The following is a 57671-nucleotide window of genomic DNA, read 5'->3' as shown; positions in this document are numbered from 1 at the left end:
CGTTCGCTGGTCCGCCAGGAGCGGTCGGCGACGGAGAACTCCCACAGGGGGGCGGGGAAGCGGCGGGAGACCGGTACGGCGGGCTGCCCCCGGCGCAGCCGGACCCAGCCCGCACCACCGTCGCCGCTACCGCTACCGTCGCCGTCGCCGTCGCCTGGGATGTAGAGGACGCCGCCCGCGGCGGGGATCACCTCGCCGTCGCCGATCAGCACCGTGCGGTCGAGGCGGTCCGCGAGCCACTGGCCCAGCGGCAGCGCCCCGCCCCGGGGGCGGCGGCCGGTGACCAGCCGGAAGGTGCCGTCGTGGCGGCCCAGGAGCGTGGCGAGCGCGGGCCAGGACGTCTCGGGGAGGTCGGCGGGGAGGTCGAGGACGACGAGCCGGTGCTCGGGGTCCTCGGGCAGCCCTTCGGCGAAGGCGAGCGCCTGCGGGTCGGCGGCGCCCCGCACGTGGACCAGCAGGGCGTGCCCGGCGCGGCGGCCGGTCAGCCGTGGCGCCCCTGACGCCATGTCAGCCGTCCTTCGCGGCGGAGGAGGAGGGAGAGGGGGCGGCGACCACGGGTACGGGCAGCAGGGCGGCGGACCGGGACAGCGTGGGGCCGGTGGGCAGAAGGTCCAGGACGGCACGCGGCACGGGCCGGACCTGCCCGCTGCCGTAGCCCAGCGCCGACAGGACGCCGGTGTCCGCCAGCGGGTACTTCACGCCGAGTTCGGTGACGAGCCAGGTGGCGGCGGGGAGGCCGGAGGACGGCAGGGGAAGTGCCGTCAGGAGCAGTCCTGTTCCGGCCGGTACGGCGTTTCCGGACGGCGGCTTCTCCCAGGTGAGGGAGGTGCGCAGGGTGCTGCCGTCGGTCCGCTGGCGCAGGCAGACCGTCCGGCCGTCGGGGTGGGCGACCGGGCCGGACAGGAAGTCGGGGAGCCGGTGCAGCAGCGTGCGGTCCTTCGAGCCGGGGGCGGCGGCGACGTCGGCGCGGGTCACCTGGCGGCCGGCGCCCTGTCCGGAGGCGGCGGCGAGGAGCTGGTACTCGGTGCGGGTGAGCGGGGCCAGTCCGTCGGCGCGCAGGACGTAGTACTGGGCGGGGCCGGTGCCGTCGGCGGCGGTGGTGAAGACCTGGCCCACGCGGGCCGGTTCGCCGCCGACGCGGGGTCCCGCGCCGCCCCGGCCGGGGACGTCGGCGGCGGTGACGGCCGGTCCTGCGGGCAGTGCGCTCAGCCAGGCGGCGGGGGCGGTGAGGGGGTCCTGGCCGTCCAGTTCGAGCGCGACGAGCGCCGCGCGGCCGCCGAGCCGGTACCGGCGGCCGTTCCACAGCAGGTACGACGTGCCGTCGCCGTCCGCGACGAGGATGCGGCGCCCGTTCGCCGGACGGCCTCCTCCGGGCGCGAAGTCGACTGTCTCGCCGTCGTTGTGACCAGGCGTCAGACAGCGCGACCAGGCGCCGGTGAGCAAGGACGCGGGCGCGGGGACGGAGTCCGGTGCGCCGGTGATGCCGACCTGGGCGCCGCGGGGCGTGCCGTCCAGGGAGTTGCGGGAGACGGTGTACACGTTGGTCCCGGCGGCGGATCCGGCGGCGCCGAGCAGTGCGGAGGAGTAGTTGGCGACCGGGTGGAGGACGCCGCCGAGGTAGAGGAAGCGGGTGCCGGTCTCCTCCTCCACGACGATGGCGTTCGGCTTCGCCCAGGCGGTGTTGCCGCCGGGCCGGATCAGGCCGTACACGCCGAAGCCGGCGCAGACGAGGACGGCGAGGACGACCCCGATGACGGCGCCGACGACACTGCGCCGGGCCGGGGGTTCGCCCGTGGCCGGTTCGCCGGTCACCAGTGCGGCGGCCAGCCGCCCGGTGGCGAACTGGTACGCGTGGACGTGGTCGCGTCGGCTCTGCACGAGGACCTCTCAGCCGGCCAGGGAACGGAAGTACCAGTAGATGTGCAGGTGTTGCAGGAGGAGCGGCACGAGGGCGATCGCGCTGACCATCTCCAGGATGTCCGCGGTGTGGCCCCAGATCGGCAGCAGCCGGATGGTGGGCAGGCGCAGGGCGCCGAGGAGCAGCAGGGCGGTCGCGGCGAGCAGGAGCACGGTCAGCGCGATGTGGGCGACGGGGCCGCCGGGGACGAACAGCCGGGCCAGGGTCAGGACCAGGCCCAGGGTGCCGGCCAGGGCGAGCGCCACCCGCTGGCCGGTCTCGGTGACGCCGCGCGAGCGCAGGGTCACGGCGGCGGAGAGGGTGAGGGCGAGCAGCCACGGGAACCAGCCGCTCTCGCGGGTGAGCAGGACCAGGGCGGTCGCGTAGACGGTGGCGGCGCCGACGATGAACAGGGTCAGGTAGGCGTCGGCGACGGCGACCCGCCGGTCGAGGTCGCGCCGGGTGCGGGGGTCGGTGTCCTCCTGGAGTTCGCCCGCGTTGCGCGGCAGTTGCGGGATGCGCAGTCCGGCCAGGCGCAGCACGAGGCGAGGGGCGACCGCGCTGAGCAGGAACAGGATGACGGCGACGACGGTGGCGGCGGTGGTGGCGTCCCAGCCGAAGCCGACGGCGAGTCCGGCGCAGGTCTCGACGGCGAGCGCGACGACGAGGAGCGCGCCGAAGACGCGCACGGGCACCTGACCGGCGAGCAGCAGCACCAGGGACGCCGCGACGGTGCAGGCGCCGCCGGTGAGCAGGTCGTGCCGGTCGGGCAGGAGCAGCGCTGCGGTGCCGTGCCGGGCGGTCAGCCCGGCCAGCGCGGCGAAGGCCCAGCCGGCCGCGCCGGTGACCAGGACGGCCCCGGGATCCGCCGCGGGCGCCCGGCCGATGACCACGCAGGCGGCGATCAGCGCCACGGCCGCAGCCCCGTACTGGGCGGCGGCGGGGAGCGCGGCCGGTGCGGCGGGGACGACCGCCGCCAGCAGGGTCAGGGTCAGACAGGCGAGCGCGATGAACAGCCGCCGGGTCAGCTCGGGCCGCCAGCGGTCGGAGCGGGCGTTGACGACCGTGGCCACGCCGTCGGCGAGGTCGTCGAAGACCATGGGCGGCAGGGCCTCGGCGGCGGGGCGCAGCTGGAGGATCTCCCCGTCGCGCAGCCCGAGGGCGTCGACGGTGGCGTCCGGGTCGAGCGGTTCCTCGCCCAGCCGCTGCAGGACGTAGTCGGCGCCCGCGGGGTCGTCCGGGCCGCCGAGCCGCTCGGCCAGTACGGGCAGCAGCGCGCCGACCGTGACGCCGCCGGGGACGCTCAGGTCGACGCCGCGCCCGGGGCCGGCCACGGTGAGCCGGCAGACCGTGACGGGATCGGGCTGGGACATGAGACCGGGGGTGGTCATGACGCTCCTGTTCGAGACGGCCGGGGCTGAGTGAGCACCGGACACGGCCGGGATGGAGTAGCAGCCGACCGCGACCGCCGGGGCGGCACGGAAGCCACAAGCCGCCGCAGCGGGGCAGGAACCGCCCGCGGCCCGGCCGGCGCGGAAGCAGCACGGGGTCCGTGCGAGACGCGGGCGCGGAGACGGGCAGAGCCTCGACCCGGGCCACGCGGGCCACGGACGCGGAGGTGGGCAGAGCCTCGGCCCGCGCCATGTGCGGCGCGGGCCCGGAGACGGGCAGGGTCGAGAGCCGAGCCGTGCGCGACGCGGACCCAGAGACGGACAGAACCGAGAGCCGGGCCATGCGCGGCGCGGGCGCTGAGGTGGGTGGATGTGGGAAGCGGTGGGGGTGGGGTGGGGGTTCGTGGGAGGGTGGGGCTGCTCGGGGGGTGGGTCATTTCTGGTCCACCAGGCCGGTCTGGACGAGGCGGATGCCGCGGCGGGTGACCAGTTGGGCGCGGCCGGGCACCAGTGTGCGGGCCGTGGCCTCGCCGATGAACTTGCCCTCCTCCTTGGGGTAGGAGAAGAGCAGGGCCGGGTTGCCCAGCTCCCAGAGCCTGCGCAGGGTGGGGTCCATCATGGCCCGCATGGCGCCCGAGGTGGACCGGGCGATCACCAGGTGCATGCCGATGTTGGCGCCCTGGGCGAGCAGCGGGACGAGGGGGGTGAGGGGGCTGTCCATCGAGTTGCTGGCGAACATGTCGTAGTCGTCGACGAGCATGAACAGCCGGGGCCCCTGCCACCAGTCGCGGCGGGCCAGTTGTTCGGGGGTGACGTCACTGCCGGGCAGCCGCTTGGTCATGGAGACCACGGTGCTGCCGGCGAGTTCCTTGAGGCCGTGACTGTCGACGGCGTAGCCGACCCGGTACTCCTCGGGGACGGCGTCGATCAGGTCGCGGTCGGGGTCGGCGAGCAGGATGCGGGCCTCTTCGGGGCGGAAGCGGGAGGTGACGGCGCGGGCCATCAGCCGCAGCAGGTTGGTCTTGCCCGTCTCGCCGTCGCCGAGGACCAGCAGGTGGGCGGTGGTGGAGAAGTCGTGCCAGAGGGGTTGCAGCCGCTGTTCGTCCCAGCCGACGGCGACCCGCAGGTCACCCTCGGGGGCGGGGAGCCGGCCGACGGGCAGACGGCTGGGCAGCAGCCGGACGCCGGGGGCGGTGCGGCCGGTCCAGAAGGTGCCGATCTCGGCGGCGGCGACCTTGGTGGCGGCGGTGAGGTCGTCGGTCGCCGAGGAGCTGTCGAGACGGGGCAGCGCCGACAGGAAGTGGTGTCCGGAGCTGGTCAGACCGCGGCCGGGCTGGTGCGGGACGCCCCCCGCCTGCCGCACGCCGAGTTCGGACTCCATCGCGTCGCCCAGGCGCAGTTCCAGCTTGGTGCTGAGCAGGTCGCGCAGCCGGGGCCGGATCTCCGACCAGCGCACCGCCGTCACCACCAGGTGGATGCCGAAGGAGAGGCCGCGGGCGGCCAGCGCGGTGATCCGGTCGTCGAGTTCGTCGTAGTCCTGGCGGAGCGTTCCCCAGCCGTCGACGACGAGGAAGACGTCGCCGTAGGGGTCGTCGACGGCGCCCGCGCGGCGCTGCTGCCGGTAGGCGGCCATGGACTCCATGCCGCGCTCGGTGAAGGTCTGTTCGCGGCGCTCCAGGAGCTGGGTCAGCTCCTCGACGGTGCGCAGGACCTTGTCGCGTTCCAGCCGGGTGGCGACCGAGCCGGCGTGGGGCAGTCCGGCGATCGACACCAGGCCGCCGCCGCCCAGGTCCAGGCAGTAGAACTGGACCTCCTCGGGGGTGTGGGTCAGGGCGAGGGACATCATCAGGGTGCGCAGCAGCGCGGACTTGCCGGTCTGCGGGGCGCCGGCGACGCCGACATGGCCGCCCGCACCGGACAGGTCGGCGACCAGGAGTTCGCGGATCTGCTCGTGGGGCCGGTCGACCATGCCCAGCGGCACCCGGAGCGTGCCCAGCAGCGGGGACTCCGCGGCGGTCATGCCGCGTACCGGGTCGGGCACGATGCCGGGCAGCAGCTGGTCGAGGCTGGGCGACTCGGCGAGCGGCGGCAGCCACACCTGGCGGGCGGAGGGGCCCGCGTCGGTGAGCCGTTCGATGAGCACGTCCAGGAGGGTGTCGTCGCCCTCGGCGGCCGGGGCGGGCGCCGCGGCGGCGCGTTCCCCGCTCTGTTCGGGTTCGCCGGGGGGCCGCTCGGCGGCGGGACGCTGGTCCAGGCCGAAGGGCACGATCTCGTGGGCGACGGCCGGGCCCGCCGGTGTGCCGTCCTCGCCGTCCGGTCCGGCGGGGCAGGGCCCGGAGACGTAGGCGGCCTTGAACCGCACCAGGTTGGTGGTGTCCACCCGCAGATAGCCGTTGCCGGGCACGGAGGGCAGTTCGTAGGCACCGGCCACACCGATCACGCTGCGCGACTCCATGGAGGAGAAGGTGCGCAGCGCGATCCGGTACGACAGGTGTCCCTCGACCCGGTGGATGCGGCCCTCGTCCAACCGCTGCGAGGCCAGCAGCAGATGGACGCCCAGGCTGCGGCCCAGTCGGCCGATGGTGACGAACAGGTCGGAGAACTCGGGCTTGTTGGCGAGGAGTTCGGAGAACTCGTCGACGATGACGACCAGGGAGGGCAGCGGGGCGAGGGGGGCGCCGGCCAGCCGGGCCTTCTCGTACTCGTGGAGCGAGGCGTGGCCGCTGGCGCGCAGCAGCTCCTGGCGGCGGATGAGTTCGCCGTCGATGGAGTCCTGCATCCGGTCCACCAGGGGCAGTTCGTCGGCCAGGTTGGTGATGACGGCGGAGGTGTGCGGCAGCCGCTCCATGTTGAGGAAGGTGGCACCGCCCTTGAAGTCGACGAGGACGAAGTTGAGGACCTCGGAGGAGTGGGTGGCGGCCAGTCCGATGACGAGGGTGCGCAGCAGCTCGCTCTTGCCGGAGCCGGTGGCGCCGATGAGCAGGCCGTGCGGGCCCATGCCGGTCTGCGCGGACTCCTTCAGGTCGAGTTCGACGACCTCGCCGTCCTCGGTGACGCCGATGGGCACCCGCAGCCGGGCGCTCTGGTCGACGCGGCGGCGCCACTGGGCGGCGACGTCGAAGGCGCGCGGGTCGCGGATGCCGAGCAGGGTGGTCAGTTCGAAGTCGGACTCGAAGGGGTTGTCGGTGAGGTCGATGGTGCCGCTGGTGCGCAGCGGGGCGAGCTGCCGGGCGAGGTTCTCGGCCTGGGCGCGGCTGACGAAGTCGGCCTCGGCGTCGGCGGTGGAGTCGGCGACGGGGAAGGAGACACGGCCGTTCTCGGCGGTCAGCCGGAGCACGTCGGTGCCGCCGTGCATGGCGCCGGTGACGTCGAGCAGGACGACGTTGCGCAGCCCGGCGCCGAGCAGCCGGGACCCGGCGGGCAGGGCGGTGCGGTGGGCGACGACGACCACGAAGGGTTCGGCGGCGCTGGGGGTGGCGTGCGGGTCGTGGTCGGGCCGGTCCAGGACGTCGGTGCCGAGCAGGTCGGTGAGTTCGGTGTGGTCAGCCGCGATCAGGCGCAGCGGCCCGGCGGCGTCGTACTCCTTGGGATGGGCGTTGTGGGGCAGCCACTTGACCCACTCCCACTCCGCGCGGCCGGTGCCGTCGGTGAGGACGGCGACGCGCAGTTCGTCGGGCGAGTGCAGGGTGACGAGCTGGCCGAGCACGGCCCGCACCAGGCCGAGGGCGTCCTCCATGTCACCGGCCAGCTCGACGCCGGTGAAGCTGCGCAGGCCGACGGGGACGGGCATGCCGGGCACGGTCTGGAAGGCGGCGGTGAAGCGGCGCAGCGAGATCGCGGCGAGCGGGTCGAGGTCCTCGACGGGTTTGGTCTCCGGGGGGACCAGTTCGAGGGCGGCGCGGCGGGTGCCGAGCCCGATGCGGACCTTGGCGAAGTCGTCGTGGGCGGCGCGGCGTTCCCACACCCGGGGGGAACGGACCAGGGACCACAGCCGGTCAGGCGGCGGGTTGTCCCACAGGGCGGCGGCGAGCTGGGACTCGGCCACCTGCCGTGCCCGGGTGCGGAGTTGGGCGAGGTAGCGGAGGTAGTCGCGGCGTTCGGCGCGCATCCGCCGCTTGCGTTCCAGTCCGGCGCGGCCGATTTGCCCCATGCTCATGGAGATCATGCCGACGCCCATCATCCCGGACATCAGGTACGTCGAGGAGGAGCCGCCGGCGGTGAACATCAGCGCCATCGCGCCGAAGCCGATGCCCATGGGCAGGACGACCATGACGGATCCGAGGTCGGCGGAGGCGGGTTCGCCGAGGACGGGAGGCTCGGCCAGTTCGATCCTGGCCTCGGGTACCTCGGGCCCCGGCACACGCGGCGGACGTTTCACGACCACGGTGTTCACAGGTGCATCTCCAGCGGGCGGCGGGGCTCGGGCGGGGTGGGCGGCTCGGGAGGGCGGGCGGTCACCCGTCGGTGGCGGCGGACCACAGCACGGTGGCGCCGTGGCGGACGGTGAGCTCGCCGTCCGCGCCGAGGACGAGTTCGGCGCCGTCGTGCCCGTCGGTGCGCGAGGTCCACACGGGATGCATGGCGGAGGTGTAGACGGCGAGGTTGCCGTCGGCCTGGAAGACCGTCTTGGCGCCCCGTCCGACGGTGCCGGACTGCCAGCGGGGGCGGCCCCGCCGGTCGTAGAGGACGAGGTTGCCGTCGCCCTGGAAGGCGAGGACGGCCCGGCCCGCGGTCCAGGTCTGGCCGCGTTCCAGGACGCTGGTGCCGTGGATCACGGTCGCCGCCGCGGTCCGTGCCGGGTCGGGGGCGGTCCGGGGCGCCGACAGGCCCACGGCGACGCTCTCGGCGCCGGACCCGGGGCCGGACCCGGAGCTGCCGGGCTCCGGGGTGCGGCGCGGGGTGGCCGTGGCGGGCGCGGAGGTGCCCGGGTCAGGTGCGGGGGCCGTCTGCGGGCCCGCGGGCTGGGACGAGGGCGGGGACGGCAGGGTGAGGGTGAGGTCCCGGGTGGGTTCGGCGGCCTCGGGGCGGCGGGCGCCGTCCGCCCCGTTCGTCAGCAGGACCGGAAGGACCAGCACCAGCAGGCCCGTTCCGACGGCCGCCGCCAGCAGGTTCCGGGTGAGCCGCTCACGGGAGGCGGGACGTTCCTCCTGCGGTACTTCGTGCGGTACTCCGTGCGGTACTTCGTGCGGCCCCTCGTACGATTCCTCGTGCGATTTCCCTGCCGGGGCGGTGCGGTCGGTACGGGGAGCGAAGGCGTCGAAGGCGTCGAGGCCGTCGTCGGACCGGCCGGCGTCCAGGTCACCAGCGTCGCCCAACGGCCGCTCCTGCCACGGCAGTCGGCGTCGCCACACCGCCCCGCCCGCCGGATCCTGCTGTGCCACGTACGCGCCTCTCTCGGTCCTTGGGCGCACGGGTGGGGGAACCGTGTGCGGTGCCGGGGCGCCCGGCGTGATCGTAAGGAGAGATCACCGCGGTGTGCGGTGCGCGCGCCCGCTTCCTGCCCGCACGAACGGAGGCACTTCCCTTTCCGCCGCGAGGGGCTACGACCGACCGGGACCGGGCGGCGGCTCGGTGCCGGGTGTGTCTGCGGGGGCTGCGGTGTCCGGAGGGGCCGGTGTGTTCGTGGCGGCAGAGGCGGGCCGGGTGTTCGAGCCCGTGGCCTCGGGTACGGCCTCGGAGCCCTCAGGGCCTTCGGGGTCTTCGGGGTCCTCCGGGCGAGAGAGGTGGCCGGCGTCGGGGCCGGTGTCCGGGCGGGGGCTTGCCCAGGGGCGGGAGAGGAGGCCGCGGCTGCGGGTGCCGGTGGTGGGCAGGAACCGGCGCCGGGTGGCGGCGCGGGCGGGTCGCGGGACCTGGAGGGCGTCGGTGGTCCCGACAGCCTCGGCGGCCGTGGGCTGCTCGGGGGGCGCCTCCGTCGTACGGAGGATCACCGTGCCGACCACCCACCGGGTGCCCCGGGGCCCGACGGCCCGGAACACGCCGACGGCGCGGACCTGGTGCCCGGACGCGCCCCGTTCCGCGCCCGCCGCCGAGGTGCCGAACTTCAGCACCTCACGGCGCGGCACGGTCTGGGTGTGCGACAGCCCGGCGCCGGTGCGCTGCCCGGTGACCGGCACCGTGGGGCCCAGCCGGTCGTCGGCGCCCGTGTTCAGCGGCACGCTGAGGCCGAACCCGAGGGACGCGGAGGTCGACAGGTCGCCCTGGGAGACGAACCCGTCGGTGGAGATCTCCAGGTGGTCCAGGCCCACGTCGTTGCCGACGAGTTCGCCGCGCGGCCGGTACAGGGACAGCTGGACGGAGGTGGCGCCGCTGCCGGGCCCACCGAGGAAGGGCGCGGTCGCCGCGGGCGGCAGCAGCTTGAGCCGGCCGTCGCGCGCGAGCTGCGCGAGACGGACCAGCATGCCCTCCGCCGAGGTGGAGGCCGGCAGGTCGCCCGTGCGGCCCAGGGAGGGGTCGACGGCGCGCAGCGCCGCGGCGAGCTGGGGCAGGGCGTCGAAGTGGTAGAGGGAGATCGGCCGCAGGGGGACCCAGGCCGGCCCGGACAGACGCGCGCGGAGGCCGGCGGGGACCTCCATGTCGACGGCGGTCCGCCCCGGCCGGACCTCCGGGGCCAGGGCCGGGTCGGACTCGTAGACGGCGGGTTCCGCCAGGAGCGCCGGTTCGATCGGCACGGACGGGGTGTCCGTGCCGTTGAAGTGCAGCACCACCTCGGCGGCGACGGTCCCGGACAGCCGGCGCATCGGGTGGAGCAGGCGCAGGGGCACCCCGGTGAGGAGTTCGTCCATCGGGCGGGCGGAGACGGTGACGTCGAAGCGGTACGGCAGCCGGAACTCGGTGATGTCGCCCGTGCTGCGCTGCCAGACGCGCCGCTCGCGGACGGAGGTGGCGGTGTCGGCGGCGTTGGACTGCCGGGAGAGCGCGAGCGTCGGCCGGTAGCGGATGCCGCCCTGCTGGATGACCGGGGAGGCGTCGACCGAGTCGGTGACCGCGCGGGACAGTGACCGGCGGGTGCTGCCGGGGACCGGCAGGGAGGTGCCGTCGCCGTTGGCGTGGCCGAAGACGTTGTCCATGCCCTGGTTGCCCGTCGCGCGGCGGCCCCGGACGGCGTCGAGGTCGCCGGTCGGCCGGGCGGTCAGGGCGACCTCGACCAGCGTCGGTCCGAGCCAGGAACGGTGGACGAAGTGGAAGGCGGTGCGGCTGCCGGGGCCGAGCCCGGCGAGCACGCGCATGCCTAGGGAGGAGGTGTGCTCGTTAATGCGCGAGCGGACCTGGGGCTGGTAGGTGCCGGAGCCCGGCACCGTCGCCCCGGTCGCGATCCGCTCCACCAGGTCGAGCGTGGTGTGTTCGAGTTCCCCGCGCGGGGCGTCCTCCCTGGCGGGGCGGACCTCGGTCACCGCGCCGAAGCCGAGCCTGCCGCCGCTCTGCGTGAAGGAGGAGGGCAGCGCCCGGTCCGTCGGCGCCGGCGGCGGCAGCGTGGGCGAGCCCGCGTACCGCCGGAACAGGGGGTGGTTGGCGAGGTCGTTGTCGCTGAGCAGGAACTCCACGCTGTCGGGGACCTCGACGATCCGCGTGTCGGTGACCGTCGGACGGCCCGCCACCAGGCCCGTCACGGCGTTGCGCACCCCCACCTGGACGGTGACCCTGTAGGCGGCGTCGGCCAGGAGGCGGTGGGCGGGCGCGTCGTTCTCGGTGGTGACCCGGAAGACGGAGGTGACGTCGTTGACGGTGGTGCTCTCGGTGACGGCGCCGCGGCGGGCGTAGTGGCCGGACGGCGCGATCGTGCCGGTCCCGGCGCCGTAGTCGGCGGCGAGGGTGAGACCGGCCGCGTGGGAGCGGGTGGTGCCGCGGGTGTCGGCGGCGGCGTCCATGGCCTGGACCCACCGTTCGTAGTCCATGGTGCCGGGCCGGGGCAGGGCGCGGACGTTGAGGAGGAACCCCTCGATCCTGATGACGACGTCCAGCCCGGCGAACACACCCGAGGTGTACGCGCCCTCGATGATGTCGCTCTCGTTGAAGATCCGGTAGGCGTGGGTGTTGAGGTGGTGCGGGGTGATGCTCGCCTCCACCACCTGCTGGGCGACGCTCTCGGCGGCGTCCATCGGCCCGCCGACCGCCGTGGCGTTCAGCTGGTCGTACGCGCCGACGGCCTGTCGCACCGCGAGCCGCACGGCCTGCCCGAGCCCGCTGAGCACCGAGGATGCCCAACCGGACCGGGGCGCGGGGCCGTTGACGGGAGCGGCGTCGGCCCGGGTGTCGCCCGCCGGGACGGGATCGTCGGCGAGTGCGGCGGCCTCGGCGACAGGGCTCGGCGGCAGGGGGATCTGGGTGGGGTCGATGACGGGGCTGGAGGGAAGCGGGACGTCGGCGGGGTCGACGGCGGCGTCGGGCCACGCGCCGGGGATCGGCCCCAGTTCCATGCCCTCGTCCGTCTCGGCGTCCGTCTCGGCGTCCGGTTCGGCGTCCGGTTCGGCGTCCGGTTCGGCGGTCCGCCCGGCACCTCGCGCGCGGCCCGCGGCAGCGATCATCTCGCGCACCGCGTCCCGCAGTTGCGCACTGCCGCCGACCCGGTCGACGAACGCGGTCTCGGGCAGCCGTACCGCCTCGGCGGGCAGGGACGCGTCGGCAGCCGTCACGGGCCGGGGCCGTGCCGGGGCGGGCGGCATCCGGTCGTCGGGGTGCTCCAGGGTCTTGTAGCCGGGCACGGCGAGCGTGGCGTACCCGGCCGCCTCCTGCGGGTCCATCGCCGGGCCGTGGCTGTACGACATCGACGTCCGGTAGGTGACCGGCAGGGTGTGCAGCCGGATGCCGTCGGCGGCCGGGCTGAGCACGTAGTACTCCTGTCCGGTGCTCGCGCTCGACCCGGTGACCGTCGACGACTGGTGACTGTAGGTGTACTCGGGCGTCAGCCCCTGCATCCACAGGTTGCCGTGACGGTCGAAGGGGTTGGTCACCGAGCCCTGGAGGGTGCCGCTGAGCGCCAGCGGCACCTTGGTCAGCTGCTCGTCGCCGGCCGTGGTCGTGCCGGTGTAGTTGTACGTCTGCACCGCGCTCAGATGGCGGTCGTGCGTGACGCCGCCCTGCTCCTGGTCCTCCAGGTAACGGCGTTCGGCGGTGATCCGGAACGCCACCCGCTGGACTCCGGTGAGGGTGGGCAGTTCGAACCAGACCGGGTGGCCGCCGGACGTCATCTCGTCGAAGCCCGCGCGCAGCCCTGCCCCGGAGCGGATCTGGTCCAGCCTGCGCTGGTTGTTCAGCCGCTGGAGGTGGGCGGCGCCGCTCGCCGGCCCGTGGTACCAGGGGGCGGCCGACCCCTGACGCGGCGGCAGGAAGCCGCGCGCGGAGAGCCAGCGCTCCAGTTCCTCGAAGACCGGCTCGGTCCCCCGTACCGCCGTCGGGGTGACGGTGGCGCCCAGGTCGCGCAGGTGCAGGATCTCCGGCGACAGATGGCGCGGTGCCGCGTCGGTGCCGGTGACCGTCGCCTCGGACGGCACGCGCAGGATCAGCGGGTACGACCGCCCCCGGGCCAGCGGGGACTCGTCGGCGGGGAGGACCTCGGGCCGGTCGGGCCGGACCAGGGTGACCTCGAACTCCGCGTCCGCGCGCACCCGCAGCAGGGGTGCGCCGGTGCGCAGCGAGCGGGAGGTGCGGACGCTGCCGCCGCCGACCAGGGTGTGGGTGACCTGCTGCTGCACGGCGGCCTGCGCGGACACGGTGAAGCCGGTCGGTTCGGTGCCGGTCGCCGCGTCGGGGAGCCCCAGGGCGAAGCCGCCGCTGACGCCGAGGCCGATCCCGGCGGCGTTGGCGACGGAGGTGCTGCCGGACATCTTCAGCGAGCGCAGGACGTGGCTCTGGAGGACCACGTTGCGGGTGGCGGGTCCGGCGAGTGCCTCGGGGCCCTCGCGCCGGAGGACCCGCGAGCGCACCCGCAGCATGCCGATGACGGTGCCGTTCCCGGCGTACAAGGTCGGGGAGCTGTGGTGTCCGGCCCACATCAGGGGCAGGTTGCCGCGCAGCACGCCCTCGTCGAGGAACTGGCGCAGCTGGTCGTGGGAGCCGTCGGAGAGGTCGGCCAGTTCGCGGGCGAAGGACTGGAGGATGTCGGAGAGCAGCCCGTCGGCCTCCGGCGCGGCCTCCGCGGCGAAGAGCGGGACGTCGTCGAGGAGGGTGGGCATCGGCGCGGGCCTGCGCGCCGGGTCGTCGCCGGTCAGGCCCTCGCGGTCGGGCTCGTCCTCCATCAGGTGCTTGGGGAACCAGACGGTGAGCGGGTCGGGCGCCTCGGTGGCGGGGGTGCGCCACTGCTCGTCGCGGGGCGTGCCGGTCACCGCCCGGGCGGCGGAGCCGGTGGCCCGTATCTCGGCGCGCAGCGTGTACTCCACCGGCCAGGAGCGCTCACGGCTCTGGAGGATGACCTGCGGCTGCACGACCGCGCTCGTACTGACGGAGGTGGTGGTCTGGTTGTGCGTGTACGTCAGCTGCGGGGCGAACGTCAGCCGGCGGAACCAGCCGGTGTCCGCGAACGGCATCGTGTGACCGTGGCTGACGGAGAACGCGCGCAGGTCGCCGGCCGAGTCGGTGGTGCCGGCCTCGCTGACGCCGATCGTCCAGCGCTGGAGGGTGACGGGCGGGCCGTCCGGCATCTCCTCGATGTTCGGGGAGACACGGCGCGGGGTGTCCAGGGCGAACCGCACGGCCACCTGGTGGGTGCTGCCCCGGTAGGGCGCCCGCAGCGGCAGTCCGTGCACGCTGAACAGGCGCGGCCACTCGCTGCTGAGCCGGGCGGGGGTCAGCTCGGCCCGGATCGCCGCCCGGAAGGCCCGGTCCTCACCCCGGTCGCCCTCGACCTGGCGGAAGACCTGCTCCTGGAGCCACCCCACGGTCGCGTCCGGGACCGGGGCTACATGGACGAGCCCGAGCGATCCCGGACGGTCGGTGCCGAAGGTGGCGACGGTACTGCTGAAGCGCTCGGTCGGGGGCTCGGTGGGGGGTGGCTGGACGGTCGGGGGCTCGGTGGGGGGTGGCTGGACGGTTGGGGGCTCGGTGGGGGGTGGCTGGACGGTTGGGGGCTCGGTGGGCGGTGGCTGGACGGTCGAGGGATCGACGGGGGTCGGCTGGACGGCTGGGGTTTCGGCAGGGGGCGCCGTGGCGGGGGTGGGGTGCTCGCCCGCGGCCGTGGCGGGTTCGGTGGCCGGGACGGAGGGCTGGGGTTCGGCCGTGGCCTGGGTCGTCGTCTGGGTCTGGGGCTGGGTCTGGGGCTGGGGCTGGGGCTGGGTCTGGGGCTGGGGATGGGGATGGGGATGGGGCTCTTCCGCCTGGGGATCGGCCTGGGTCTGGGTCTGGGGCTCCGCCGCCGGGGGCTCCGTCGGGGGCTGTGTCTCCTGGGGCCGGACCGTGGCCTCCTGGGGCCGGGCCGGGGCGCCGGGCCGCTGCTGTTCGTCCGCCAGGGGTTCGGGGGCCTGAGCGGGTTCCTGGGCGGGTGGGGTGTCCCGGGCCCGGAAGGTGCCCTGGACCACGACGGATTCGCGGACCAGAGCCGCCGGGGCGGCGGACCGTCCGGCCGGGGTCAGGGCCGCCGCCGGGTTCCGGCGCGGGACGCGGACCCGGGAGCCGTTCGCCGGCGCGGGCCTGCGTACCGGCACGGCCGTGGCGGCCGGAGCGGTCGTAGGGACAGGGACGGCCGGGGAGACCTGGGCGGTGTTCAGGCGGTGCAGGTCGCTCGCCGCCGCGTACGCCGCCTCCTCCGCGCGGGCGGCGGCGACCGGGTTGCCGGGGGCCGCGGTGTCGGGGCGTGGCCCGTACAGCCTCCCCAACAGGGCGGCGATCCCTGGGTCGTTGGCCCGTACCCAGTCCGCGCCGTTGTGGCGGTCCCGGCCGGTGTAGGGGTCCCGTCCCCGGTTGGTGCCGAGGTAGGCGTTGCTGGTCTGCGCGAAGTACTCCTCGACGCTCAGGGACGCGTAGTTGTCGACGGGACGTCCGTCGGTGTGCCGGCGCGGACCGTCGGCCCACTCGGTGTCCGGGCCCGAGGCCAGCCGCTGCTCGTAGGCGGTCCGTACGAGGGCGCGGTCGGTGTCGTCGAGGCCGAAGAGGTGGACCAGGTGGGCGAGTTCGTGGGTGACGGTCGAGTAGCCGTCGGTGTGGCCGGCGGCTCCCCCGAGGTCCGGGTCCTCGCCGAGCAGGTTCTCCTCGGCCACCACCACCAGGCGCCGGTCGACGTCGACGAGGCCACGGTTCTCCGTGGCGGGGCCGTGGGTGCGCAGGTCCACCGGTGCGGGTGCGCCGGGCAGGTCGGTGAGGCGGGTGCCGCGGGGCAGCACCAGGACGCGTACGCCCGAGGCGGCGACCCGTTCGGCGACGGCGGGGTCGTGGAGCACCCGGGTGAACTGCCGCAGCAGCTCGGCGCGGGCCGCCACCGGTCGGCGCACGGCGTCGGGCAGGTCGATCAGCGGGGTCACGAGAGAGGCGACGGCCGAGTCGGGGGGCGACGCGTAGAAGTCCGGTGCGGCGGTGGGGGGCGCCGTCCCCGGCTCCGGGGCAGCCTCGGCGGGCGGCGCGTTGAAAGACGGAGAAGGCGAGGAGGAAGACGAGGCGGAAGGCGGTTCCGCCGTTCGGAAGAGGTCGGGCAGAGCCTCCTCCAGGCCGCCGGCCAGCCGGCCCTCGGCGTCCAGCGGCAGCATGGCGTACAGGCCGCCGGGCACCTGGACGCGCAGGGCGCGGCGGGCGCCCTCGGCCGGCTGCATGACCACGTCGACGCCGAAGAGGTAGTGGCGGTAGCGGCGGGTGGCCTCGCGGTTGGTCTCCCTCGTCTCGCCCGCCTCGAAGCCCTGTCTGTCCTGCGTGCTCCGGTCGAGGACGTCGGCGGTGGTCCGCTCGTACAGCCGGTGCCCGTCCGGGACGCCGCCGGTCTCCGGTCCGACGGAGACCACACCGCCCCGGGACCTGGTCCGCTCGCTCTTGGGGCTCTCGTGGTCCTGCCGGTAGCGGCGGGCCTTGAACGCGGTGCCCTCGGCCGGGCCGACCACCTCGGCCGAGGTCAGGTCGAACCCGACGGTGACCACGCGTCCGCCGACCGGCACCCGGTAACGGTGCTGGAGCAGCCGCACCACGCCCGCGCGGAGCATGCCGGTCGAGGTGTGGTGGCCGTAGCGGACGCCCGCCATGCCGAGCGGGTCGAGGCCGGGCATGGCCCAGGCGTTCTCCCGGCTCAGGTCGGGCGCGGTCACCGGCTGGTGCGCCGCGACCCCGGCCCACCGCTGGACGGCCCGGGCGGCCAGGACCTCCCAGGGGTGGAGGAAGTCGGTCAGCGCCTGCGGTGGTTCGGGCGCCGTCACGGGGGCCGTCCAGCGGGGCGGCGGGGCGTCGGCCGGGACCGGGGCGACGAGGAGCGGGGCGGGCAGGTCCGAGGGGACCGTGAGGTGCCGGGGGACGAGCAGGCGCACCTCGGCGGGGACGGTCCGGCCCGCGCCCAGACCGTCGTCGTGCCAGGTCCCCCATCTGACCTGTCCCCACGGGCGGATCGTGAGGTCGCCGCGGAGAACGTCGCCGCGGAGCAGGTCTCCGTGGAGCAGGTCCGAGACCCCGCCGAGCACCCGGCGCGCGGCGCCCAGCGGTACGGCGAGCGCGGTGGGCGGCTCCGTCGCCGTGCGCAGCTCGACGCGGACGGCGAGCGGATGCTCGAACTCCTCCGATCCCTCACGGGTGTTGGCGCGGGCGATGTCCAGGATCTGCCGGGCCACCTCGTGCGAGCGGCCCTGGCTCATCTCGTAGACGGCTTCCAGTTCGGTGCCGCCGTGGATGTCGTGGGTGCCGAAGCGGGTGCGGACGCCGAGCCCGGCGCCCGCCTTGAAGGAGCTCTCGGTACCGGTGACGTCCTCCTCCACCCCTTCGGAGCGCAGGGTGAACTTGATCTCGTCCCGGGCGCGTCGGGAGGTGGGTTCGCCCACGTCCGCGGTCACCTTCACCCAGACGTAGCGGGTGGTGCCGAAGGGCCCGGCGACGGGGAACCAGCGGGCCACGCCGGTGCCGGTGAGCGCGGTGAACTGCGACTGGAGGGCGTCGGAGGAGAAGGTCGCGCGCAGGGCCCGCCGCAGTTGGTCGCGGGCGGCGCCGGTGCCGGCCAGGACGCCCCGCTCCGTGAGGCGTCGCTCGATCTCGCGCAGGACGCCGTCGGCGCGCAGCACCTCCGGGTGCACGGCTCCGGGCAGCGGCCGGCCGAGGAGATGACGGCGGACGAGACCCTCCTGCCCGGAGCCGGAGCCGGAGCCGGAACCTGGGCCTGGGCCTGGGCCGGAGCCGGAGCCTGGGCCTGGGCCGGAGCTGGGGCCGGATCCCGGGACCGTCACTTCGGGGGCCCTCGTCTCGGGGGCTCTCGCCTCGGGGGTGGGCGGGAGCAGGTCCTCCAGGCGGCGTTCGGGCACGAGGACGTCCAGGCCCCGCTCGACGCGCAGATAGCGGACCGTCTCCTCGCGCCGCCCGCCCTTCGCGCGTTCCACGGTGACCTCGAAGACCGGTGACGCCTGGACGACGTGCGGGACGCCCGCGTAGGTGGCGCGGCTGATCTCCACCACACCCGCGACGGTGCCGTGGCCCGCCCCCCGGGCCCACTTCGCCTCGGTCTGCGCCAGGGCGACGACCCGGACGCCGACGCCCCCGTGCCCGGACCCGGACCCGTGCGTGGACCCGTGCGTGTCGGACGCCGTCCCGTGGGCCGCTCCACCGACGCCCTCCTCGTGCCCGCTCTCCGCCTGTCCGTTCTCCTCGGTCGGATCGGTCCTGGCCAGGGCGGCCGTGCCGTCGCCGCCCGCCGTGGTGTGCGCGCCGCCGCCCGCGAAGGCGCCGAGGCCGATCTGCGGGCCGAGGCTGCCGGAGAACCCGACGCGCCAGGTGGTGGACTCGGCGCGGGCGAACTTGTCGGCCGTCTGCGCGTACTGCTCGATCTCGGTAGGACCGTCGGTGGGGCCGAGGTCGCGGGGCGCGTACGCCCGCAGCCGCAGCCGTACCGCCCAGCGCCAGCCGTCGCGCTTGGGCAGGACGGCCTCGTACCCGTCGGGGCCGGTCAGGGCGCCGATGCGGGCGGCGAGCGCCGCGGGCTGGGTGAGTTCGGCGAGTTCCTGGGGCCAGTTGCCGGGGTCCTGGGTCCAGCGGGCGGGGAGCCCCGCGAGCCGGGCGTACCCGTCCGCGGCCAGGCGGGTCAGCTCCGGCACGACGAGGAAGGCGGGATAGAGGCCGCCGGTGCCGCCGCGGGCGAAGTCGAGCTGCCGCCGGGCGGCCGCGGGCCAGTCGCGCAGGAAGGAGACCCGGCCCGCCCCGGCGACGGCGGCCGCGTCGACGGGAGCGGCCGGTACGTGCTGGCGGGGCACCACGACCTGGGTGACGAGCGGCTCGTCGGGGTCGATCCACCAGGTCTCGGCGCCGGACCGGCCCGGGGCGGCGTCCTCCCGGCGCACGGACAGCTCGTACACGGTGTCGTAGACGTGCTCGTCGACGGTTCCCTCGGTCTCGGTGCGGCGGTAGCCGGAGTGGGCGGCCGTGAACTGGTCGTCGCGGGAGCGTTCCAGCGCGCCGCGGACGGTGAGCCCGCCGACACGCAGCCGCCGCCCCGCGCCCAGCGGCAGGAGCACGCCTCCGCCGCCCCCGACGGAGGCGGTCCACTCGGCGCTGCGCTTGCCGGTGACCGTCTCGGTGCGGGCCGCGCGGGCGTTGACCGTCATCGGGTAGCTGTCGCCGGAGAGGCGGTCGCCGAGGAGGGCGCGGGCCGTGAGCCGGTAGCGGGTTCCGGCCACCGTCACGGTGTGCGAGATCCCGGCGAGCACGGACGGCAGGTCGGACTCCAGGACCGGCCGGCCGAAGAAGAGGTTCACGTCGGCCTCCACCCCCGTCCAGTCGGTGCTCCGCGGCCCGGCGGGCGCGGCCGACTCCCGCAGCTTTCCCAGCAGATGCTCGCCGACCAGCTCGGAGCCCGGCATGGCCAGGGCCATCGCGAACCCCTGCCCCCGGCGCGCGGCGAGGGCCAGGGGCTCGGCGGGGTGCGGGACCCTCGGCCGGTCGGCGGCCATGCGGTACGGCCGGACCGGCACCCGGCGCGGCGCGGTGCGGGACTCCCGCAGCAGGGCCCGTACGTGCGGGTGGGCGGCGACCGGCGCGGGCCGTACCGTGGGCGATCCCGGCAGCAGCCCCGGTGTGCGGACGGCGCCGAGCACCCGCCGTTCGAAGGCGGCGGCCCCCGCCCCGCCGCGCCAGGGCACCGCGATCTCCGCCTCGACGACCTCGGAGACCGGCTCGACGCGCAGCCGGCCGGTGTCGCGGACCTCGACGACGACACGTAGCCGGGCCCGGTAACGGGCCTGGTCGTCACGGGAGTTCAGGACGGTGTGGTTGAGGGTCTGGGAGGTGACCGTCAGTCCGCTGCCCGCGCCGAGGTCGAGGCCGACGCCGGCCATCGGCAGCAGGCCCTTCGCCCCGGACGTGGTCCCGCCGCCCTCGGTGACGGGCAGGGAGAACCCGTACGCGTTGTAGCCGAAGGCGATCCCGGCCGAGTCGCTGCTCGCGCGTCCGGCGCCCCGGGCCACGCCCCGGCCCAGGTCGTCGCGGATCTGCACGTTCTCGCTGACCCCGGCGAACTGGAGGCTGTCGATCTCGGTGCGGACCGCCAGCCGGGCGTGGGCCGACCGGCCCGCACCGAGCGGGATCTCGACGACGCCCGAGGTGTCGCCGTTCGTGAGCCACCAGCGGCTGCGGGTGCGGGCGGTGCGTTCGTTGAGGGTGCCGCGCGCCTGCGCCATGAACCGTTCGGCCGCCGGGGCGTCGAGTCCCGCCCGCCGCAGGGCACGGTGGAGGGCCGCGACGACCGGACTCATGTCGAGGGCGTTGAGCACCGGCCGGTCGAGCCCGTGTCCGTCGGGGCCGGCGATCTCCCGCGGGACCGGGGCGGCCTCGGTCCCGGTCCCGGTCTCGGCCCAGGCCCTGATCTCGGCCTCGGCCCTGGCCCCGGTCCCGGTCCCGGTCTGGGCCCCGGTCCCGGTCTCGGCCTCCGTCCGGGGCTCGGTCCGGGGCTCGGGTCCGGTCACGGGCGCCATGTCGGGGCGTGGCGCGCCGGGGCCGGTGTACTCGGCGGGGAACTCCACCCGCAGCCGGCGCTGGACGGTGACGTGCGGGGTGTGTTCGACGCCGTCCACGAAGACACGGACGCGCAGGGCTGCGGTGAAGGGCCGGTTGGCGGCGATGAACAGGGTCCGGCCCGCGATGACGTTGCGTCGCAGGACGTCGGTGGTCTTGACGGAGGTGTCGGCGCGCAGCTGCGGCAGGCCCAGCAGCATCGACGAGGCCACCGAGGAGGCCGTGCTGAGGCCCAGCAGGGTGGCGGCCTCGATGCCGAGCCCCCGTTCCCGGACGCGCTCGCTCGCGGCGGCCGTGGTCGCGAACCGCACCCCGTACTCGCGTACGCCGTCCGCCCGTTGCTCCTCGGGCACGGGCACCGGGTCGGTCAGCACGGGCCGCAGCCAGACCAGGTGGTCCTGGACCGTCAGGGTCACACCGTGGGCGAGGAGGTCCTCCCAGGCGTGGCGGCCGGTGGTGAGCAGCATGGTCCGCAGCGCGTCGGTGATGCCGACGGCCAGGGGGCGCAGCCGCTCCGGGAGGGCGTCGACGACCGCTCGGGCGGACCGGTCGGCCTCGTAGGCACCGAAACCGACGGTGGAGGTGACGGCGACATGCCCGGCGAGGCCGTGGTCGAGGTACCAGGGGTACTCCGGTCCGCTCACACCGTCCGACGTGCTCGACGTGCCCGACGTGCCCGACGTGCCCGTAGTCCGCGCGGACGCGGTCTCCTCCCGGACGGCTGCACGCTGCTCCTCGCGCCGTACGACTGCGCGCTGGTCCTCGTGGGCGGGGAGCGTGGTCGGGTCCGCGCCGACCAGGGCGTCGCGGGGCCGGAGGACGGGGCGGACGGACTCCCGGTCCCCGCCCGCCGTCGCGGTCGCCGCCGCCGAGGTCCCCGCCGTGGCCGCCGTCGCCGGCGCCATCGTCTTGGCCGTACCCGTCGCCGCCTCAGCCGTCCCCTTCACCGTCGCCGTGTTTGCCGTACCCGTCGCCGTCGGCCGCAGTTCGATGCTTTCCTGGGCGGCGAGCGCGGGAGGGACGGCGGGGCGGGTTCGCCGGAGAAGGCGGTCCAGCGGCCCGGCGCCCAACGGGACGGGGCGTGCGCGGAGTTGGGCCTCGGTGGGTTCGGGGTACACGAGGTTCCCGGCGGCCTCCGCCTCGTCCAGGACGACGGCGAGGTGGTCGGCGGCGGCCCGTGCCCTCTCCCGGGCCCGTCCGACCGTCTCCCGGGCCCGCGCGATCTCCTCGGCGACGCCCGCGGAGCCGCCCGAACTGGTGTGGGCCTGCCGTTCCTCCAGCGCCGCGAGGGCCGACTCCGCCCGGTCCAGGGTGGTCAGCGCCTCGGTGAACTCCTCCCCGGCCCGGGTCTCGGCCCCCTCCTCGCCCGCGTCGGTGTCCGTCTCCCCGCCGACGACCGTCGCCTTGCCCTTGCCCTTGCCCTTGTCTTTGCCCTTGTCGGCGCCGGTGCGGACGCTCTCCTCCGTGTCCGAGGCCGCGCTCGCGTCCGCGTCCTGCGGCCCCGACGACTCGTCGCCGTCGGCCGTCAGCGCGTCCAGGCGGTCGGTGGGCACGTAGAGGACGGCCGCCTGGCCGGTCACGGTCGCACGGACGGCACGGGGTTCGCCGCTCGCCGGGCGCAGGACGAGGTGCCAGGTGACCGAGTCGGCCTCCAGGCGGGCGAAGGCCCGGCCCGTCCGCCGTCCCGGGCCGGTGAGCACGAGGGTCTCGGCGTCCGCCCGCTCGTCCCCGGCCGTCGCGGAGTCGGTGAGGGGGCCGCCGAGCCGTACGTCGGCGCCGGGGCGTCCGGCCGGGAGGAGGACGGAGCCCGCGGGGTCCTTGAGGAAGGTGTCGGGAACGGTGCCGCCGTCGTCCCCGTCGGTCCCCGGCGCCCGCAGGCCCTCGACGTGCGCGGAGATCTCCAGGTGGGCTGAGAGGTCGCTGCCCGTGCCCGGCACGGTCACCGGTTCGCGCAGGGTCTCGCCCGCGGCCAGGTCCAGGAACAGCCGGTGCATGGCGGGCGGACTGAACACCGCGGCGATCTTGGAGTGCAGCAGGAACGGCCCGCCCTGCCAGGAGTGCGCGGCGGGAGAGGCGGCGGTACGCGGATCCCATCCCGCGAGTCCCGCGAGTCCCGCGGGTCCCGGGAGTCCTGGGACCCGCGGAAGCCCTGCAAGCCCCGGGAGCCCCGTGGATCCGGCGCCCCCCGTGGATCCGGCCGCCCCGGCCGACCGAGCCGCCCCGGCCGACCCCTCCGCCCCCTTCCCTCTCGCGGCCCCCGTGACGAGTGACTCCGCGGCCCGGCGCAGGGCGCGCAGATCGCCGACGGTGCCGACGAACGCCTCCCGCAGCACGTCCGCGGGCAGGGCGGGCCCGGGCCGCTGCCAGGACACGGGGGCCGGTGCGGTGGCCGTCGCGGGGCGTTGCGCCGGGACGGTGCCGGGACGGGCGAGCCGCTCCTCGTGGCCCAGCCGCAGCTCACCGGGGAGCAGCCACTCGCCCAGCGGGTGATGGGTACGGCGGCCGAACAGCGGGGTGAGCATGCCGAGCGGTGACGGTACGGCGCCGAGGGCGCGGTGCACCTCGATCTCGGCGCGCAGCCGTACGTCGAAGGCGGTGACGTGGGGGCGCAGGACCCTGAGGACGCCGGTCGCGCGCCGGTCCTCGGTGCGGGTGCGCCGGGTGTCGGAGCGGGAGAGGGCGGGCTTGAGGTGCCCGCCGCCCAGTCCGGCGAGCAGGTCGACCTGGTCGGAGGTCCCGGCAGCGGTCGTACGGCCCTCCAGGCTGACGTTGCGGGTGGTGGCGCGCGTGTCCTCGCGGGCCGTGACGTCGGCGCGCTCGACGACGTACTCGCTGCCCTCCCGGCCCGCGGGGCGGGGGGCGAGGAGTTCGGCGGTGAGGGTGACGCGCGCCATGGCGGTGCTGATCTCGTTGCGATGGGGCACCAGGACCGGCAGGCCGGTGAGCATGGTCTCCAGCAGGGCCGCCGTGCCGTGCCGGCCGGCCGCCTTGCGCAGTTCCGCGTCCACCGCGTCGGCGTGCTCCCGGGAGAGCACACCGAGGTCGCGCATCCGGGTCAGCGCCTCGTGGACGGCGGGTCCGAGGTCGGGGACGCCGAGGACGACGGCGTGGTCGAAGCCGTCGCCGCGCAGCACGTTCGCGGGGGCCACGAGACTCGGCGCGGCCGGTGCGGGATGCCGGTCCGGGGCGGGTGCGGGTGCGGGTGCGGGTGCGTCGAGCAGACCGAGTGCGCGCGCCGACTCCGAGGACAGCAGGGCGAGTCCCGGGGCGCGCAGCGGGTCGCCGACGACCTCGCGCGGGTCGTGGCGGCGTGAGCCGAGCCCGCCCAGGAAGCCGATGTGCGCCTCCTCCCAGCGCCGTACGGTGACCACGACGTCCACCGGGGCCTCGGCCCAGACGTGGCCGCCGGTCCGGGTCCGGGTGCGGTCGGCGCGCCCGCTGACCGCACGCCCGGAGGTGACGGGGGCGCCGCGTCCGTAGTCCAGGGCGAACTGCCCGCCGACGGTGTCGAGGAGCGGCTCGGTGTCGTCCGGGGAGAGGCTGTCCAGGGCGCCTTCGGCCTTCGTGCGTACGGCACGGTCGACGGTCTCGGCGGCCCGGACCAGCGCGGTGGCCGACGTGTGGTCGTAGCGGAAGGCGTGGGCGCTCTCGCCGAGGGCGGTCAGCCCGGCGGGCGTCGCCCGGACGGTCACCTCCATGCGGGCGGGCCGGCCGAAGGTGCCGCGGCCGAGCGGCCGGGCGAAGACGGGGTGCGGGGCCGTGCCGAGGTCGCCGACGCGGGCGGCCAGACCGGACAGGGAGGTGCGCAGCGCGGCCTCGTCCGCCGGGTCGAGCCGGGTGACTCCGACGCGCTCCAGCAGGGCGGCCACGTGCGGGAAGAGGTGGTCGGTGCGGACCATGTGCAGGGCGTCCTGCGGGAGGCGCTCACCGGGGGCCGGACGCCAGGTGCGGCGGGGTGCGGGGCCGGGGGTGCGCGGGACACGGTGCGCGGGTGCGGGACCGTCCGTCCGCGTCTCGAACTCCAGGGTGGTGCGCGGCCTGCCCTCGTGGTCCCGTTCGAGGGCGAGGTCCTCGGGCACCACCAGTGTGGCGCGGGTGGTCACGGGCTCCGCCGCGACCGGTGGCACGGTGTCCCGGCCGGGTGCGGGCACCGGTTCGGCGGTGAGGTGCAGGGTGAGCGGTCCGGTGAACTCGGCGAGCCACGGCGCGCCTCCGCCGACGGCGCCGGACGCGGAGAACCCGCCGGTCTCCTCGACCGAGCGGCTCCAGCTCACCCTCGGGACGACGCGGCCGGTCAGCCGGGCGAGCGCGCCGGACTCCTCAGGGTCGGGCGCGTCGATGCCGATGCCCGCGGCCGCCTTCGACTGCCGCAGCGCGGAGCTGTGCAGGTCGAAGGAGGTGCCGTGGACGACCTCGGTCTGGCCGGGCCGGGTCCGCGCGTAGCTGAGGTCCGCCTGTTCCAGGTGGGCCCGGACGGTCACCCGGAGCCGCTCGTCCCCCCGCCGGGTGGGACGGGTCAGGACGACGACGTACCCCTGGCCGGTCAGCAGGTGCGCCCTGCGGGCCAGCGCGGCGGGGTGCAACGCCCGGGCCAGCGCGAGGTGGTTGGTGACGTGGTGCGGCTGGGCGTCGGCGTCGGCGGTGCCGTTCTCACGCGGGGCCGGTGCGAGGTGGCCGGGGAAACGGTCGCGGACCAGCGCGAGGGCGCGGTCGAGGGCCTGTCCGGCACCGGCCGGGTCGATCTCCGCCACGTGGCTGGTGGGCGGCAGCCAGCCGTCCATGGACGGGGGCAGGGTCAGCACCCGGCCGGGGGTGGTGCGCGCCGTGGTCTCCGGATCGGCGGGCACACGGGCCGCCTGCCCCTGTGCCGGACCCAGCCCCAGCCCCAGCCCCGTCCTCTGCCCCTGCCCCTGTCTCTGCCCCTGCCCCTGTCCCTGTTCCTGCTCGGTGGGGGCGAGGCGTACGGCGTCCGCGGTGAGCATGCGCACCCGGGCCGTGATCCAGACCGACGCCCCGGGACGTCCCGTCACCGAGCGGGTCTCCAGCCGTACGTCGAACTCGACGACGACGGTGGGCTCGTCCGTGTGCCTGAGGCGGCGCACCTGAAGGCTGTCGGCCTGCTGCCCGGGCCGGGTGTACTGGACGGAACGGGTGAAGGTGAGCTTGGGCAGCGGCACCCCCGCCGGGATGCCGAGGGCGCCTGCGGCCAGGGCGACGACGGGACCGGCCCCGGTGCTGGTGGTGTCCGACTGCACGGACGCGGCCGCGACGGTGCCCGAACGGACGTCCTCCACGTCGACGCGCGACAGTTCGTCGCTGTCCGGCACGAGCCGGGGGTTGTGGAGGGCCGCGTCGACCCGGACCGCGTCGGTCCGTCCGTCCGTGAGCGTCACCGGGTCCGCGTACAGGCCCCCGGCGGCGGCGTCGTGCAGCCCCGCCAGCAGGGCGCGGACCCCGGCGAAGGCGTCCAGGGTCCCGTGGGCCTGCGAGGCCGGATCGGCCGCGGCCGGGCCAGCCGCGGCGAACACCGCCGCCCGGTACTCGCCCACGCCGGTGACCGAGTCCACCCAGGACAGGGCGGGGAGCGCGACGGGCGCGCCGGTGTGCGCGGGTCCGGCGGCAACGGTGTCCGCACCGCCGGTCGCCGTGTCGCCGCCGAGCGCCGTCCACCGGGCGGAGGTGGCGTGCCCGGTGTCGGCCGGGCGGGGCAGCGCGCGGACGGCGCGGCGCGGATGGGTGACGACGAGGGACCGTTCCGCCACCGTCCTCGACCGCCGCTCCTCCCGCCCCGGGCGCCGGACCTCGACAAGTACCTCGACGTCGTGGAGGAAGCGCACCTCGCGGGGCGCGGAGGCGGGGCGGACCGTGCGGGTGCTGCCGAGGGCCGTGGCGGAGGTGTAGTCGGTCTGCTTGGCGTAGGCGCCGAGCACGGCCTGCGCGACGGAGTCGACCGGGCCGAACCCGGGCACGTGGGAGAGGGCCTGGGAGAACGGCAGGGCGAGGTAGGGGCGCAGGCTGTGGTCGACCGACCGGTCGGCCGTCCTGCTCTCCCGCCAGCGGCTGACCTGGGCGGCGGAGGACTGCCGTGCCGTGTCCCGCAGGACGTCCTCGGCGCCGGGCGCCCCCGACGGTTCACCGCGCGGGTCGGTGAGCTGGGTCCAGTCCCCGGGCCGCAGCCGCAGCGCCACGGCCAACGGCCCTCCGGGCGGGTGCAGTACGACGGTCAGCCGGTCGGCGACGGCCTCGCGCAGGACGCCGTCGAGGTCGGCGGCGTCCAGGTACGCGTCGAGCAGCCGCCCGGTCTCCGCACGCAGGTCCGCCGGCACCAGCCCGAGCACACCGTCACGGATCGCGTCCGGCAGCCGGTCACCGGCCAGGGCGTAGCTCTCCGTACCCGCGCCCCGCCCCGCGCCCCGGGCGGTCGCGTACGACGGCGGGGCGAACACCAGCCCTGCGTCACCGCGGTCCCGGCGCTGCCCCGCGCTCTGCGCGGCCGCCGTGACCGGTGGTTCCGGTACGACGCGCTCGGCGGGCGGGACGGCGAGGTCGAGGCCGGTGAGGAGCCCGTCCAGGCCGGGCAGGGGCGGCCGGGCCGGGCGCGGCTCCAGGACGCCCGTGCCGGGGAGGTCGCTGCGCGAGGAATGCGAAGAGCCGGCGGAATTCGGGGAGTTCAGGGCGCTCGGAGAATTCGGGGAGTTCGGAGAGCCCAAGGCGCCCGGGGAGTTCCAGGCGTTCGGCGACGCCAGCGTGAGCGTGGGCGCGGCGTCCTCGGGAGTGCCCAGCGCTCCGGACCGGTCCTGGGGAGTGCCCAGCGTTCCGGCCCCGCCCTGGAGAGTGCCCCGTGTCTCGGCCCCGTCCTGGAGAGTGCCCCGTGTCCCGACCCCGTCCTGGAGAGTGCCTCGCGTTCCGGACCCGTCCTGGAGAGTGCCTCGCGTTCCGGACCCGTCCTGGGAAGTGCCCCGTGTCCCGGTGCCGTCCCACGCGGTGGGTTCCCGGAACTGCGTGGTGCGCTCGCCGGGCCGCGCGGTCCGCCAGCCGGCCACTCCGCCCGAGGGCACCAGGACGATACGGCCGGGGCCGATCTCCAGCGGTCCCGTGGGCCCCGTGACCGGCAGGCCCAGACCGTCGGCCAGGTGCTGGACGTACGCGGTCGGGCGGGCGGCCGTGGTGGCGGCCGCGTAGCAGGTCACCACGACCACCGAACTGTCCGCGCGGCGCGCGGCGTCCCTCCGGAAGGCGCGCAGGCTGGCCCGGCGGCGCAGCACCGCCGCCACCTGGTCGCCCGCGAACGTCAGCACCCGGCCGTCACGGGTGGTCAGGTCGGTGTGCGGGGCGTCGCGGACGCCGTGGGAGACGAGCAGGTGACGCGCTCCGGCGCCGGTCCACGGGGTCACACCCGCGAGGCCCTGGCTCTCCCCGCGCTCGGACAGCACGTCGTAGCGCTCCGTGCCGGACAGTTGGGCGAAGGCCGTTCCGTGGGCGGTGAGTTGCTCGTCGGGGAGCGAGACGTGGCCGGTCAGGCGTCCCCCGGAATCGGCGACGGGGGTCAGCGCGAGGGCCCGGACGTGCACCCGCTCGCCGGTGACGGTGGTGACGTGCTGCTCGGGGCCGGTCTCCTGCGCCTGTTCCGACGGGCGGGAAGGGTCCACCGTACGGGCCGTGTCCGGGTCCACGTACACCCACTGGCCCGGGTCCGGTTCCTGCCGGGTTGCGCCGGCCGCCCGGACCAATGTGTCGCCGAACGGTGTCGTGGACAGGTCGACATGGCCGGTGTGGGTGTAGACGCGGGTCCCGGTGCGGTCGGCGACGGTCCTCGCCAGGTCGAGGCCGTACCGGGCGGCGCGCGGGGCGACCAGCCACACCGGGCCGGGCCGGGAACGGTGCCGGGCGACGAGGTCCGCGAAGGCGTGCGGGGTCAGCCGTACCGGTGCTCCGTCGCGGTGGGCGAGGACGGCGGGCCCGGAGACCGCGGGCACGCCGGGGTCGTAGTCGAGGCGCCAGACGGAGGCGCCCTCGGCGACCCGGATGCGGCGGCCGGCGGCGGGGTCGGAGGTGGGGACGAGGTCGTGTCCGACGACCCGCCCGCCGCCGTCGAGCAGTTCGCGCGTGTCGAGGTCGTGCAGCATCAGGGGGCGGAGGCGCGCCGCGTCCGCGTGCGGCCCGTGCGCCGCGGCGGTCGTCTCGTCCGCGCGGGTTCCGGGGTGAGTGTCGGGCTGCCGGACCGGGGCACTCATGCGCAGCCGGGCGACGTCCCCGGCCAGGGTCTCGGGGTCGCGCGTGTCGGGGTCGCGGGTGTCGGGGTCGAGCCCCAACTCGCGCAGGGTGCGGCGGGTCTCCTCCAGGCGGCCCTGCGCCTTGCTCTGGGTCCGTGCCGCGTTCCTTGTCTGGCGCGCGGCGGCGTGCTCGGTCAGCGCCGTGTGGTACGCGGTCAACGCGTCGGTCAGGCGCCTCAGTTCGGGGTCCGCCACGAGGGGCTGTGCGGCTGCCACCGGGACGGCGCCGGCCATGGGGACGACGCCGACCGTGGGGGCGGGACCCGTGGCGGGGGTAGGTCCCGCGGTGCTTCTGCCCTTGCCCTTGCCCTTGTTCCTGGCGGCGGGCCGGGCGGTCTGAGCGGTGGGAACGGTCTGGGCCGGCTGGACCGCCTGGGCCGTCTGGGGGGCGGTGGGCCGGGTGGCCCGCCGGACCAGGTCGGTGGAGGCCATGATGGCCGGTGCGTTGCGCACGGCGTCGAGGTCCAGGGGCCCGTCCACGTACCGTCCGCCGTGCCCCTCCCACTGGTACTTGTTGCCCTGCCGGGAGGTGCTGAGGGCGTAGACCAGGGTGTCCACGCGGCCGTCGGGGGCCAGGACATGGGCGAGGGAGGCGCCGCCGCTGCCGCCGTCCAGGTGGACGTGGAGCGCCTTGTTGGCGTGGACGGCGCTCTCCTGGGGGCGGCGCAGGCCGGACGCGACCTCGCCGAGCACCTGCGCGTGGGCCGCCGAGAACCGGTCCGGACGCACGTGCGCGGCGTGGACCAGGCGTCCGCTGTACTCCCAGGTGCCGCTGTCGTGCGGGGCGAAGGCGGCCATCCGCCGCTCGACCTCGGCGCTCTCCCGAGACCGTTCGGCCTCGCGTTCGGCACGGGCCCGGTTCCACACCGCGCGCGCGGCGTCGGCGACGCGCGACCGGTAGTCCCCTTCGAGGACCAGGCCCAGCCCGTCCAGCCACCGGTGGTAGTCCTCCTCGAAGGCGACCAGGGCGGCCTCGGAGGTGCCGAGGAAGGGCGCGAACGTGTAGTCGCGCCACAGCGCGGGGTCCTTCCTGAGGTCCTCGGCCACCGTCGGCGCGCCGAGCAGCAGGGGCAGCAGCTCGGGGTGGCCGGGCAGGGCCTCGGCGAGGGGGGCGCCGCCCGGGTTCAGCAGCAGTTCGGCGGCTTCCGGGACGGTGGCCAGTGCCTCGGCCCACACCGAGGTGGCGGCGGGCCGGTTCGCCGGACGGTCCGTCCGGTGCGCGGTGGTGTCCCCTCGGCGGACGGTGGCCGTGGCCTCGCGGCGGCCGGCCTGCCCTGCCCGGGTCACGGGGGCCGTCGTCGTACGGGCGGGCTCGGTGCTCCCGGTGAGGGCGCGCAGCAGCGGTTCCGGTGACGGTTCGTCGGCCAGCGCGGACAGGCGTCCGCCGCGGGCCAGGGCGCGCAGGGCCTCGGCGGTGCCCGGGGTGCGCAGTGCGTGGGCCGCCCAGGCCGGGGTGGCCAAAAAGCGGGCGGTGAACCGGGGTTCGTCGTCGAGGAAGCCGGTCAGCGCGGTGTCGGACAGCAGCGCGCGGGTGTCGGCGGCGTCCAGCCGGGCGTCGGCGGTGTCCCGTGCGGCGAGGGCGGTCAGCAGCGTCCGGCGCGGGGCGAGACGTCGTACGAGCTGGGCGGTCAGTGCTTCCGCCAGGGTCCGGTCGGCGCGGGCCGCCCGCCACAGGGGGCTGTCGGCGCGTGCCTCGTCGAGGAGGCGGTGGCTGCGCAGCAGGGCCTCCGTGAGCCAGGGCGCCGTCCGCACGTCCCGCCAGATCCGGGGCTCGTCGGCCAGCGTCTCGGGCAGGCCGCGCACCGACTCCAGGGCCCGGCGCAGGGCGAAGCCGGGCTCGGTGAGCCGGTCGGTGGTCTCCGGGTGCCGGCGCAGCAGCCGGTGGACGGCGGGGCGGCGCTGGAGCAGCCGGGCGACCTGCTCGTCGGCCGCCAGCGCGCTGACGACGCCGGGGGCGACGGTGGCGGTGCGCGCCAGCTCGGGGTCGCCCAGCACCACGCGGATCTGGTCCTGGTGCCGGATGAGCAGGCTCGCCAGGGACGCGTTGTCGAGAACTCCGAGGTACGCCGACTCCGTGGTGAGGACGTCGGGCCGGTCGGCGAGGGCATCCCCGAGGCCGGGGACGGCCGTGAGGACGGTCAGCAGTTCGGGGCGGCTGCTCAGGGCGGTCAGCAGGGGCAGGCTGCTGACCGCCGCGCGGACCACCACCGGACCGCGGGAGCGGGTCACGGCCCGGGCGAGGTCCCCGCGCAGTTCCGTCTCCCGCATGAGCAGGTCGGCGGCGGGACCGCCGTCCGCGAGAACCCGGACGACGTCGTTGCTGCGGCTGATCAGGGTGACGTCGGAGCGGCTGTGCAGCCTGCTGTTGACGTCGGGGCGGTACATCATGAGCCGGGCGAGGTCCGGGCTGTCGACGTACCGGGGCAGCAGGTGGGGGTTGTCGGCCAGCCAGAGGCGGTTGCGTCGGTCGGTGACGAAGAACCGGTAGAGGTAGTCGTTGGTGCGCAGCGCCCGGGTGAACGGCGGTTGTGCGTGGATCAGCGACAGACTGAAGTCGGTGGGGTCGGCGACCAGGTCCAGCAGGCCCTCGCGGTCGCGCAGCGTGGGCAGGAGTTCGCTGTTGCGGAACAACGCCGCGCCCAAGGCGGGCCGGGAACGGGCGAGTTCGAGGATCCGGGAGTGGGCGCGGGTGTCGCGGTTGACGGCGAGGAGGTGGGTGTTCCGCTCGGCCGAGTCACCGCTGAACCGGGCGCGCAGGACCGTCTCGGCCTCCTGCTCGGTGCGGTGGAACAGTTCCGCGAGCGTGAAGTCGTGCGGCTGGAAGACGATGCCCTCCACCGACACGGCGGGCTCGCCGGTCGAACGGACCGTCTCCAGGAGGTCGTTGATCCAGGCGCGGCTCTTCTTGTTCTTGGTGTTCTTCTTCGTCCCGGTTATCCGGGTGAGCGCGTCGTCGATTCGCCTGGTGAGCAGGGTCAGTCCGAAGACGGGCCGGGCCACGGCCTCGGCGAGCGCCTCGGGGGCGGTGAGCAGCAACTCCCTTGCGTCGGTGCGGGTTTCGAGGGCGGCCAGCATCCGCCGGTCGCCGTAGAGGCGCTTCCAGTGCTGCGCCGACAGCGGCAGGGCGGGCCGCTTCGCCAACTCGCTTACCAGGAGCGGGTGGTCGCGGATGTTGGTGAGGAAGGCGGGGGTCGACAGGGCCGCCGCCGCACGGGGGTTGCGGACGAACAGGGTCAGCAGGGCGCCGCCGTTCTCGGTGACGGCGTCCAGGACGTCCGCGCGCTTGTCCCGCAGCGCGATGAGCAGGGCCTCGCCGCCCGGGATGCGGAGCAGTACCGCGGGGCGGTCGTCGGTGAGCAGGCGGGCGCCGAGGCCGTCGTAGCGCTGGTGCATGACGACGGCCGCCGAGACGGCGGCCACGGTGTCGGCCACGGCCGGGTTGCGGTACAACGCCTCACGCAGGTCCGGCCGCTCGGCCAGGAAGCCCGCCAGCCGCCGGACGACGGGAACGCCGTCGGCGCCGGTCGCGGCGTTCTCCAGGACGGGATGGCGCAGCACGGTGGCGAGCACACCCGGGGCGAACAGCTCGTCGGGCCCGGCCCCGGCGACCAGCGCGCGCAGGGGCGCGCTGCCGGGCCGCAGCAGTCGGCGGTACTGGTGGGGCTCGGACAGCAGACCGGGGTGCCGGGCCAGCGCCTCGGCGAGCCCCTTCTCCCCTTCCACCACCCGGGCCTGCGCCGGATCGGCGAGCACGGTCGCCGCGGTGGCGTCGGCGGCCCGCAGCCGCTCCAACGGCGGTGCGTAGGCTGCCGGTTCCGGGCCGCGGGAGGTCCGCCGGTGCGGGGCGACGGCCTCGCCCAGCGCCTCGGCGAGCCGGTCGTCGGGCACTGAGTCGAAGGCGCGTGGGTCGTGGGAGAGCACCTTGGCCACCGCGACGTTGTCCACCGCGGCCTCGACGAGCACCCTGGAACGGGCGATCCGCGCGCCGAAGGCGGGCACGTCCGGCAGGACGTCGATCAGACGCGGGCTGCGCGCGAGGACGTCGAGGGCCGAGGTGTCCCGCATCGCCAGCGCGAGCAGTCCGGGCACGTGGAAGAGGGCGTACGTCTGGTCGGCGCGTGAGCGCAGCGCGGTGCGCAGATCCTCGTGGGCGAAGAGTTGTCGGTAGTCGATGGGCGCGGGGGTGACGGATGCAGTGGTACCGGACGGGGCGGCGACAGATGGAGTGGTGACGGGCGGGGTGGCGACAGATGGAGTGGTGACGGGTGGGGTGGTGGCCGAGAGGAGGCCGGCCAGCAACGCCGTTTCGTGCGCGAGGACTTCGGCCCGCTGGACCGGCCGGTCGCCCCGGGGCAGCGCCTCCGCGGCCTCCGGCACCCGCGCGACGAGAGCGCTCAGTGCGGGCAGGCCCGACGACGCCACGGTCCGCAGCAGGTCGAACTGGCCGGACAGCCGGTCGGCCAGTGCGGGGAAGGTGAAGAGCCTGTCGGTCCACGAGGCGCCGTTCTCGATCGCGTCGAGTACGTCGCGGCGGCCCGAGGGCGCCCTCGCCACCAGAGCCGCGAGAAGGCCGCTCTCGACGGCGAACGTCTCGGCCTGGGCCGGGTGGCGCTGCGGCATTTCGTCGAGGGTGCGCAGCAGGGTGGGCGAGGAGGCGAGCACGTCCGGCATGTCGGGGTGGGAGAGCAGGAACACGTTGAGCCAGGGGTTCGCCTCCGCCCGTTCGACGAGGTGGACGGCGTCCGGCCGCAACGCCCTTACCACCAGCGGGCGGTTGGCCTCGTCGGTCCACCGCGGGTCGACGCTCACGAGATTGGTCAGCGCCACGACCGGGATCAGGTCGTGCCATCCGGCGCTCTGCACCAGACCGGTCACCCGCCCGAGGAGTTGGGCCTTGCGGTGCGGGGTCGTCGTGGTGGCGGAGGCGGCGGCACGGTCCAGTTGGGTCCGGGCGGTCAGAGGGAGGGGCGCGGGCGCCTGTTCGGGGCGGGCGGCGGCGGTCATGGGAGCGGGCGCGGAGGTGGAGGTGGAGCCGAAGGCGGTGGCCGATGAGGAGGTGGACGACTGGTTCGGGCCGCTCCGGTCCTGTTCGGGAGCGGGAGCGGGAGCAGGGGCGACGGCGGGGGACGCGGATGTGTTGGCGGGGGTGGTGTTCCTGGCGGCGGCCGGCTTGCGCTTGGGGGCGCCCGCGCGCACGCCCGGAACGGCGGCCCGCAGCTCCGGGTTGTCCGCCGCCAACCGGTCGGCGAGCGCCTCGGCGGCGGCGGGGCCCTGGACGTGCAGGCTCTCGGCGATCCTGACCAGCGCGATCCGGCGCGCCACCCGGCGGGCCTCGACCTCGGGCTCCCGCCCGATCTCCAGCGCGGCGGCGAGGTAGCCTCCCGCGACGACGAGCAGGTCCTCTGCGGTAGGACTGGAGACGCCGAACCGCGCGGCCACATCGCTCACTTCATGGATGTCGAACAGGTCATCGCCGATGACCCGGCCGTCGGGGGCGGTATCCGTGGCGGCGGTGGTGTCGATGGCGCCGTCGGTTCCGGTGTTCGTCGTGGTGTCGGCCATGTCAGCCCTGGCACCACTGTCAGCCCTGGCATCACTGTCGTCGCCTACGGACCAGGAGGCGGACAGTGCCCGTGGGGCCCAGAGGGTGGTGTAGGCGGCGAGGACGTCGGCCCGGAAGCGGGCGGCGACATCGTCCGACCGGTCCCCGTCGTATCCCAGGCGTGTGCGGAGCGTCTCGAAGGACTCGGCGGTGGCGGCCAGCACGGGGGCGATGCCGCTCTCGAAGGCGAGGTGCGCGGGCAGGGCGCGGGCCTCGTCGGCGAGGACGTTCCGCCAGCGGTGCAGCAGGCCGGGCAGGTCGTCGCGGGTGACGGTGGCGGCGGCGAACAGGGCGTCGAAGGCGTTCAGCAGCCGCTCGTCCAGACCGGCCCGGGCGCGGGAGAGGGCCGCCTCGGCGAGGGGCGTACCGGGGTGGGCGGCACGCCACTGGCCGAGCTGTCCGTCGAAGACACGGCCAGCCGTGCCCGTAACCTGGTCGCGCGCGTGGCGGAGGGTGAGCCACAGGTGCAGCCGGTCCTGGTCGGTGGCCTCGTCGTACACCGTGCGCCACTGCCGTGCGCGCTCGGCCGGGGGAAGCGTGCCGGACGCGGTGACGACGCTGTCGAAGCGGTGGCCGACCTCGGCGGCCACGTACCGTTCCAGCGCCCGCAGATGACCCGGCCGCGGCTGGGCGAAGTCGACGCCGAAGTGGTCGAGGAACGCGTGTCCCGCCCCGGAGGCAGTCGCGGACCAGGACGCGGCGGCCCGTTCCACCGCCTCCTGGGAGCGCACGATCTGCGCTTCCTGGACCGCCTGGGTGGCCAGCCGTGCGGGCAGGGTGTCCAGCAGGCCGGTGAAGCGATCCCGCCACTCCCCGGGCAGTTCGCGGCCCTGCGAGACCGTGCCGGAGGCGGCGCCCCACACCGGCAAGACGCGCTCGTAGTCGTCGACGAGGGTGGCGGCGGCCGTGTCGAGGACCCGGGTCAGGCCCGGGACGGAGACCTCCGGCGCCTCGGTGTCCGTGACGCCGAAGGCGGCGAGCAGTTCTCGGCTCGGCGCGTCGAGGTGCCGGTCCAGGGCGGCCGCCGTGTCCTCGGCCGTCTCGCGGAGCCGGTCGAGGTGCCCGTGCAGCAGGACGTGGTGGTCGAGCCGGCCGGGGACGGTGCCGAGCAGGGCACGCAGCCGCCGGGCCGCCTCCCGGTACGCGCCGGGCAGCTCCGCCCGCGTCGTCACCGGGGTGAGGATCTCCCGCAGGCAGACGTCCCACTCCCTGCGGAAACCCCGGCGGGTTTCGTCCTCGGCCGCCTTGACGAGGCCGGCGGTCAGGGCGAAGGGGGCCGTGTCGGCGGGTGCGGTGGGCTGCCGCCAGGTCCTGGTGACCTGGCCGCCCCACACGGTGCGGAACGTGGTGTCGAACGCCGACTCGCCCCGGGCCAGCGCCAGTTCCCACATTGCGGCGGCGTCGAAGGCGAGCCGGAGCGCGGCGCCGTCGGAGACCGTGTCGGTGCTGTCCTCGGGCGGGGCGGTGGGCGTGACCGTAGCGGCGGCCGTGGCCGGGTCAGTGGCGTTGGCCGTGACCGGGTCAGTGGCCGTGGCCGGGTCAGTGGCAGTGGCCGTGACCGGGTCAGTGGCCGTGACCGGGTCAGTGGCCGTGACCGGGTCAGTGGCGGTGGCCGTGGCCGGGTCGGCGGCCGTGGCGAGGGGGATAACGGTGGCACTGGCGGTGAACCGGCCGAACTCCTCACGGGCCCGCTCGCGGACCCGGGTGAGCTGGTCGTCCGTCAGCCGTGGTGCCGACTCGCGCGCCCATTGCTGGAACGCGAGGTCGTCAGCGTGGTCCGCATGGTGCGGGATCTCCGCGTCGCCCGCCTCACCCGGTTCCTGCTCGGCGCGCAGTGCGGCGAACTCGTCGGCGTACCGCCGGTGCAGGTCCCGTTGCGCGTCCTGCCAGGCCGGGGTCCGCCAGTCGTCCGCCGCCGCGTGCACGGGCGCGGCGGCGAGCGGGACCCGCGCGGAGACGTACTGGCCGACGGCGAAGGCCGTGCCGGCCGCATGGTCCGCCGCATCGCCGGCGTGGTCGGCTGCTGTCTCGGCAGCCCGCGTGTACTCCTGGCGCAGCGCCTCGATCCGTTCCCGGGCCCACAGGGCGGTGTCCTCCCGGGTGATCGTCAGGGGCTCGCCCGGCCGGTCCGCCATCAGTGCGGTGAAGTCCTGGTGGATCCGGTGGCGGGCCGCGGTGACCGTGCGCAGTGCGTCGAGCTGGGTCAGCAGCCGTGTCAGCGCCTCGGTCCGCTCCTGCGGGCGCAGGAGGTCGAGCCGGGCCCGGAGCGGCTCGGTCAGCTCACCGCGCCGCTGCTCGTACCACTGCGTCAGACCGGGCTGCCACGCCAGGTCGGGGCCGAATCGCGCGGTGCGGTCCGCCAGTGCGCGCTCCAGGGCCACTGCCCCGCGGGCACGCTGCTGGAGCTCGCGCGCGATGTGCCGGGTGTCCTCGTCCAACCGTGCCAGCCGTTCCTCGCGGATGCCGTCGTCTGCACCGGCACCGGCACCGCCGTTGGCATCGGCATCGGCATCGCCATCGGCCATGAGTGCGACCCGGTCGGTGACGTACGCCCCGCGCAGAGCGGTGAGCTGTCGGTCGTACCAGCGGCGCTCCGGGGCGGTGGCGTCGGCCCGGCCGTCCGCCAGGTCGGCCCGGCGGTCATGGCCCCGCGGTGTCAGCAAGGCCTTGTCGAAGGCCGCGCGCGCCTCCCGTGCGGCGGTCCACGCCGTCCGGGCCTCGGCGTAGCGCTGCCGGTACTCCGCCACGACCTCCTCCGCAGCCGTGGTGGTACGGAACTCCTCCCGCAGGGCCTGCGCCTGCGGGGAGTCACGGAAGCCGCTCTCCTGGGCCGACACCGACACGGCCGCGACGGCCGCCACCGAGGCGCCCAAAGCGACTGACGCGACCGAACCGACCGGACCGACCGGACCGACCGAGACCGTGGCGATCTCGCGTGCGAAGACGCCGTCCGCCCGGTCGCGCGCGGCGAGGGCGTCCCGGACCGACGCGAGCTGACGGTCGAGGCCCGCGAGCGCCGTGGCGGGGTCCTCCGCGTACGAGGCGGCGAACGTCCGCCGGGCGTCCCCGACCACGTCGGTGTCCCGGATCATGCCGGTGTCCGGAACCACGTCGGCAGCGAGGACCGCGGCCGTGCCCGGGTGGCGCGACAGCCGGGCGTCGAACTCGGTGTGGGCGCGGTCCCGGGCCTCGACGGCGTCCCGGAGCCCGTCCAGGTCCCGCGCCACGGTCGGCGACGACTGCCGGAGCAACTGCGCCGTCCCGGAGCCGGGGGCATGGACCGGCGGCCCGTCGGCCGGGCGCGCGACGTCCTCGAAGGGGACCCGTTCGACGTCCGGGCGCGCCGGGTCCAGGCGCCAGGCCGGGTTGTCCCGCCAGGTCCGGTACGCCTCGTCGCGCCGCTGGAACTCCTCGACGGTCCGCCGCCACTCGGCGCGCGCCGTGTCCACCAGGTCGGCGCGAGCGAGGGTGGTGCCAATGTCGTGGGCGCCGGGGGTGCGGGCGGTGCCGCCGTCGTGGGTGCCGGGGGTGCGGGCCGCGTCCCACTGCTGGGAGAAACGGTCGCGCAGGTCCGTCAGCCGCTGTTCGTACTCGTGGCGCAGTCGCCCGTTCGTGAGCGCCTCGGACGGTGTCTCGACCTGCCGGGCCATCTCCCGGAGGAAGTCGTTGCGGCCGATGACGTCCTGGAAGTTCGCCGCCGTCCGGGCCCGCCAGCGCGCGTTCTCCAGCTCGGCGGCCTCGCGCGCGGCCCGGGCCTCCGTCTCGCGCGACTGGCGCAGGTGGTACGGGTTGCGGACCTCGTCGGCCAGTGCCTCCCACTCGGCGCGTACCCGGGCCGTGAGGGCGTCACCGGCGTCCCGCTCCCGGTCCAGCCAGGCGCGCAGGTCTCGTTCGGACGGGCCGTACAGCTCGTGGAAGCGCCGCATCCAGTCGGTGCGGAACTCGTCCGAGAGCCGGTCGTACGTCGTCTCCTCCACGGCGAAGACGCGGCGTTCGCGGCCGGTCAGCTCGCTCTGCCCGGCCGTGATCCGGTGGAAGCCGTCACCGCCCTCGCTCAGGGCGCGGCTCATGGCGCCCTCCAGCGCCGCCCACTCCGGCAGGGACCGGTCGACCACCGGCAGGTACTCGCGGGTGAAGACGGTGTCGGCGTGCTTCACCCGGTCCAGCCGCAGCTGCCCGTCGCCGTCCCGGCCCGCAAGGTCGCCGAAGACCTTGGTGACGTTGTCCCGGACCGCGTCGCGGACCCTCGGTGCCACCGACTCCGGCACGTCCGCGCGGGTGACGACGGCGTCGGCCGCCTTCAGCGCCTTCTCCAGGCCGAGCTGGAACTCCATGCGGGCGGGCAGGTCCCGGGTCAGCCGGTCGTCGGCCTGCCGCAGATGCGTGGCGTACGCCTTCCACTGCCGTGCCGTCAGCTCCCGCGGCTGCCGCCCCTTCAGGAAGCCGTCCCTGGCCGTGTCCAGGTCCGCCCGGTGACCGGCCGTCACCGCCTCACGGTCGACGGCGTTGTCCTCCAGCGACCACAGCCGGGAACGCCGGATCCAGTCACCGCCGGCCGCCGTGACCTTCTCCTCCAGCCCCGTGCGCAGGCTGTCCTCCACCGCCGCCGCCCGCAGCCGGGCACCCCAACGGTTCTCCAGGTCCCGGAACACCGGCTCCAGGGTGTGCCGCCGCGCCCGCCACGCGTCGGCGGTCAGCCGCAGGGTCTCCGGGCCCTCCCGGCCCGGCAGCCGCAGCGTCCGCTCCTGGAACTCGGTGCGGAACTCGTCACGTGCCCCCTCCAGCCAAGCGCCGGGGCCGCCGTCGGAACCACCTTCGGTGTCGGCGTCGGCGTCGCCGTCGGTGTTCCGCTCCAGATGGCGGCGGACACCGGCCGCGTCCACCGCCCGCTCGAACACGGCGTCGGCGCGGGCCTCCAGCTCCACCCGCGCCCGTACGCCCTGGGTCAGCTGCGCGATCCCGGTGTTCAGGTCGTCGTGGAGCCGTGTCCAGTCCAGCGGCTGGGCCCGCGAGCCGTTCTCGGTGCGCCGGGTCTCGGCCAGCCGGTGCACCTCGGCCGCCGCGTCCCGCGTGAACGAGGCACGGGCCCGCTCCACCACCGCCGCCGACGGGTCCGTCCAGGCACCCCCCGATCCACGCCACAGGCGCACGGGCTCGAAGGGCGCCTCCAGACGGATGCCGGTGAGCGCCTCGTCGAAGAACGCCCCCGCCACCTCGTGGGTGTGCCGTGCACCGGCGGTGATCTCGAAGTCGTCCCGCAGACCGGCGGAGAGCTCGTCGAACCGGAAGGCGAACTCCGACCGGGCGATGTCGCCCCGCCGGTACTCCTCGTAGTCGGCGCGCCAACGCTCGTCGAACCGCTCCTTGACGTGCAGGCGCCAGCCCTCGGCGATCGCGCGCGCCTCGGGCGGCAGCTCGATGTTCTCGCCGCGCAGCAGGAACTCGCCCTCGGCGGACTCCTGGCGCACGGACGACCGGACCGCACGCGCGTCGCCGCCCTCGCCGTCGCCGTCGCCAGCCGAGTCCAGGGCATCGGCGTACGGGCGTTCGTTGGCCGGGCGGGGGTCGGCGAGCTGTTCGGCGAAGGCGTCGTCCAGCCGACGCTGAGCCGTCTCCTCCACCGAGAAACGGTCCTGGAAGCGTCCGACGACCGTCTCCTGCTCCGCCCGCCACCGCACGGCCAGCTCCGGGTCGTCACCGCGGAAGGCGAAGGGGTCGAGGTGGAGCGTCCGCGCGGCGACGACGGGCGCGGCCGGTCCGTGGACGTCCTGGAAACGCTGCGCCCAGTCGGCGCGGAAGGCGTCCGCGATCCGGTCGTGAGCGGCGTCGTCCAGGTCGAACAGGCGCCGCCCCTGACTGACGCCCTGATCCCTGTCGAGGACTCCGTCCCGGACCCCGTTCCCGTCCCGGAGCCCGTCTCCGTCCCGGGCTCTGCCTTCGGCTCGGGCTCCATCGCCGGCTCGGGCCCTGTCCCCGTCTCGGGCGCCGTCGCCGTCCATGGCCCGGTCTGCGTCCCGGTCGGCCGCGTCCCGGTCGGCCGCGTCCCGGTCGGCCGCGTCCCGGTCGGCCGTGAGCCGGTCGGCCGTGAGCCGGTCGAGCGTGAGTCGTTGGAAGCGGGAGTCCGCCTCCTCCCGGGCGCGTGCGGTGGCGTCCTCCAGCGCGGTCCGGTGCGGCAGGGACCGCTCGACCACCGGCACGTACTCGCGGTCGAACGCCGCCTCCGCCTGCGCGATCCGCCGCAGCCGCCAGCCCCCGTCGCCGTCCCGGCCCGCGAGTTCGCCGAAGACCCGGGTGGCCTCGTCCCGGACCGCGGTGCGCACCCGTGGCGGGACCGGCTCACCCGTCTCCGCGCGGGAGAACAGCGTGTCCGTCACCCGCAGGGCCCGTTCCAGACCGAGCTGGAACTCCAGCCGCGTCGGCAGGTCCCGGGTCAGCCGGTCGTCGGCCTGCCGCAGATGCGTGGCGTACGCCTTCCACTGCCGTGCCGTCAGCTCCCGCGGCTGCCGTCCCGCCAGGAACTCGTCCCTGGCCGTGTCCAGGTCGGCGCGGTGCCCGGCCGCCACCGCGCCGGGGTCGGGATCGGGGTCGGGGTCGCGACCGGCCCGCTCGGTCGAGCGCAGGACGGACCGCCCGGCCCAGTCGCTACGGGCCGCCGTGATCTTCTCCTCCAGGCCCGCGCGCAGACTGTCCTCCACCGCCGCCGCCCGCAGCCGGGCGCCCCAACGGTTCTCCAGGTCCCGGAACGCCGGTTCCAGGGACCGCCGTCGCGCCCCCCACTCCTCGGCGGAGAGCCGCCAGGGGTCTCGCTCTGCGCCGCTCGGCAGCCTCCCGGCGCGCTGTTCGGCATCCGTACGGAACTCCGCGCGCGCCCGCTCCAGCCACGTCCCGGGACCGTCGTCACCGCCGGGATCCCGCCCCAGGTGGCGGCGGACGCCCGCCGCGTCCACCGCCCGCTCGAACGCGGCGTCGGCCCGCGCCTCCCACTCCAGGCGCGCCCGAACCCCCCGGGTCAGCCGCGCGAGCCCCGCCTCCGGCTCCGGCCCGCCCGAACCGGGTTGCCGCCGTCCCCGTCCGTACGCCTCCTCCGCCGCGTCCCGTACGAGGGTCCGGCGGGCCCGCTCCACCGCCGCCGCGGACGGCTCCGTCCAGGGGCGCCCCGACGGGGACGGGTTCCTGCGGAGTCCGGCCATTGTCCCGTCGAAGGCCGCGCCCGCCCTCTCACGCGCCTCGTGGGCGGCGGCCGTTCCCTCGACGTCGTCCCGCAGACCGGCGGACAGCTCGTCGAAGCGGGAGAGGAGCGTCTGCCGGCTGATGGTCCGGTGCTCCAGGTACTCCGTCAGGTCGGCCCGCCACCGCTGGTCGAAACGGTCCCTGACCTCCTGACGCCACTCCTCGACCGCCATGCGGGTACGCCGGCTGTCCTGACCCGCCGGACCGAGACGCTCCGCGAACGCCTGGTCCACGCGCTTCCCGGCGGCGTCCTCCAACCGCAGCCTCAGCCGCGTCTCGTCGACCAGCGCCGCCTGCTCAGTCCGCCAGCTCTCCGCGAGCCTCGGATCGTCCTCCTTGAAGGCATAGGCGTACGCCAGCGGCTTGCGGGGCGAAGGCCCCGGATCGGCGGCGGGACGTGCCTGGGCGGGTGCGGGTGTGGCCGCTGTGTTCCCTTCGCCGGGTGTTTTGGGCGGAGTCCCGTTGCGCGCCGGTTCGGGCTGGTGCGCGACCGGGGCGTCGTGAGACGTCGAAGTCCCTTGGTCGGGAAGCCCGTTGGCGTCCGGGGTGCGCTCGGTACGGACGCCGGAGTCGGCGCGGGCCGCCGCATGTTCCGTAGAGGGGGAGCCGACGGCGGGTGCCGCGCCCGGAACCTCGTCGGAGGAACCGGTCTGCCTGGGCGGCTCGGTGGCGCCCGTCGGCGCCTCCTGACGGGTGCCGGAGGACCCGGCACCGGTGGCCGCACCCGAGGAGGGCGTACCCGGCTCCGTCCCGGCACCGCTCCGGGTCCCGGACGGACCGGCGACGACGGTCCGCTCCACCGGGACGCCATGCCCGGGAGCAGCCGAGGCGGCCGCACCGCCCCGCGCGGGAGCGGACACCGAGCCACCCGGGGCCGTCGCCGGGACGGTCCGGGGGTCGGGGGTGGGAGAGGGCGCGGAGGTCGCGATCCGGTTCTGGGCGGTCGGGGTGGCGGCCCGCGTTTCGGGGCCGGGGGTGCTCGTGCGGGTGTCGGGGGCCGGGGCGGCGGTCCGCGCCTCCGGACCCGGGGTGACGGTCCGCGTTTCGGCGGCGGGAAGGGTCGTGGTCGTACGGGTGTCGAGGCCTGAGGCGGCGATCCGGGCCTCCGGGCCCGAGGCGGTGGTCCGGATACCCGTGTCCGGAACGGCGGTTCGGGCCTCCGGGCCAGGCGCGACGGTCCGCGTCTCGGCAGCGGAGAGCGGCGTGCGGGCGTCGGGAGCGGGCGTGACGGTCCGGACCCCGGAGTCCGGGGCGGCCGTACGGGTCTCCGGACCGGGGCCGGCGGTCCGCGTCTCGGGGACCGTGGTCGTGGTCGTGGTCGCCGAAGGGGTCGCCTCCGTGGGGCGGGGTGGGGTGGCCGTTCCGGTGGGGGCGTCGGCGCGCACCGGGGAGGGCGTCCCCGTCGAGCCGCCCGCGACGGGCTGCTCCGCACGGGAACCGCCGGCGGCCTGCTGGACATCGCCCGTGGACGTCCGTACGCCCGCGTTCTCGGCGACCGAGCCCGTCCCCGGGACTCCGGACGGCGTCGCGGGCGCCGTACCCCTGGCCTCCGGCGCGGCACCCTCCGTGTCCACCGGGGCGCGGGACGCCCCCGGCGTGGTCGTCGGCGTGGGAGCGGACTCCCCGAAACCCGGCAGTCCGTCCTGCGGCGCCCTGCCCCCGGCGGGACCGCCGCTCGCCGAAACAGCGGGGCCGGTCACATTGGTCGTCGTGCCACTGGCCCCGCCCGCGTCCGGAGTCCCGGGGACGGACTCCCCGACGTCGGCAGAGCCCCTTCCCGCCGCTCCACGCACGCCGGAACCCCCGACCGCCGAACCCACCGCCCCAGACGAACCCGCCGCCCCTTCCGGACCCGTCGTAGCCGTCGACGCCCCGATCTCCGCACGCACCGGACCACCAGCCGTCGAACCCACCGAACGCGTCGACCCCCCGGCCTCCGCACGCGCCGGACCACCGGCCGTCGAACCCACCGCCCCCGTCGAACCCGTCGAACCCGTCGAACCGCCCCGGCCGGAACCCCCGGCCGTCGTGCCCTGCGCGCCCGTGCCTCTCCCCGTGCCGCTCCCCGCACCACCCCCCGCACCGCCCCCCTCGCCGCCACCCTCACCACCCCCTCCGTCCCTGACCGCCGCCGTCGTCGTCGTCGGGGTGACGGGGCCGTTCGTCGTCGGGGACTTCGGGCCTGTGGGTGCCGTGACGTCCGGCGCGTCCGGGAGGGACTTGACCGTGTCCACGAGGCCGGTGACCGTGCCGTCCGGTTCCTGGCGGCGCCCGCCGCCGGTACCCGGCATACCCAGCGCCGCACCCGCCGCGCCGCCGAGGAAGGCCAGGCCCAGGTCCAGTTCGCCGCCGATCGCCGCGTTGGCCGCCGCACCGCCGACCACGCCCGCGACACCGCCGATCACCGTGCGGCCGAGCAGCGAGTTCGACTGCTTCGGCGCGACCACCCGGCCCAGTCCGGACAGCGCGCCGAAGGCCGCGCCGCCGATGGCCCCGCCGACCGCCATGTCCTGGATGGCCTTGGGGTCGAGGTTCTTGCGGTGCCCCTGGAGGATCTCGATCGCCTGGAGCAGGGTCTCCAGGCCGGTCATCATGCCCGCCCCCACGGCCGCGGACATCAGCAGCCGCCGCAGGATCGCCATGACGATCTGCCGTACGCCCGTGATCAGCGCGGGAATCGCGGCGATGCCGAACAGCGAGTTCAGCAGGAACGCCAGCTCGACCAGCATCCAGGACAGCATCGCGATCACCAGGTTGGTCGCGTGCTCCACCTGGAGGGCGAAGTCGTCGCTCATCACCTGGAGGTTGTCGGCGGCCTGCGCCAGTGCCGGCAGGGTGCTGTTCAACTGCCGTATGTAGGCCGAGAACGCCTCCGCGGGCTCACCGCTGACGTGCCCCTGCACCTGTGCGTCGGCGGCGTTGATCTCGCTGACCACGCCGACGAGCTGGCGCCCGAAGTCCGCCCAGATCTCGCCCTGTCGCCGCAGTCCGTCGGGGTCCGCCTTGGGCAGTTCGGTGCCGGTGAGGTACGCCATGTACCGCAGCGGCTCGGGAACGGCGGCCACTAGCGGCGGCCTCCCCCGCCCGTACCGCCGTCGGTGCCGTTGCCGAACCGCGCGTTCAGCCGTGCCGTCGTCTGCTGGGCGCCGTGCTCGGCGGCCTCGAACAGCGAGGCCATCTTCTCCAGTCCGTCACCGGCGTCGGTCACGGCCAGGCTCACCCCGTGCGCGCCCTCCCTGACGAGTGCGGCCGACGGGTCGTGCTTGCTCTTGAACTGCTCGCCGAACTTGTCGTTACCGGCCGGGTCGCCGAGCGCCTCGATACGGCGTCCCACGCCCTCGGCGAGCAGCCGGAGCCGCTCCGCGACCGGCCGCAGCACCGCCGCGGCGTGCTCCAGGCCGTCGGTGTCGACGATCAGACGCTCGGGCACGGCACTCACTCCAGGACGAGAAGGGACCGAGGGGATCCGACGGCAGGACCGGCGGGCGGACCGGGGGCGAAAGTCAGGCGCGGAGGTAAAAGGGGCGGGGGTAAGGGGCGGGGGTCAGGCAGGACGTCAGCGGTGGGCGATCCTCGGGCCGTCCCCGGGGTCCTGGGACATCCGGCCCTGCTCGACGTAGGCCCGTACCGCGTCCGGCATGGCGGGCTCGCTCGGCAGGAGCCCGGCCACGTCGGCCTTGCCGTGCAGCAGCTGCTCGGCGTCCACGTGCTCGGGCAGATGGGGGCTGAGGACCTTCGCCAGCTCCACGGTGGCCTTGCCGCGGGCCTCCTGGACGGTGGTGACGAGGAGGTCGGCGAGTTCCCTGGGGGCCATGCGGCGGTAGGCGTTGGTGGGGAACTCCACCGACAGCAGCTCGCCCTGCGGACCGACGGTGACCTTCATGGCCTGTGCCTTGGCGGTCGCCGTACCGGACACCTCGCGCATCCTGCGCTGGAGGTCGCCGATCTGCGCGAGCTGGGTGCGGTAGGTCTCTCCCAGCTGCTCGATCTGTTCGTCGAACGGTGTCGCCATCCGCCCACTCCTTCCGCCGTCGCGTCGCACGGCATCCTCGGGTCCCTCTCAATCAACCCGACCGGGACGGGGGCGGAAACAGCAGGTCGCGGCCCGTGCCCGCTTGAACGCCGACTCTGTCCGAAGGGACGGCCGCCCCTCACCGGGGCGGGTGCGTTCCTTGGTGCACGATCGGCGTCCGGAAAGGCACCGTTCGGCTCCGCCGGACCTGCCGCGCCACCCGCCTCCCTACCGTGACCCCGGTCCCCTCCCGGGCCACCCCAGGTCCCTCCCCTCCCCGGACACCACGCATCCCTCCCCTCCGGCCACCGTTCCTCCCCCGGCCGCCCTCCCTGGAGCCTCCCGCGCATGGCTGCACGTTCCCTCCTCACCTCCTCCGGGGTCGTACGGCGGGCCCGTACCGCGGCTCCCGCCGGGCTGCTGCCGACGCCGCCCGGCGACCGGGAGAAGTACGCGTACGTCGAGCGGCACACCTGGTGGCTGACCAGCACCTCGTTCCTGGGGTTCGCGTGCGTGCTCTACAGCCAGGTGGACTCCGCGCGGCACGGGCCGTGGATCTGGTTCTTCGCGCCCGTGCTGCTGCTGTCGGTGCTCGGGGTGCTGATCTCGCTGCGTCTCGAACTGTCCGGCCGGGGCTTCGACCTCGCGGCGCACCGGGCGCTGGTGCGGGCCTGGGCACCGCGCACGTACCCGTCGGTGGACGTGTTCCTGCCCGTGTGCGGCGAGCCGATCGAGGTGCTGCACAACACCTGGACGCATCTGGAGCGGCTGGCCGACGCCTACCCCGGCGAGGTCGTGCCCCTGGTCCTGGACGACTCCGACAGCCCGGACGTGGCCGCCATGGCGGACGACTTCGGCTTCCACTACCTGGTGCGGCCGGACCGGGGCCGGTTCAAGAAGGCCGGCAACCTGCGGCACGGATTCGCCCGCTCCGACGGCGAGTTCATCCTCATCCTGGACGCGGACTTCGCGCCGCGCACCGACCTCCTCAGCGAGCTGCTGCCGTACATGGACGCCGGTCCGGGCATCGGGATCGTGCAGTCGCCGCAGTTCTTCCGGGTGCTGGACCAGCAGAACTGGATCGAGCGGGGCGCGGGCGCGGTGCAGGAGCTGTTCTACCGGTCGGTGCAGGTGTCCCGGCAGCGCAGCGACGGCTCGATCTGCGTCGGTTCGTGCGCCGTCTACCGGCGCACGGCGCTCGCGGAGATCGGCGGCACCAGCCTGATCGAGCACTCCGAGGACATGCACACCGGTTTCGACCTGCGGGCGCGCGGCTGGGACCTGCGGTACGTGCCGCTGGCCCTGGCGACCGGCCTGTGTCCGGACACCGTCGGGGCGTACTACAACCAGCAGTACCGCTGGTGCATGGCGTCGATGAGCATGCTGGGCAGTGTCCAGGACTTCTGGCGGGTGCCGATGCGGTTCGCAAGCCGCTTGTGCTACCTGTCCGGGTTCGTCTACTACGTCGAGTCCGCGCTGCTGCTGTTCACCGGGCCGCTGATCGTCTGTGTGCTGCTGCTGTTCTTCCCGGAGCAGGTCAAGTTCACCGACATGCGGCTGCTGCTGCCGGGGCTGGCGTACCTCGTCGTCGTGTACCCGCTGTGGCACCGGGCGCCGTACCGCCTGGAGGCGTGGGCGGCCCGGCTGCTCTACAGCTGGTCGCACCTGTTCGCGATCTGGGACGTGGTGCGCGGCCGGGCGATGGGATGGCAGCCCACGGGGGCGGGCGGGGCGCGCCGCACCGGCACGCGGCGGCTGTGGATCGGCGTCTGGGCGTGGACCGTTCCGGCGACCGCGCTGTGGATCGGGGCGGCGCTGTGGCGGATGGACACGATGGTTCCGGAGGACTTCGCACTGCCGCTCGCCTCGGGGCTGTTCTACGCCGCCGCCGTGCTGCGGGTCGTGGTGGTGCCCCGGCCGGAGGAGCCCCCGTCCGGCACGACACCTGAGGGGACGGCAAGCGGGGTATACACCGGCACGGCAAGCGGGGTATACCCCGGCACGGCAAGCGGGGTATACCCCGGCACGGCTGGCGGGGCACTCGACGAGACGGCCGGCGGGGCGCTCGTATGACCGGGCCGGACCGCAGGGGCGTCCTGCGGCGCGCGCTGGCCGTCGCGGCGGGCGCCGTCGCTGCGACCGGCACGGCGACCGGGGTGACGGGCTGTGCGCCGAGCCGTACGGCGCCCGTCGGGGCGGGCGGGGAGGGCACGGAGCGGCGGACGGCGCCGTACGTGCCGTTCGACGTGACCTGGCTGATCCGGCCCCGCAACGGCCGCAAGTACCTCGGCGTCTCCTTCGAAGGTCAGCCGGTGACCGCCGGTTACCTGGACCTGTGGGCGCGGCGGGCGGGCCGGGCGCCCACCCTGCTGGCGCAGCGGTTCTCCTGGGGCGAGGACTTCCCCGCCGACCGGGTCGCGGCGGTGTGGCGGCAGCGGATCCTGCCGTACCTCTCCTGGGAGCCCCGGGGGCGGACCCTGCGGGAGATCGCGGCGGGCGCGGACGAGAGCCGACTGCGGCGGACCGCCGAGGCCGTCCGCGACCTGAACGTGCCGGTCGCGCTGGCGTTCGCACCCGGTATGAACGAGCACGGCCTGCCCTGGGGCGCCGGCGCGGCGAGCGCCGGGGAGTTCGTGGGGGCGTGGCGGCGGCTGCACGACCTGTTCCAGGACACCGGGGTGTCGAACGTCGTGTGGGTGTGGAGTCCGACGGTCACCGCGAAACCGTCGGTGGCGCTGAAACCGTACTGGCCGGGTGACGCGTACGCCGACTGGGTGGGGCCGACGGGCCGCTACGGCAGGACCGGGCCGCGCACCTACGCCGCCCTGTTCGGGCCGGTGGTGAAGGAGGCGCGGGCCTTCACCCGGGCGCCCGTGCTGATCGCCGGGACGGGGGTGGCCGAGGGGCGGCGCGAGCCCTCGGTCGTCGAGGACCTGACCCGGGCCGTGACGACCCGGGACGACGTGGTCGGCTGCGTCTGGCTGGACGCAGCCGAGCGCACCGCCGAACGGTCCGACGACGACGGCAACGACCGCGACGGCGAGGAGGACGGCGACAGCGACGAAGACGGCGACGGCGACGAGGACGGCGCGGCGCTGGAGGCCTTCCGGCGCGGGGTCGCCGACCCGCGGTTCGGCTTCGACGTGAGGCACCCATGACGACCACCGAGGCACACCCCGCCGACGCCGGGGCGGGCGGGTACGACCCGGAGTCCACCCTGCGGCTGCGCGTACCGTTGGCGCGCGGCCCGCGGCCCGCCCCGGGCTACACCTTCGACGAGATCACGCGCGCGGACTGGGCGCTGGGCCGGGTCCCCGACCGGGGCTGGTCCGCGACGCCCTCTCCGCGCCGGACCCGGGTGAGCCGGGCACTGCTGGCGTGTCTGCTGCTGGCGCAGGCGGTGCGGTCGCTGCGGCTGCACAACAGCGCCTTCGAGGACGAGGCGCTGTACGTGTACGCGGGCCACGCCATGATCGACCACCTGTTCCACGGCGCCCCGGACTACGGCGGTTTCGACACCTACTTCTCCGGCTCGCCCGCCCTGTACCCGGTGCTGGCGGCGTGGGTGGACTCGGCGGCGGGGCTGAGCGGGGTCCGGCTGCTGAGCCTGGGGTTCATGCTGGCCGCGACGGGCCTGCTGTACTCGCTGACCCGGATGCTGTTCAACGAGCGCTCCGCGCTGCTCGCGGCCGGCGTCTTCGCGGTCACCCAGTCGACCCTGTTCCTGGGCCACTTCGCCACCTACGACGCCCCGGCGGTGTCCCTGCTGGCGCTGACCGCCTGGCTGCTCGTCAGGAACGCAGGCGGCCACCCGGCGCTGCCGCTGGCCGCGGCACCCGTGGCCGCGCTCACGGTGGGCGTGAAGTACGCCTCGGCGCTGTACCTGCCCACCCTGGCGCTGCTGCTGGCGCTGGTGGCGTACCGGCGGCTCGGCGCGCGGGAGGCGGTGCGGCGCGCGGCGGTGTTCACCGCGGGCACGGCGGCGCTGCTGGGGATAGCCCTGCTGGGCACGGACTACCTCCAGGCGATCCAGAGCACGACGACCGAACGTGCCCACGGCACCGCGTCGGTGGCGGCGCTGGTGCGCGACAGCGTCCGCTGGGGCGGGCTGCTGTTCGCCCTGGCCTGCCTGGGCACCGTGCTGCACACGCGGCGGCACGGGCTCGGGGAGGTCCCCGGCGGGGCGCGCCCGGCCGCGCCGCCGCGCTGGTGGCGGCTGGCCCTGGGCACCCTGCTGACCGGCACGGCGCTGCTCGCCCCCGCCTACCAGGTCCACCTGGAGACCAGCATCTCGCTGCACAAGCACATCGGGTACGGGCTGCTGTTCGCGGCCCCGATGGCGGGGGTGGGCCTGTCCCGGCTGATGGGCGCCCACCTCCGGTTCCCGCAGGCGGCGATCGCGGTCGGGGTGCTCGCGCTGACCCTCGGCATGTCCCAGTCCGCGCAGAACTACGGCGTCTGGCCGGACACCGGGTATCTGATCCCGGAACTGGCGAAGAACGTCCGGCCGGGCCAGAAGTGGCTCGGTCAGCCGCACGAGGCACCCGTCTACTACCTCAGCCGCCAGGGCCTGACGGACTACACCCTGTGGACGTCGATCTTCTACATCGACTACACCGGGCGGACGGGACGGTACAAGGGGCAGCACCTCAGCGGCCCGGAGGGCTACCGGGCGGCCATCAGGGACGGCTACTTCGACGGGGTGGTCCTCGACCGGTCGGACCAGCCGGGGGACGTGCAGACCCTGATCCGCCAGGAGATGCGGGCCACCGGCCGGTACCGGCTGGCGAGCGCGCTGACGTACCGCACGTCGGTGGGGGCGGGCCACTTCGAGATCTGGCTGCGGCTGTCCGCTGCGCGCACGCCGTGACCGGGTCCCGCGCCGCACCCCGGTACCGCGTCCGTGGGGGAAGGGACTGTGCCCGCACGGGCACAGTCCCTTCCCCCACGGACGCGGAGCCATCCGGACGGCGGTCCGGTCTCCCTATCATCGGCACCGAACCGGACAGTGGGGTTCCAGTACGACCACGGAGATGCCGCGCATGAGACGCAGCCAGGTGACGGGGGCGAACGGCCCCCGTGGCCGCACGCCCCGGCGGACCGCGACTTGACGGCGAGGAACCGGGACGGCGACGACAGCGGCGGCAGACGGCGTCCCTGGCTGCCCACGCGCTCCCGTACGACCCAACCCGCCACCGCACCACACACAGCGTCCGCCACCACACCGCACGCGGCATCCGGCACCACACCGCATCCGGCGTCCGGCGCCGCACCAGCCGCACCAGCCGCACCAGCCGCACCAGTCTCGGCATCCGGCACCGCCCTTCTCGACGGCGCGCCGGCCGTGGCCGGCGCCGGGCCGTTCGGGGTGCGGCGGGTCGGTGACGCCTGGCTGGTGCACCCCGCCGCCGGACCCGACCGTCAGTCCCTGCTGTTCGCCGCCGGGCTGGCCGCCGACCCCGAGTACACCCTCGTCGTGGTGGACCTGCCGCCGCACGCCCCGCTGGACGGCGTGGAGGACGCGCTGGCCCGGCGGGTGCCCGCCGGGTACGCCGGTCTGCGCGTGGTGTTCGGCCGGACGCCCGCCCAGGGCGCCGCACCGGCCGGACGGCGGCTGGCCCAGCGGCTCGGACTGCCGGTGGTGGTGCCCGACGGCATCCTGCGTCCCTCGGCCGGGGGCACCCTGTTCATCGGCGCCGACCGGGGCCGGGGCTGGCTGCGGTGCGTCCCTCAGGGCGAGACCCGGTTGCTCTCCCGCCGCTTCCCGCGTCCCGCGTGGGACGCCTGGCTGCCCGACCGGCCCCGCCCGGCGGGACCGTCCGCCGTCGCCGAACCGCTGGGCGCCGGGGTGTGGCTGCGGCCGGTGCAGGAGGACTCCGCCCAGCACCGTCACCGGGGCCGGCTCGCCGCCCGGCTGCGCCACCGCGACGACGCCCCGACCGTCGTCCTCGGCTCACCCGGCACACCGCTCCCGGCCGCCGAGGACGTGGCCCGCTTCTGGCACGGCCTGCCCGGCCACCTCCCGGCCGCCCCGCGCTTCGTGTCGTACGGCGCCGTGCCCGGACCGGGGGACCGGCCGTTCGGCGAGACGCTGGCCGCCCTCACCGGGGAGCCGGTGCACGTCTGCAACGGATTCCCCACCGGCGATCCGCGCACCGGCCGGGACGCCCGCGAGGAGATGCTGCTCCTGACGGCGGACGGAACGCCCGGCCGCCCCGTCTTCGCCCGCGAGTTCCTCCATCTGCCCCCGGACCCGGGGACCGCGGCCCGCGCCCCGCTCGCCACCGACCACCGCTGGCCGCTCGGCCATCTGCCGATGCTCCGTCAGGGCCTGTACCGGGGCGGCCCCGGCGCGGTCCTGGAAGTGCTGCCGTGGGGACTGTGGATCCGCCCGGCCGACGAACCGGCCCACGCCGACGACGTCCGCGCGGCACCCCCCGACCTCCAGCACGCCCAGATCCTGTGCGACGACAGCGTCACCGGCGAACTCCCCCTGCTGCGCCGGCTCGCCGAGGACGTCGTACGACGGCTGCCTCCCGAGGACGGTCTGCTGGTGCGGGTGGTGACCGCCGACCGCCCCTGGGGCGCACCGCACCCCCCGGCCCCCTCGGCCACCGCACCGGACCACCACGCGTCCGACCCAGCGGTCCCCGAGTTCGCGATGGCCCCGGAACGGGAGAGCGGCGGCACGCCCAAGGACACGGCCGTCGTCGCGCTGGCCCTCCAGTACGAGCCCGGCCTCGGCGGACTCCTGCCGCCGGACACCGTTCTCGCCGGACTCCTCGCGGTACGGCTGCACCTGACCGTCGCCGCCTGGTGGGCGGCACGTGAACCGGGCGCTCCCGGCCCCGAGGAACCCCCGCACACCCCTCCCGACACACTCGCGGCCCTCGGCCTGCTGCCCGTGTACGACGGTGTGTGCGCACTCCGCGCCGACCTGGACCCGGCGGCGCTGCGCCGTTACCGGGTCGGCGCCACGGCCACCGCGCAGCACCTGTTCGCGGCGTCCCTCACCGGCACGCCCGGCGCCCCGGGCGACACCGACGTCGTCGTGCACTCGATCACCGGCCGCCGAACCGCGCTGCTGGAACCGGAGTTGCCGGACCGGGTGCTGTTCACGCCGGGCACCCGCTTCGCGGTCCTCGGGGTGCGCGCCCCGGCGGACGGACGCGCGGTACTGCTGCTGGGCGAACTGCCGCCCCCGGCCTACTGCGGAACCGGCGCCAGCGCCGGTGGCGGTGGCGGTGGCGGAACAAACGCCACCGGGGCGCAGACCGCGCGGCGGCTGGCGGCGGCGCTGCGGATGTGGCGGGCGGACGAGCGCGCCGGGGTGGTGCGCTCCGGCGCCCCCGACCCGTTCGCCCGGCCGCCGGAGCCCGACGGCCCCCCGCCCGCCCCGGACCGACCCCGGACCATGTCCCGGCCGGTGGCGCTCAGTGGGCGGTACCGCTGACCCAGAGGTCGGTGCCGTCCTGCTGGATCACCACGTCCCCGTCGCCCTGGAGGACGAGTTCGGCGCCGTCGTGGCCCGCCGTGCCGGAGGACCAGGCGGTCTGGTCGTCTGCGGTGTAGACGACGAGGTGACCGTCGGCCTGGAACACGGCCCTGTTGCCGCTGCCCTCGGTGTGCGAGGACCAGCGGACGGTGCCGGTCTCGTCGGTGACGACGAGGTTCCCGTCCTCCCGCATGGTCAGCGTGGCCCGCTCCGACTCGACCGACCGACCCGCTTCGAGGACCCGGGTGGCCTGGACGACGGTGTCGGCGTAGGCGTGGACATCGGGGCTCTGCGAGGTCTCGGGAGTCTCGGGGGTGGTGGTCGTGGCGGTCGTGACGGTCGTGGTGACGGCGGTCTGTGTGGTGGCCGACGTCTCCGGGTCGGGCCGCGGAGTCTGCTCGGTAGGGGTGCCCGGGTCCGTGGTCGTGGCCGTGGCCGTGACGGACGTCGTGCCGACGCCGGCGTCGGCGTCACCGTTGCCAACGGCATCGGCGAGGGGGTCGGGGGAATCGTCGGTGACAGTGGAGGCGCTGACGGTGGAGGCGCCGGTGGCCTCCGGCTCTGTGGACTGCCCCGTGGGCTGCTCCGTACCGGAATCCCCCTCCGGGGAGGCGAGGAGCGCGACGACCGGCTCGGGCTCGGCGACGGTGGTAGCGGGGCCGTCGGTGGAGTCGTCGGTGGAGTCGTCGTCACCCTCGGCGGCGGCCCGGACGACCCGCACGACGTGCGTACGGGCGGGCTCCGGCTCGGATGCGGTGCCGGACCCGGCGGGCTTCGCGGCGGTGGACGTCGTGGAGGCGGTGGAGGCGGTGGAGGCGACGGCGTGGGGGGCGCGGATGCCGGGCCCCTGGAACGTCTTGTCCGGCGAGACCGGGATCGTCGGGGAGGCCGAAGCGGAGGGCCCCGGGGCGGAGCCGCCGGGCCCGCTCCCGCGCTCGCCCGAACCCGGCGCGGACGTGGAAGTGGACGTGGGCGTCGGCAGGTCGATGGTGAGGTTGGGGCTGGTGCTCTGCGGGGAGGCCGTACGCTGGCCCGACGCCTCGTAGTCGGTCTCGTGGTCGCTCTGGTCGCCGTCGCCCAGCGCCAGGGGCAGGGCGACCAGGACCGCGCCCGCGACGGCCGCGGCGGCGATCAGTGGACGGTGGCCGGTGCGGGCGGCCGGTACGTCCTCGTCCGCTCCGGGATCGGGCGCGGGGGCCGGTTCGGCCGCGGTCAGGACGACGGCCCGCCGCATCCTCAACTGCTCGTTCCCTTCAGGGGATCGGCCGCCCCGGGGCGTCCTGCGCTCAGCGGACATGGTTCCTCTTCTCTGCGCTGGGGTGCTCTGCGGTGGAGTGCTCTGCGATGGGGGACGGATTCCGTCAGGCCAGCGGCCCGGCGAGCCGAGGCGGCCAGGGCGGGGCGTTCTCCGCGGTGGCGAGCCCGGCCGCCGCCTGGTGCAGGAGTTCCACGATCTGCCGGTCATGGGCGTCCTGGTCGCCGGGCAGGCTCCCGGGCGTACCGGCCGCCACCTCACGCAGCAGCACCGTCGTGGCACCGGCGTCGCCCTCGGTACCGAGGACCCGGAAGCGGGTACCGGGCCCGAAGAGCACCTCCTGCGGCCCGTCCGGGGCGGCGGAACCGGTCAGTCCGCGCACCCTGCGACCGGTCGTCGACCAGACGAGGTAACGGTCACCCGTCGGCACGGCGACCCCCTCGGCCACGTACGCCCCGACCGGGCCACGGGGGCACAGTCCGGTACCGGGCAGCGGCGCGCGAGCCCGCGGCGGGAGCGTGCCGGCCGGCCGGACGACGACCCCCCGGTACGAGGGGAGCCTGCGCAGCCCGGACGCCAGACCGGCGAGACAGGCGTGGACGTCCCCGGCCCCGGCGGCAAGCCGCCGCTCCACCCAACGCCAGCCGAGCGGTGCGTCGTCGAGGGTGAGGAAGGCGCGCACGGCGATGAGATCGGGAAGGACGACGTCGTCCGGATCCCCGCCGCGCAGCCCGGGCGACACCGTCAACACGCGTGCCACGGCAGCCTGTTGCTGCCACCACTCGTCACCGGCCAACTCCCGCAGGGCCTGCCGCTCGACGACACCACTCCGATACGTCGGCCCGACGGAGACGGGGGCGGAAGCGGACCCGGATGCCTGCGCACCCGACCGGGCCTCCGATTGCGGCTGCGGCTGCGGCTGCGGAGCCACGGGCGGTACGACGGGCCGGACCGCGCCGGGAATCGGCCGCACCAGAGGCGTGACCGGCTGAGCCCGAACGACGGGCTGGTTCCGCACAACGGGCTGGTTCCGCACGACCGGCTGGTTCCGCACGACGGGCTGGTGCGGGTCGGACCGTGCGGGATCCGGAGGGACCGCCGCCTCCGACGGGCCGGCGCTACTCCCGACCGGCCGACTCGCGGCGTAGGCCTCGGCGTACCCCGGTGGCACGGCGGCACCGGGTCGGTCCACCGGCGGCGCGACCGGCACCGCGGGCGGCACCGCGGGCGGCCGCACGGCCGTACCGACAACCGCGACCGAACCACCGCCCCCCGAGCCGTTCGCCCCGGGCACGGAGGTAGCAGCCACTGGCGCTGCCGAAGCCGCCGCCGACGACGCTGCTGCCACCACCGCTGCTGCTGCCACGGGCGCAGCCGCCGCCACGGACCCCGCTGCTCTCGCGGGCCCCGTCGCTTTCACGGGTGCCGATGGGGCCACCCGCCGTATCCGCACGCTCATCGGCTCGGCGTGCCAGGGTGCCTCCGGGGTGCCCTCCCGGCGGGGCTCCTGCTCCTCCTCGGGCGGGGACGGCTGCACGTCGTACCGCAGGGGAAGGCCGAGACGCTCGACGACGCGCCGCGCCCGGCGTCCGCCGCGTGCGGTGCTCAGCCCCCGCACCCGGAGGGTCACCCGCTCGACGGCAGCGGGTTCCAGCCGCTCCAGGAGGCCGCCGAGGACGGGCCACACCTCGTCGTCCAACGGCTGCCCGGGCACGCCGACGTCGACCACCACGGCGTCGGGGTCCAGCGTCCACCCCAGGTGTGCGGGCCGGGCGGTGTCACGGGGGCCCACCCACAGCCCCGCGCGGGTGACGGCGGCCTGCCACTCCGCGTCCAGGTGCAGCACCCCGTCCGGGGCGAGGGCCGCGCCGGGCACCGGCGACCTGGGGCGCAGGACGCGTGGCACGGGAGCGCGTCCGCCCCCGGCCGGTGGGCAGGCGACCGCCTCGGCGTAGGGCCGCCACGCCGGTTCGCCGTCCGGCCCGATGAGCACCACGGCCGCCTCGGCCGTCGTACCGTCCGCCGACTCCAGCAGGGCGGGGACGCCGCTGACGACCTCCATCTCGGTGCCGAGGTGGTTCGCGGTCTCCTGGCCCACACCGAGCAGGTCCCGCTCGTCCCCGGGAACGAGCCGGACGGCGGAGCGGGCACGTTGAGGCAGCCGGGTGAGCAGCGCGGCGAGGGCCCCGGCGGTGACACCGGGCGTGCCCGGGGCGCCGACGACGACGGTGAGCCGGTCCTCGTCCACGGGGATGGACGCGCCGACGTCCGGTACGGAGGAGGACGCCGGTTCGCCCCGGCGGACCTGCACCCCGGCGGGCACGGAGGTGACGACGTGGCCGTCGACGGCGTCGGAGGCGAGGTGCGCGGCCGCCTCCTCCCAGCTCGGCACGGGATGCCGCAGCCCCAGGTACCGGGGTTCCTGACCGGGGACCAGCGACCACCAGCCACCGATGTCGTCGGGCCCGAGGGGCGCGAAGAGCGAGCCGCCGGGGGCGACCACCACCGGCCCGGCCGGGGCGACCACCTCCAACTGCCAGCCGTCGGCGATCCGTTGCGCCGGGGTTCGACGCCCCGGCCGGTCGGCCACGGCCCCCGCCCACACCAACCGCACCGTGGTGACACCGGATTTCACGAACCGATCGAGCCCCTGCGTGAGTTGGCGCCACACATCGCGCGATCCGTCGTCCCCGGCGGCGACCACCACGGTGGCGTGACGCGGGTCCGGATGCCGCAGGGCGTCGACACCCGCGACGAGATCCGCCGGCCGTCCGGCGTCCGAGCGGAGCAGCACCACGGGACCGGCGTCGGACCGCCCGGCACCACCGAGCCGGGCCGTGAACGTCCGCAGTGGGCCGTGTCCACCGCCGTCGCGCCGGCTCACGAGGCGCCGTCCGCCACGAGCCGCGCACCGGGACGGCTGTCCGCTGTCCGGCCGGACCGGTGGTGAAGCGTCTCGCCCATGCCCTCCCACCCGCTGTCCCGGCCCCCATGGCAGGAGGCACGCCCGATTCGGCCATCGGACCAGAGCCGCAAGGAGATCGACAAGGCGGACGGCGAAGCACTGCCCGTTTGCGGACAGCCCTGCACGAGCGCCCATCGCACCGCCCGCGCCGGCCGTCACGGCGCCCCGATGACCGAAGAGGCGGAGTCGGTGGCCCGCCGTGCACACGGCCTTCCGTCGCCCGCACCACGCGCCCCGCGTCTCCCATGATCGGCCCGGCGCGCGTCCGTCTCCGGACCGTCACCGTTTCGACCGATGAGGAGTGTGGTGTGTCCATCCGGAACCGGGTCATCGCGGGCGGCGTGGTCGCTGTGACGGCCGTCGCCCTGGGCGGTGTGTCACTGGCCCTGGCCGACGCCCCGACCGACGGCCAGGAGATCACCGGCCAGATGACCTACTACAACGA

The 57671-nt window shown here is 75.6% G+C and carries 14 protein-coding genes (1 of these 14 running past the window's edge); 4 read left to right on the top strand and 10 right to left on the bottom strand.

Going from position 1 to position 57671, the window contains the following annotated elements; translation table 11 throughout:
- The 8 genes from ACZ619_RS41330 to ACZ619_RS41295 form a co-directional block, all read right to left on the bottom strand.
- Nucleotides 1-506, bottom strand: the beginning of a protein-coding gene (locus tag ACZ619_RS41330) for a hypothetical protein (RefSeq protein ID WP_469610754.1). The gene continues 2350 nt to the left of window position 1, outside the view; 506 of the gene's 2856 nt are visible here — the first part of the coding sequence; it begins with the start codon at nt 504-506; its stop codon lies beyond the left edge, outside the window.
- A gap of 1 nt (nt 507) precedes the next feature.
- Nucleotides 508-1878: a type VII secretion protein EccB gene (gene eccB / locus ACZ619_RS41325; protein WP_469610752.1), complete on the bottom strand. Its 1371-nt coding sequence runs from the start codon at nt 1876-1878 to the stop codon at nt 508-510.
- A 9-nt stretch (nt 1879-1887) separates the two neighbouring features.
- Nucleotides 1888-3288: a type VII secretion integral membrane protein EccD gene (gene eccD, locus ACZ619_RS41320; RefSeq protein WP_469610750.1), complete on the bottom strand. Its 1401-nt coding sequence runs from the start codon at nt 3286-3288 to the stop codon at nt 1888-1890.
- A gap of 433 nt (nt 3289-3721) precedes the next feature.
- A complete protein-coding gene (gene eccCa, locus ACZ619_RS41315) occupies nt 3722-7666 on the bottom strand; it encodes a type VII secretion protein EccCa (protein ID WP_469610749.1) in 3945 nt (1314 codons plus the stop codon).
- A 76-nt stretch (nt 7667-7742) separates the two neighbouring features.
- Entirely contained in the window at nt 7743-8603 is an 861-nt protein-coding gene (locus ACZ619_RS41310) for a hypothetical protein (RefSeq protein ID WP_469610747.1), read from the bottom strand.
- Between the two features lie 225 nt (nt 8604-8828).
- Entirely contained in the window at nt 8829-44564 is a 35736-nt protein-coding gene (locus ACZ619_RS41305; RefSeq protein ID WP_469610745.1) for a WXG100-like domain-containing protein, read from the bottom strand.
- Nucleotides 44564-44929, bottom strand: a complete 366-nt coding sequence (locus tag ACZ619_RS41300; protein WP_469610743.1) for a hypothetical protein — start codon at nt 44927-44929, stop codon at nt 44564-44566. The genes ACZ619_RS41305 and ACZ619_RS41300 overlap by 1 nt, the downstream gene beginning before the upstream one ends.
- 126 nt (nt 44930-45055) lie before the next feature.
- Nucleotides 45056-45511: a YbaB/EbfC family nucleoid-associated protein gene (locus ACZ619_RS41295; protein ID WP_469610742.1), complete on the bottom strand. Its 456-nt coding sequence runs from the start codon at nt 45509-45511 to the stop codon at nt 45056-45058.
- A gap of 348 nt (nt 45512-45859) precedes the next feature.
- Between ACZ619_RS41295 and ACZ619_RS41290 the strand changes: the two genes are divergently transcribed.
- The 4 genes from ACZ619_RS41290 (at nt 45860) to ACZ619_RS41275 (ending at nt 52964) form a co-directional block, all read left to right on the top strand.
- Nucleotides 45860-47584, top strand: a complete 1725-nt coding sequence (locus tag ACZ619_RS41290) for a glycosyltransferase family 2 protein (protein ID WP_469610740.1) — start codon at nt 45860-45862, stop codon at nt 47582-47584.
- Nucleotides 47581-48669: a glycosyl hydrolase gene (locus tag ACZ619_RS41285; protein WP_469610738.1), complete on the top strand. Its 1089-nt coding sequence runs from the start codon at nt 47581-47583 to the stop codon at nt 48667-48669. The genes ACZ619_RS41290 and ACZ619_RS41285 overlap by 4 nt, the downstream gene beginning before the upstream one ends.
- Nucleotides 48666-50381 carry an ArnT family glycosyltransferase gene (locus ACZ619_RS41280; protein WP_469610736.1) on the top strand — a complete coding sequence of 572 codons (1716 nt, stop codon included), beginning with the start codon at nt 48666-48668 and terminating at the stop codon, nt 50379-50381. Before ACZ619_RS41285 ends, ACZ619_RS41280 begins: the two co-directional genes overlap by 4 nt.
- 474 nt (nt 50382-50855) lie before the next feature.
- On the top strand, nt 50856-52964 hold the full coding sequence (locus ACZ619_RS41275) for a hypothetical protein (RefSeq protein ID WP_469610734.1): 2109 nt from the start codon (nt 50856-50858) through the stop codon (nt 52962-52964).
- Here the strand turns inward: ACZ619_RS41275 and ACZ619_RS41270 are convergent.
- The gene (locus ACZ619_RS41270) at nt 52945-54303 is read right to left on the bottom strand and encodes a hypothetical protein (protein WP_469610732.1); all 1359 of its coding nucleotides are present in this window, start codon (nt 54301-54303) and stop codon (nt 52945-52947) included. The genes ACZ619_RS41275 and ACZ619_RS41270 overlap by 20 nt on opposite strands.
- 64 nt (nt 54304-54367) lie before the next feature.
- Nucleotides 54368-57145 carry a hypothetical protein gene (locus tag ACZ619_RS41265; RefSeq protein ID WP_469610730.1) on the bottom strand — a complete coding sequence of 926 codons (2778 nt, stop codon included), beginning with the start codon at nt 57143-57145 and terminating at the stop codon, nt 54368-54370.
- Nucleotides 57146-57671 lie beyond the last annotated feature (526 nt).

It is taken from the genome of Streptomyces sp. NPDC104367 (assembly GCF_055583825.1).
The sequence above is the reverse complement of the archived record's forward strand: the minus strand, read 5'-3'. Positions and strand labels throughout refer to the sequence as shown.

Excerpts from the sequence above, each read along its gene's own strand:
- ACZ619_RS41290 (WP_469610740.1), top strand. The coding sequence starts at position 45,860 with ATGGCTGCACGTTCCCTCCTCACCTCCTCCGGGGTCGTACGGCGGGCC.
- ACZ619_RS41270 (WP_469610732.1), bottom strand. The coding sequence starts at position 54,303 with ATGTCCGCTGAGCGCAGGACGCCCCGGGGCGGCCGATCCCCTGAAGGG.
- ACZ619_RS41285 (WP_469610738.1), top strand. The coding sequence starts at position 47,581 with ATGACCGGGCCGGACCGCAGGGGCGTCCTGCGGCGCGCGCTGGCCGTC.
- ACZ619_RS41295 (WP_469610742.1), bottom strand. The coding sequence starts at position 45,511 with ATGGCGACACCGTTCGACGAACAGATCGAGCAGCTGGGAGAGACCTAC.
- eccD (WP_469610750.1), bottom strand. The coding sequence starts at position 3,288 with ATGACCACCCCCGGTCTCATGTCCCAGCCCGATCCCGTCACGGTCTGC.
- ACZ619_RS41280 (WP_469610736.1), top strand. The coding sequence starts at position 48,666 with ATGACGACCACCGAGGCACACCCCGCCGACGCCGGGGCGGGCGGGTAC.